At 67.4% G+C, this 56189-nt stretch carries 52 protein-coding genes and 3 tRNA genes (2 of these 55 running past the window's edge); 9 read left to right on the forward strand and 46 right to left on the reverse strand.

Annotation, left to right across the window (positions count from 1 at the left end):
- The 12 genes from HB724_RS05705 to HB724_RS05760 all read right to left on the reverse strand — a co-directional run.
- Nucleotides 1-1683, reverse strand: partial view of an XrtA/PEP-CTERM system amidotransferase gene (locus tag HB724_RS05705; protein WP_213979947.1) — the 5' portion only. Its footprint begins 210 nt before the window's first position; the window shows 1683 of its 1893 coding nt (coding positions 1-1683); it begins with the start codon at nt 1681-1683; its stop codon lies off the left edge, out of view.
- On the reverse strand, nt 1683-3221 hold the full coding sequence (xrtA, locus tag HB724_RS05710; protein WP_213979948.1) for an exosortase A: 1539 nt from the start codon (nt 3219-3221) through the stop codon (nt 1683-1685). Before xrtA ends, HB724_RS05705 begins: the two co-directional genes overlap by 1 nt.
- Complete coding sequence (locus HB724_RS05715; RefSeq protein ID WP_213979949.1) at nt 3218-4429, reverse strand: TIGR03087 family PEP-CTERM/XrtA system glycosyltransferase; 1212 nt, start codon at nt 4427-4429, stop codon at nt 3218-3220. Before HB724_RS05715 ends, xrtA begins: the two co-directional genes overlap by 4 nt.
- Nucleotides 4429-5490, reverse strand: coding sequence for a FemAB family XrtA/PEP-CTERM system-associated protein (locus tag HB724_RS05720; RefSeq protein ID WP_213980011.1), 1062 nt, complete (start codon nt 5488-5490; stop codon nt 4429-4431). The genes HB724_RS05715 and HB724_RS05720 overlap by 1 nt, the downstream gene beginning before the upstream one ends.
- A gap of 8 nt (nt 5491-5498) precedes the next feature.
- The gene (locus HB724_RS05725) at nt 5499-6338 is read right to left on the reverse strand and encodes an XrtA system polysaccharide deacetylase (protein ID WP_213980012.1); all 840 of its coding nucleotides are present in this window, start codon (nt 6336-6338) and stop codon (nt 5499-5501) included.
- A 7-nt stretch (nt 6339-6345) separates the two neighbouring features.
- Nucleotides 6346-7452 carry an AAA family ATPase gene (locus HB724_RS05730; RefSeq protein ID WP_213979950.1) on the reverse strand — a complete coding sequence of 369 codons (1107 nt, stop codon included), beginning with the start codon at nt 7450-7452 and terminating at the stop codon, nt 6346-6348.
- 31 nt (nt 7453-7483) lie between these two features.
- Nucleotides 7484-9085, reverse strand: coding sequence for a hypothetical protein (locus HB724_RS05735; protein ID WP_213979951.1), 1602 nt, complete (start codon nt 9083-9085; stop codon nt 7484-7486).
- Nucleotides 9082-10095, reverse strand: a complete 1014-nt coding sequence (locus tag HB724_RS05740) for an AAA family ATPase (RefSeq protein ID WP_213979952.1) — start codon at nt 10093-10095, stop codon at nt 9082-9084. Before HB724_RS05740 ends, HB724_RS05735 begins: the two co-directional genes overlap by 4 nt.
- 4 nt (nt 10096-10099) lie before the next feature.
- A complete protein-coding gene (locus tag HB724_RS05745; RefSeq protein ID WP_213979953.1) occupies nt 10100-11611 on the reverse strand; it encodes an XrtA system polysaccharide chain length determinant in 1512 nt (503 codons plus the stop codon).
- A 13-nt stretch (nt 11612-11624) separates the two neighbouring features.
- Nucleotides 11625-12269, reverse strand: a complete 645-nt coding sequence (locus HB724_RS05750) for an XrtA/PEP-CTERM system exopolysaccharide export protein (RefSeq protein WP_213979954.1) — start codon at nt 12267-12269, stop codon at nt 11625-11627.
- Between the two features lie 115 nt (nt 12270-12384).
- Complete coding sequence (locus HB724_RS05755; protein ID WP_213979955.1) at nt 12385-13584, reverse strand: pyridoxal-dependent decarboxylase, exosortase A system-associated; 1200 nt, start codon at nt 13582-13584, stop codon at nt 12385-12387.
- Entirely contained in the window at nt 13581-15095 is a 1515-nt protein-coding gene (locus HB724_RS05760) for an acyl-CoA ligase (AMP-forming), exosortase A system-associated (protein ID WP_213979956.1), read from the reverse strand. The genes HB724_RS05755 and HB724_RS05760 overlap by 4 nt, the downstream gene beginning before the upstream one ends.
- Nucleotides 15096-15172: 77 nt before the next feature.
- Between HB724_RS05760 and HB724_RS05765 the strand changes: the two genes are divergently transcribed.
- Genes HB724_RS05765 through HB724_RS05775 form a run of 3 tightly spaced genes read left to right on the forward strand, consistent with a single transcriptional unit; the run spans nt 15173 to nt 16859 of the window.
- Complete coding sequence (locus HB724_RS05765) at nt 15173-15445, forward strand: acyl carrier protein (protein ID WP_213979957.1); 273 nt, start codon at nt 15173-15175, stop codon at nt 15443-15445.
- Nucleotides 15442-16080, forward strand: a complete 639-nt coding sequence (locus HB724_RS05770) for a hypothetical protein (protein WP_213979958.1) — start codon at nt 15442-15444, stop codon at nt 16078-16080. Before HB724_RS05765 ends, HB724_RS05770 begins: the two co-directional genes overlap by 4 nt.
- Entirely contained in the window at nt 16068-16859 is a 792-nt protein-coding gene (locus HB724_RS05775; protein ID WP_213979959.1) for a hydrolase 1, exosortase A system-associated, read from the forward strand. Before HB724_RS05770 ends, HB724_RS05775 begins: the two co-directional genes overlap by 13 nt.
- A gap of 159 nt (nt 16860-17018) precedes the next feature.
- Here the strand turns inward: HB724_RS05775 and trxB are convergent, their stop codons facing one another.
- From trxB to HB724_RS05805, 6 genes are all read right to left on the reverse strand, one after another.
- On the reverse strand, nt 17019-17990 hold the full coding sequence (gene trxB / locus HB724_RS05780; RefSeq protein ID WP_213979960.1) for a thioredoxin-disulfide reductase: 972 nt from the start codon (nt 17988-17990) through the stop codon (nt 17019-17021).
- A 145-nt stretch (nt 17991-18135) separates the two neighbouring features.
- Nucleotides 18136-19206: an acyltransferase gene (locus HB724_RS05785; RefSeq protein WP_256731348.1), complete on the reverse strand. Its 1071-nt coding sequence runs from the start codon at nt 19204-19206 to the stop codon at nt 18136-18138.
- 32 nt (nt 19207-19238) lie between these two features.
- Nucleotides 19239-19315: transfer RNA gene (locus HB724_RS05790), tRNA-Met, on the reverse strand.
- Between the two features lie 54 nt (nt 19316-19369).
- Entirely contained in the window at nt 19370-19879 is a 510-nt protein-coding gene (locus tag HB724_RS05795) for a 2'-5' RNA ligase family protein (RefSeq protein ID WP_213979962.1), read from the reverse strand.
- Nucleotides 19876-21801: a KUP/HAK/KT family potassium transporter gene (locus HB724_RS05800; protein ID WP_213980013.1), complete on the reverse strand. Its 1926-nt coding sequence runs from the start codon at nt 21799-21801 to the stop codon at nt 19876-19878. Before HB724_RS05800 ends, HB724_RS05795 begins: the two co-directional genes overlap by 4 nt.
- 168 nt (nt 21802-21969) lie before the next feature.
- On the reverse strand, nt 21970-22440 hold the full coding sequence (locus HB724_RS05805; RefSeq protein ID WP_213979963.1) for an Lrp/AsnC family transcriptional regulator: 471 nt from the start codon (nt 22438-22440) through the stop codon (nt 21970-21972).
- Between the two features lie 139 nt (nt 22441-22579).
- On the opposite strand from HB724_RS05805, the gene ald reads away from it, so the two are divergent.
- Both ald and HB724_RS05815 read left to right on the forward strand, forming a co-directional pair.
- On the forward strand, nt 22580-23686 hold the full coding sequence (ald, locus tag HB724_RS05810; RefSeq protein WP_213979964.1) for an alanine dehydrogenase: 1107 nt from the start codon (nt 22580-22582) through the stop codon (nt 23684-23686).
- A gap of 137 nt (nt 23687-23823) precedes the next feature.
- The gene (locus HB724_RS05815; RefSeq protein WP_213979965.1) at nt 23824-24891 is read left to right on the forward strand and encodes a glycosyltransferase family 2 protein; all 1068 of its coding nucleotides are present in this window, start codon (nt 23824-23826) and stop codon (nt 24889-24891) included.
- A gap of 212 nt (nt 24892-25103) precedes the next feature.
- On the opposite strand, the gene HB724_RS05820 is transcribed toward HB724_RS05815, so the two are convergent.
- From HB724_RS05820 to HB724_RS05865, 10 genes are all read right to left on the reverse strand, one after another.
- Nucleotides 25104-25775, reverse strand: coding sequence for a cytochrome c biogenesis factor-like protein (locus tag HB724_RS05820; protein ID WP_256731349.1), 672 nt, complete (start codon nt 25773-25775; stop codon nt 25104-25106).
- Nucleotides 25772-26164, reverse strand: coding sequence for a cytochrome c-type biogenesis protein CcmH (locus HB724_RS05825; protein ID WP_213980015.1), 393 nt, complete (start codon nt 26162-26164; stop codon nt 25772-25774). The genes HB724_RS05820 and HB724_RS05825 overlap by 4 nt, the downstream gene beginning before the upstream one ends.
- An 89-nt stretch (nt 26165-26253) precedes the next feature.
- Entirely contained in the window at nt 26254-26781 is a 528-nt protein-coding gene (locus HB724_RS05830; protein WP_213979966.1) for a DsbE family thiol:disulfide interchange protein, read from the reverse strand.
- A complete protein-coding gene (locus tag HB724_RS05835) occupies nt 26778-28712 on the reverse strand; it encodes a heme lyase CcmF/NrfE family subunit (RefSeq protein WP_213979967.1) in 1935 nt (644 codons plus the stop codon). Before HB724_RS05835 ends, HB724_RS05830 begins: the two co-directional genes overlap by 4 nt.
- Nucleotides 28709-29143: a cytochrome c maturation protein CcmE gene (gene ccmE / locus HB724_RS05840; RefSeq protein WP_213979968.1), complete on the reverse strand. Its 435-nt coding sequence runs from the start codon at nt 29141-29143 to the stop codon at nt 28709-28711. The genes HB724_RS05835 and ccmE overlap by 4 nt, the downstream gene beginning before the upstream one ends.
- The gene (ccmD, locus tag HB724_RS05845) at nt 29140-29271 is read right to left on the reverse strand and encodes a heme exporter protein CcmD (protein WP_213979969.1); all 132 of its coding nucleotides are present in this window, start codon (nt 29269-29271) and stop codon (nt 29140-29142) included. Before ccmD ends, ccmE begins: the two co-directional genes overlap by 4 nt.
- Nucleotides 29268-29993, reverse strand: a complete 726-nt coding sequence (gene ccmC, locus HB724_RS05850) for a heme ABC transporter permease CcmC (protein ID WP_213979970.1) — start codon at nt 29991-29993, stop codon at nt 29268-29270. Before ccmC ends, ccmD begins: the two co-directional genes overlap by 4 nt.
- A gap of 215 nt (nt 29994-30208) precedes the next feature.
- Entirely contained in the window at nt 30209-31066 is an 858-nt protein-coding gene (locus HB724_RS05855; protein ID WP_213979971.1) for a sigma-70 family RNA polymerase sigma factor, read from the reverse strand.
- A complete protein-coding gene (locus tag HB724_RS05860; RefSeq protein ID WP_213979972.1) occupies nt 31063-31521 on the reverse strand; it encodes a carboxymuconolactone decarboxylase family protein in 459 nt (152 codons plus the stop codon). Before HB724_RS05860 ends, HB724_RS05855 begins: the two co-directional genes overlap by 4 nt.
- 75 nt (nt 31522-31596) lie before the next feature.
- A complete protein-coding gene (locus HB724_RS05865) occupies nt 31597-32487 on the reverse strand; it encodes a LysR family transcriptional regulator (protein ID WP_213979973.1) in 891 nt (296 codons plus the stop codon).
- A gap of 114 nt (nt 32488-32601) precedes the next feature.
- On the opposite strand from HB724_RS05865, the gene HB724_RS05870 reads away from it, so the two are divergent.
- The gene (locus HB724_RS05870; protein WP_213979974.1) at nt 32602-33429 is read left to right on the forward strand and encodes an oxidoreductase; all 828 of its coding nucleotides are present in this window, start codon (nt 32602-32604) and stop codon (nt 33427-33429) included.
- Nucleotides 33430-33863: 434 nt separating this feature from the next.
- On the opposite strand, the gene HB724_RS05875 is transcribed toward HB724_RS05870, so the two are convergent.
- From HB724_RS05875 to HB724_RS05885, 3 genes are all read right to left on the reverse strand, one after another.
- Nucleotides 33864-34916, reverse strand: a complete 1053-nt coding sequence (locus HB724_RS05875) for a Glu/Leu/Phe/Val dehydrogenase dimerization domain-containing protein (RefSeq protein ID WP_213979975.1) — start codon at nt 34914-34916, stop codon at nt 33864-33866.
- A 24-nt stretch (nt 34917-34940) separates the two neighbouring features.
- Nucleotides 34941-35017 (reverse strand) — tRNA-His (locus tag HB724_RS05880).
- Between the two features lie 57 nt (nt 35018-35074).
- Nucleotides 35075-36262, reverse strand: a complete 1188-nt coding sequence (locus tag HB724_RS05885) for an ATPase, T2SS/T4P/T4SS family (RefSeq protein ID WP_213979976.1) — start codon at nt 36260-36262, stop codon at nt 35075-35077.
- Between the two features lie 130 nt (nt 36263-36392).
- On the opposite strand from HB724_RS05885, the gene HB724_RS05890 reads away from it, so the two are divergent.
- Complete coding sequence (locus tag HB724_RS05890; protein WP_213979977.1) at nt 36393-37076, forward strand: 2OG-Fe(II) oxygenase; 684 nt, start codon at nt 36393-36395, stop codon at nt 37074-37076.
- Nucleotides 37077-37209: 133 nt separating this feature from the next.
- On the opposite strand, the gene HB724_RS05895 is transcribed toward HB724_RS05890, so the two are convergent.
- The 8 genes from HB724_RS05895 to lon form a co-directional block, all read right to left on the reverse strand.
- A complete protein-coding gene (locus tag HB724_RS05895) occupies nt 37210-39936 on the reverse strand; it encodes a TonB-dependent receptor (protein ID WP_213979978.1) in 2727 nt (908 codons plus the stop codon).
- Between the two features lie 82 nt (nt 39937-40018).
- A complete protein-coding gene (locus HB724_RS05900) occupies nt 40019-41677 on the reverse strand; it encodes a hypothetical protein (RefSeq protein WP_213979979.1) in 1659 nt (552 codons plus the stop codon).
- Nucleotides 41678-41865: 188 nt separating this feature from the next.
- Nucleotides 41866-43128: an amidohydrolase family protein gene (locus tag HB724_RS05905; RefSeq protein WP_213980016.1), complete on the reverse strand. Its 1263-nt coding sequence runs from the start codon at nt 43126-43128 to the stop codon at nt 41866-41868.
- Between the two features lie 45 nt (nt 43129-43173).
- Nucleotides 43174-44064, reverse strand: coding sequence for a DMT family transporter (locus HB724_RS05910; RefSeq protein WP_213979980.1), 891 nt, complete (start codon nt 44062-44064; stop codon nt 43174-43176).
- Nucleotides 44065-44180: 116 nt separating this feature from the next.
- A tRNA-Val gene (locus tag HB724_RS05915) sits at nt 44181-44255 on the reverse strand.
- A gap of 102 nt (nt 44256-44357) precedes the next feature.
- Entirely contained in the window at nt 44358-44630 is a 273-nt protein-coding gene (locus tag HB724_RS05920) for an HU family DNA-binding protein (protein ID WP_213979981.1), read from the reverse strand.
- Entirely contained in the window at nt 44623-44769 is a 147-nt protein-coding gene (locus HB724_RS05925; protein WP_213979982.1) for a hypothetical protein, read from the reverse strand. The genes HB724_RS05920 and HB724_RS05925 overlap by 8 nt, the downstream gene beginning before the upstream one ends.
- A gap of 6 nt (nt 44770-44775) precedes the next feature.
- The gene (lon, locus tag HB724_RS05930; protein ID WP_213979983.1) at nt 44776-47172 is read right to left on the reverse strand and encodes an endopeptidase La; all 2397 of its coding nucleotides are present in this window, start codon (nt 47170-47172) and stop codon (nt 44776-44778) included.
- Nucleotides 47173-47436: 264 nt separating this feature from the next.
- On the opposite strand from lon, the gene HB724_RS05935 reads away from it, so the two are divergent.
- Nucleotides 47437-49116 (forward strand): M1 family metallopeptidase, encoded by a 1680-nt coding sequence (locus tag HB724_RS05935; RefSeq protein ID WP_213979984.1) that lies wholly within the window; start codon nt 47437-47439, stop codon nt 49114-49116.
- Here HB724_RS05935 and HB724_RS05940 read toward each other — a convergent pair.
- The 5 genes from HB724_RS05940 to clpP form a co-directional block, all read right to left on the reverse strand.
- Entirely contained in the window at nt 49109-49294 is a 186-nt protein-coding gene (locus HB724_RS05940) for a hypothetical protein (protein WP_213979985.1), read from the reverse strand. The genes HB724_RS05935 and HB724_RS05940 overlap by 8 nt on opposite strands.
- 30 nt (nt 49295-49324) lie before the next feature.
- Nucleotides 49325-49945, reverse strand: coding sequence for a hypothetical protein (locus HB724_RS05945; RefSeq protein ID WP_213979986.1), 621 nt, complete (start codon nt 49943-49945; stop codon nt 49325-49327).
- A 226-nt stretch (nt 49946-50171) separates the two neighbouring features.
- Nucleotides 50172-50777: an NAD-dependent dehydratase gene (locus HB724_RS05950; RefSeq protein ID WP_213979987.1), complete on the reverse strand. Its 606-nt coding sequence runs from the start codon at nt 50775-50777 to the stop codon at nt 50172-50174.
- A gap of 194 nt (nt 50778-50971) precedes the next feature.
- Nucleotides 50972-52237 carry an ATP-dependent Clp protease ATP-binding subunit ClpX gene (gene clpX / locus HB724_RS05955; RefSeq protein ID WP_213979988.1) on the reverse strand — a complete coding sequence of 422 codons (1266 nt, stop codon included), beginning with the start codon at nt 52235-52237 and terminating at the stop codon, nt 50972-50974.
- Between the two features lie 151 nt (nt 52238-52388).
- Nucleotides 52389-53024 (reverse strand): ATP-dependent Clp endopeptidase proteolytic subunit ClpP, encoded by a 636-nt coding sequence (clpP, locus tag HB724_RS05960; protein WP_213979989.1) that lies wholly within the window; start codon nt 53022-53024, stop codon nt 52389-52391.
- A 150-nt stretch (nt 53025-53174) separates the two neighbouring features.
- Between clpP and HB724_RS05965 the strand changes: the two genes are divergently transcribed.
- Nucleotides 53175-54236, forward strand: coding sequence for an aldehyde reductase (locus tag HB724_RS05965; protein WP_213979990.1), 1062 nt, complete (start codon nt 53175-53177; stop codon nt 54234-54236).
- On the opposite strand, the gene HB724_RS05970 is transcribed toward HB724_RS05965, so the two are convergent.
- Both HB724_RS05970 and HB724_RS05975 read right to left on the reverse strand, forming a co-directional pair.
- Nucleotides 54199-55656 carry a hypothetical protein gene (locus HB724_RS05970; protein ID WP_213979991.1) on the reverse strand — a complete coding sequence of 486 codons (1458 nt, stop codon included), beginning with the start codon at nt 55654-55656 and terminating at the stop codon, nt 54199-54201. The genes HB724_RS05965 and HB724_RS05970 overlap by 38 nt on opposite strands.
- Nucleotides 55657-55932: 276 nt before the next feature.
- Nucleotides 55933-56189, reverse strand: the final stretch of a protein-coding gene (locus HB724_RS05975) for a glycosyltransferase family 2 protein (protein ID WP_213979992.1). Its footprint extends 670 nt past the window's final position; only the last 257 of its 927 coding nucleotides appear in the window; the start codon falls outside the window, past its right edge; it ends in the stop codon at nt 55933-55935.

A 56189-nucleotide genomic window follows, 5' to 3' on the forward strand; every position in this document is an offset into this window, starting at 1 on the left:
GAAGCCCATTTTCGGCCGGTAGAGGATCTCCTTGGGCAGCCAGGGCTCCAGCGCCTTCTTCATCAGCCACTTGCCCTGCCCCGCCCGGATGCGGAGCGACGGCGGCAGCGTCGCGGCGAACTGGACGAAGCGATAGTCGAGCAAGGGCTCGCGCGCCTCCAGGCTTACCGCCATGCTGGTGCGATCGACCTTGGTGAGGATGTCGCCGGGCAGCCAATGCTTGATGTCGGCATATTGCGCGCGATCGAGCCCGTCACGCGCCGGCGCCTGGCGCATCGTATCGACATAGCGCTGCTCGGCATTGTGCCCGCCCAGCGCCTTCAGCCCCTCGATGCTGTAGAGCTTGCGCCGGAGCGCCGGGCCGGTGACGCCCACCGCCTTGGGATAGGCGAACTCGCCTCCCTCGGCGAGCGCGAGCAGCGTCGTCTTCGCGCGGAAGGGGCGCGGTGCCCAATCGGCCTTGGGATAGAACCGCCCCAGCGTCCCGAAAACGCGGGAGCGGAATTCCTGCGGCAGCAGCGCGCGCATCCGCTCCTCGGCGGCGAAGAATTTGTAGCGGCGGTATCCCGCCATCGCTTCGTCCGCCCCGTCGCCCGACAGCGCCACCGTCACGCTCTCGCGCGCCAGCTCGCAGACGCGATAGGTGGGCAGCGCCGAGGCATCGGCAAAGGGTTCGTCGAACGCCGCGACCAGCGTGTCGATCAGCGCGAAATCGTCCGAATCCACCGTGCGGATGCTGTGGCTGGTGGCGAAGCGATCGGCGACGATCTGCGCATGCGAGGTCTCGTCATGATCCGCCTCGTCGAAGCCGATCGTGCAGGTCTTGACCGCCGCGCGGCTCGCCTCGGCCATCAGCGCGACCACCGCCGAGCTGTCCACCCCGCCGGAAAGGAACGCCCCCAAAGGCACGTCCGCGATCATCCGCGAGCGCACCGCCGCGCGCATATGCTCGATCAGTTCCGCTTCGAGGTCGCGCACCTTGCCGGTGGCGCGCTTCGAGAAGTCGATGTCCCACCAGCGCACCGGGTCGGGCACGTTCCGCCCACGCTCGACCAGCAGGAAATGCCCGGCGGGCAGCTTCTTCACGCCCGCCAGCATCGAGGCATCGTCGGGCACGTAACCAAGCCCGAGATAGTCCTCCACCGCGCGGAAATCGGGCGTGCGACGGAACAGCGGATGCGCGAGCAGCCCCTTCAGCTCGGAGGCGAAGGCCACCGCCCCGTCCGACAGCTCGACATAATGGAGCGGCTTCACCCCGAACCGGTCGCGCGCCAGGAACAGGCTCTGCCGGGCGGAATCATAGAGCGCGAAGGCGAACATGCCGTTCAGCCGGTCGAGCATGTCCGGCCCCCAGGCCCGCCAGCCATGGAGCAGCACCTCGGTATCGCTGTCGGTCCGGAAATGCGCGCCCAGCTTCTCCAGCTCGGCGCGGACCTCTTGGAAATTGTAGATCTCGCCATTGTAGGTGACGCACACGCCCTGATCCGGCGTCGCCATGGGCTGGACGCCGCCCTCCAGGTCGATGATCGCCAGCCGCCGGTGCCCCAGCCCCACGCCCGGCGCGGTCCACACGCCCGATCCGTCCGGACCTCGGTGGACCAGCGCCTCGGTCATCGTCACGATGCGCGCGGGATCGACCGGCTTCGCGATGGCGGGATAGTAAAGCCCCGCGATACCGCACATCAGCGCGCGCCGGCCATGCGATCGGCGAGTGTCTCCACCGGACCCAGCGCGCGGAGGAACGCCTGGATGCTGTCACGCGCGGAGACGCTATCGGTCTGCTCGGCCGATACCAGCACCGCCACCGCGGCCTGATCGCCGCCCAGCAGCTTGGCCTTGAGGGTCTCCAACTTCACGCGCTTGTCACTCCCGGTCAGAACATTGCCGACCCGGTACCAAGTCACGACCTCGCGTTCCACCCTCCCCGGCCCTGTCATCCGCATCGGCGCGCCCCGCGCGAAGCTCGGTTCGTCCTCGATCCGCACCCAGCGATCGTTCTCCCGAATGGCGCCGATGCCGAAGCCGACCAGCTCCCTGCCCTCATGCTGGGTGGCATAGACGGCGACGGCAAGGTCCACTGCCCTGCCCTGCCCATCGGCATAGCGGCCGATCAGATAATGGTCCGCGCCCGGATAATGTGGCGCCCAGGGCGCGCGGGCGCTCGGGGCCACGCGCTGCCAGCCCGACACCTGCGGCAGCTCGACGCTGGCGGGGAGCTTCGCGGCCCGCGCATCGATCAGGCTCGACCAGCCGAGGAACAGGCTCGCCACCGTCAGCACCAGCAGCGCCCCAATCGGCGCATCCACGCGGCGCCCGGCGGCCGCCTGAAGCCGCATCGGATCGAACCACGCCGCATCCGGATCGCGATCGAACCATTTCCAGCCGATCGCCAGCACCGCCGCCATCACCAGCCCGAAGAACACCCAGCCATAGACGATATGGTCCAGCCCCGTGGCCTGCTCGACCGAGGTCCACCAGGCGGCATAGATCGTCCCGAAGGCGCGCAAACCGTTGGCGATCACGGGCACGACGATCGCCATCGCCAGGAACGCCGCGCGCCGCGGCCAGGATACGTAGCAGACGTTCGCGACCAGCACGCCATAGGCGACCATCGCGATCAGGAACTTGGCGCCGGAACATGCCTCGGCGATCTCGAAATAGCCGTTGGGGGTGGTGATGAGCACCCCGTCCACGCTCGCCGGCACGCCGAACAGGTGCAGCAGCGGCATCACCATGGCGATGGTGATGTCCTGCAGCGGCCCCTCCAGGAACTCCCCGAACGGCACGAGGAAAAGCATGTACGCCAGCGGAAACAGCAACGCCCGGCTCACATTGAACCCCAGCACGGTCACCGCCGCACCCTGGAGCATCACGATCAGCCCGGCATGGCGGAACAGCGCCACGCTCGACGCATCGCCGACCAGCCACGAAAAGCCCCCCGCCCCAACCAACGCCAGCCCGGGCCACCAGCCCTGCGGCGCAACCAGCGCAAGCTCGCGCCGCCGATGCCACACCAGCCAGGCGATCACCGGCGCGACGAACAGGCAATGACCGAAAGTGGTGTTGGTCCAGTAGATCGTCGCGAGGTCGCGCGTGTCGCGGCCGAAGACCAGCAGCAGCGCGATCCATGTGCCCGCCACTATGGCGGCATGGCGCCGCCAGCGCGCATCGAACCGGGCGGGCGCCGCCACCATCGCGCGCGCGGGGATAGGAAAGGTCATGCCGCCGTCCTCCGCTCGGCCCGGCGCAGCGGCAGGCCCAGCACTTCGTCGAGCGGGGCAAGCCGCGCCTCCCAGCCATAGCGCGCGATCACCTGCCTCCGCGCCGCCGCGCCCAATTCCGCCGCCCGGTCGGGATGCGCGAGCAGATCGTTCACCGCATCGGCGATCTCGGCCACGCTCGATCCCACCCGGATCGCGCCGCCATGGTCGATCCCCTCGGCCGCCGCGCCCGAGGCGACCACGGGCCGCGCCATCGCCATGCCCTCCAGCACCTTGTTCTGGATGCCCCGCGCCAGCTTGAGCGGCGCCACCACCACCGACGCCGCCGCCAGCCAGCCGCGCACGTCGCTCACCGCCCCGGTGACGGTCACCCCGGGCAGCTTCGCCAGCACCTTCACCGCGTCGCCCGGTGCGCGGCCGACGATCGCGAAGCGCGCATCGGGATGGACGAGCCGGACATGCGGCAGGATCGCCTCGGCGAACCAGCACACCGCCTCGATATTGGGGCGATAGTCCATCTGCCCGGTGAAGACGATCAGCGGCTCCATCGCCTCGATCCGGCGGAAGCTCGCGGCGGGATCGTAAAACTCGGTGTCGATGCCGTTCTCGATCACATGGACGCGGTCGGCGCCGGTCTGCTCGCGGAAGAGCTGCGCCTCGGCCTCGCTCACGAACAGGCTGGCATCGGCCCGCGCCGCAACCGACTTCTCGAACTGCCTCAGCAGCCGCGCCTCGCGCCCATGCAGCCACGACATCGGCCAGCGCGACGTCTTGGAATAAGCGGCGAACTTGGCCGAATCCATGTCGACAAAGTCCATGACGACGCGCTGGCGCGGCCGGGCCGGCAGATATTGCGCCATCTGGCCTGAGAAGACGAAGATCGTGTCGATCGCATGCCGCGCCAGCATCGTCTCGACCGACTGGCGCAGCGCCGGATTGTCGAACGCCGCCACCGAGACCGGCCGGCCCGAGAGCAGCGCGCGCAGCCCCGCCACCACGCCCGTCCGCGATCGCCAGAAGATCGAGCGATTGCCGGTATAGCGCTTCAGCGCATCCTTGCGGCGCAGATCGGCGGGATCGTCGGCAAAGGCGATCAGATGGACGCGCTTCTTCGCCGCCAGATATTTGAGCAGGTGAAAGCCGCGGATCTTGTCCCCGCGATCCGGCGGATAGGGCACGCGATGCGCCAGGAACAAGATGTCGCCCATCAGCCCAGCCCCCGCGAGATCCACGGACCGATGCGATTGGCCAGCCACAAGGGCAGCTTCTTCCAGGCCTCCACCTGCATCCGATATTTCGGATCGAGCGGATTGACGCTGCGCGGCGGCGCGCCATCGGCGGTGCGCGCGAAATAGGTCAGCGGCTCGGGCTCGAACCCCCAATTCTTCTTGAAGGCCCCCGCCCCCGTCCCCGCCTTGGACCGCCCGAAATCGAAGCGCGCACAGCCCCGCGCGCGGGCATGGCCCATTAGCGCGAAATACATGGCGTCGTTGGCCCGCAGCGCCCGCGCGGCGGCGGTGCCGCCTCCCCAATAGGGATAGACCACGCCCTTCCAATAGAGGCTCAACACGCTCGCTATCGCCACCCCCCGGTGCCGCACCGTCAACACGTCCGCCGCCGCACCAAACTCGCCCAGAACTTGCGAAAACAGACTCGGGGGAAATACGGGCGTGCCGAGATTGCGGACGCTCTCGGCATAGACGGCATAATGGGCGCGCACGTCGTCCGGATGACAGCCGGCCCGCACGTCCAGTTCGTTGCCCAGCGCCCGGCGGACCTCCGCCCGCTGCTTGCGCGGGATCGCCAGCAGCTCGGCCTCGTCGTCCGCCGCCAGATCGCGGACGAAGCCGAAATAGGTCGTGTCGTCGACATGCCAGTCCGCACCCGGCCGCGCCCCGCCGCGCAGCTCGACACCGGGACAGCACAGCCGCCCCGCCAGCGTCCACGCCGCCTCGCCCAGCGCGCCTATCGCCCCCGGCGCATCGGCCAATATCCCCCCGCCCACGCCGAACCCGGTCGAGACCAGCGCCCGGCCGAACAGCGGCGAATGCATCTCGGTAAGCGGCAGCACCCCGGCGATCGCGCCATTGCCCCGCTCGGCGACCAGATAATGGCTCCGCTGCCGGCACCCCCGCGCCACCGCCACGCTCCACGCCGGCAGATGGAAAGGCGTGCCCTCGGCATGATCCTCCACCCAGGCCGCGATCCGCGCCCGCTCGGCCGCGTCGCCCGGATCGGCGACCCGCACCCCGATCGGCCGGTGCAGCATCGGCGCGTTCACCGCGCCCGCCGGACGGCCTCAGCCGCGACCTGGTCGATCCGGCCCCAGCGATGCCCGGCGATCAGCTTCTCCAGCTTGCCCGCCATCGCCCCCAGCCGCGAATAATGCCGCAGCTTCGACTTGAGCGGCGCCCCGGCGACCCGCGGCTGGCCGGGATCGACTTCCCAGGGATGGAAATAGAAGATCGCCGCGCGATCCACTTCGTTCGCCTCGCGCACCGCCCGGTGCGTCACACCCGAAGGCAGCAGCCGGAAAAAGCCCCCGCCTGCCGTCACTTCCCTGCCCAGGAAACGCGCCAGCGTGATCGGCAGCTCGACCAGATCGGACCCGCAGACCGGCTGGTGCGCCCCGCGCGGCGCATCCGCCCACCCATAATGATCGTGCCGGATCGGCGCGATGCTGGAGGAATAGGCGTAGCCCGCGTCCGCCAGCACCTCGTGTGCCCAGGGCGTGCGCGCATCGATCGAGAAGCTCGGCGCGCGATAGCCGGTGACGGCCACTCCCGCCGCATCCTCCAGCACCGTGCGCGCCGCCGCCAGGTCGGAGCGGAACTGCTCCGGCCCCATGGTGAAGACGCGCCGGTGATCCCAGCCATGGCTGGCGACCTCATGCCCCGCCTCGGCAATCCGCCGGATCAGCGCCGGATAGCGCTCCGCCACCCAGCCGAGCGTGAAGAAGGTCGCCTTGACCCCGCCTGCCTCGAACAGCGCCAGCACGCGATCGGTATTGGCCTCGACGCGATGTTCGAGCGAATCCCAGTCCTCGCGCGCGATCGAGTTCTCGAACGCGCCGACCTGGAACCAGTCCTCGACATCGACCGAGAGCCCGTTGACGATCATGCGGTCAGACCGTGGTCCGGCGCAGCGAGGATATGTCCGGCCGCTCGCCCTCGCCATTCTCCACCCAGTCGACCAGCAGCGCCAGCACGCGCCGCAGCGCCTCATCCTGCTGGCGGACCTGCGCTTCGAGCTGGACGATCCGCTGCTCCAGCGCGCCGGTATCGGCCGAAGCCTCCGCCTTGAACGGCCGCGCCTGGGCGGGCTCCGGGGGGATCGGCGTGCCCATCGGCATCGGAGCCGGAGTGGGAGCCGCGGTGCGCGTCGGAAAGGCTTCGGCGACGCGGTTGCGCACGCGGCCCGGCGTGTCGTTGTCCAGGTCCGCGATCACCGCCGTCACCTCGCCCGCCCCGAAGCTGTCGATCTGCTCGACCGCGCCGAACAGCAGCACCCGGCTGGCAAGCTGGTTCACCCGGCGCGGGATGCCGCCGGACCAGCGATAGATCGCCTCGATCCCGTCATTGGTGAAGCGCGGCCGCCCCCGCCAGCCGACGCAGGAAAGCCGGTGGATCAGATAGGGCTCCAGTTCGTCCGGGTCCATCGGCGCCAGATGGTGCATCGCGATCACGCGCTGGCGGAGCTGCTCGAACTGCGGCTCGTGCAGCGTCAGCCGGAACTCGGGCTGGCCGAGCAGGAAGATCTGGAGCAGCGAATAGCCGCCCGCCTGGAAATTGGAGAGCATGCGCAGCTCCTCCAGGCTCGCGAACGGCAGCGCCTGCGCCTCATCGACCACCAGCAGCGTGCGCTTGCCGTTACGGGCCATGTTGTGCAGCCCGCGCTCGATCATCGCGAGCATCGTCGCCTTGGACAGTCCCGTCGCATCGACCTGGAGCCCGGCGCAGACCAGCCGCAGCAGCTCCTCGGGCTCCAGCTGCGCCGAGACGATCTTGATGACGTTCAGCCGCTCGCCGTCGATCTCGGCGAGCAGATGGCCCATCAGCGTGGTCTTGCCCGCGCCCGGATCGCCGGTGATGACCACAAAGCCCTCGCCCTGGCTCAGGCCATAGCCGAGATAGGCCATCGCCTTGCGGTGCGTGGCCGTATCGAACCAGAAATCGGGATCGGGCGTCAGCTGGAACGGCCGGCCGCTCAATCCATAATGGTCGTCGTACATCGTCGTCACTCCGCGGGAGCCCGCGCTCCCCTTAGAATCCGTAGCGCAGCGCAAGCAGCGCCTGGGCCGAGGTGTCGCTGCCGCCCTCGCGATCGAAGCCGAATATGCCGGCCGAGACGGTCGCCCCCAAATGCCCGAAGCTATGCGTATAGGCCGTATTCGCGCCCCAGCCGAGGATGCTGTCCGCGCCCGGCAGGTCGATGCTGTAATAGCTGGCGAACACGCTGCCGCTGAGCTGCCCGTTGCGGCCGACATCGGTGGAAGCGAAGATCTGGCCATAGACGCTCTCGTCCGCGCTGCCGTCCAGCGAGAAGGCCCCGCCCGGCACGTTCGGCGCGATGAAGGTCCGCCTGGCATAGCCGCCGCCGATCCCGATCCGGGTATTGCCGCGGTTGAGCACCGCCACGCCCGCCACGCCCCGCGCCCGATAGGCCGATGTCACGGCCGAGGCGAAGACCGAGTTCAGGCATCCGCCGGTCGCGCTGCCCACCGTGCCATAGATGCAGCCGCTGAACTGATTGCCGAACGGATCGGTGGTGGTGACGAAGGCGGTCGGCAGCGTCGTCAGGCCGCCGTTCAATTGCTGGCCGAAGCTCTCGACGCTGTCATAGACGCCGATCTGCACGCCGCTGCCCGGCCCGGTCTGATAGCTGAACGATCCGGTATAGCTCATCGAGCCGTAGCGGCGGCCCGCCCGCGCCTCCAGATAGGTCCGCCGGCTCGGCCGCCAGATCACGCCCGCATCCCAGAAGACGCCGCTCAGGTCATAAGCGAGCCGGCGCGGCGAAGCCTCGTCGGTCACGAAGCGGCCGTTCGAATCGAGCACCGGCTGGCCGGCGCCGTTCAGCAGCGGATCGCGCTGGCTGAGCTGGATCTGCTCGTATCCGACGCCCGCCGTCAGCGCGATGCCGCGCGCGACCGGCAGGACGACATCGCCGCGGCCATATTTGCCCTCGAAACGCTGGTCGAGCTGGCCCGCATCCTCGCGCGTGAACGAACCGCTTGCGGTGATCCCGACGGGCAGCACCACGCCGGACTTCACGCCCACGCTGGCGGTCGCGACATGCACCGTCGAATCGTCGTAATAATCGAGCCGCGGCTGGGTGGCGGGCACGCCGGTATCGTTCGGCGCCTCCACCTTGGTATAGCCGAAACGATAGGCCGCGTTGACGAACATCGGCCCCAGATGCGTGGCGAGGCTCGGCCCCGCGAACGCCGAATAGACCTGGCTCACATTGCGCGTGTTGCCGGCATAGCTTTGCGGCGCGTCGCCGCGGATGTCGGCGCGGGTGCGCGTCGCGATCGCCCCGGCTTCCAGCGTCAGCCCCGGCGCGACCACCGCCTTGGCGCGGGCCAGGCCGCTATGCGTGTGATCGTCGTTGAGGTTGTCGCCATAGGCGAAGCGATGCTCATATTGATAGCTGAGCTGCACCTCGACCCGGCGGGTATGCACCGAAGCGTCGATCCCGGCGCCCAGCGTCGAATAGGTCAGCACGTCGCCGCTCTGGAGATCGGCGGCGAGCACCTGCCCCGCCTCGATATAGGGCGTCACCTGCACGCGCCGCTGCTGCTGCGCGCTCGCGGGCTGGATCGCCAGCGCGAGCGCGGCGATGCAAAGGCCGAGACGGATCATCTGCCCGCCTCTTCATAATAGCTGCCGAAGCGGCGCCCGGCCGGCTGGAACGACACCGAGTTGAGGACGAGCTGGATATGCTCGCATCCGTCAAGCGCGGCGACGGCGGCGCGCAGGTCGCTCTCGCTGGTGCGGTCGGCGCGGACCACCAGCATCACCTGCCCGGCATGCAGCGCCAGCACCGATGCCGGCGAGGCGGCCAGCGCGGGCGGCGAATCGAAGATCACGATGCGGCGCGGATTGGCGGCGGCGAGCTTGTCGAGGATGCGGCGTGCCTTGTCGCTCGCCAGCAGCTCGGTATCGCTGACGCTGCGCGTGCCGGCGGGAAGCACCGAAAGCTGCGGCACGTCGGTATCGACGATGCAGTCCTCGACATCGACATCGCCGGTCAGCGCGTCGAGCAGCCCCGGCCCCTGCGGCAGCCCCAGCCGTTCGAGGACATCGGGCTTGGCGAAATCGGCATCGACCAGCAGGATCTCGACGTCCTTCTCGGCCGACATCGAAAGCGCGAGGTTGATAGCGCAGAAGGTCTTGCCTTCGTCGGGCTGGGCCGAGCAGACCAGGATCATCCGCGCGCGGTCGGCATCCGCCCCCGCCACGGCGCGGGCGGTGAGGAGGAGTTGACGCTTCACCATGCGGAATTCCTCCGCCAGCGGCGTGATCGGCCCGCCGGGCACGAGCATCCCCGCCTCGGCCAGCGCATCGCGATCGATCGGCGCCGAGCGGCGGGTGCCGGGCTGCACCGTCACTACGGGCTTGGCCGCAGGCTCAGGCGCGGCTGCAATCGCCGGTTCGGGCGCAAGCGCCTCGACTTCATGGCCGCGCCGAAGCAGCGGCCCCTGGGGCTCCTCGGCCAGGATCGGCGGAGCCGGCTGCGGCGCCGGCATCGGCACCACCACCGGCTGCTCGAAACTCGGCTGCGTTCCCGTGCCCGGAACCGCGAACTGGTTCTGCGCCGCCGCCCGTTCGAGCAGCGATCCGCGATAGCGCCGGGGGGTATGTTCGTTCATTGGCTCAGGCCCCCATGCCGCGCTGGACGAATTCGACGCCCACCAGCCCCAGATAGGCCACACCCAGCGCCCCGAGCCCGCCGGCGAACAAGGTCAGCCGCTGGCGGCGGAGCGTCATCTGCGAAGCGGTCACGACTTCGCGGATCGATCCGATCACCGGCAATCCGCTCGCCTTTTCCAGCCGCGATGCGGTGTCGAAGGTGCTGCGCAGCTTGCCCAGCGCAAACGCCGCCGCGACGCCCGCGCCGAGCCCGGCGATCAGCACCGCGGTCAGCAGCATCGGCCGATTGGGCGCGGTCGGCGCGCGCGGCTGGGTCGGCGGGTCGATCACGCTGAACTTGACCGCGTCGGTCTCGGTCTGCGCCTGGCTGTTGATCCGCACCTGCTCGCGATCGGCGAGCAGCTTGTCATACTGGTCCTTGAGCACCTGATATTCGCGGTCGATCTGGCCCTGCTCGGCCGCCACGCCCGGCGCGTCGGCGATCTTGGTGTTGAGCGCCGCCAGGTCGCCCTCGATCTGCGCCTTGCGCTGGCTGAGCGCCGCCACCTGCGCGGCCTTGTCCGCCTGCATCGAGCGCAGGCTCAGATACAGCGGATTGCCCGTGGCCGCGCCGCCGCCGGCCAGCGGCTCGTTCTTCGCCGCCGCCTGCGCCGCCACGAGCTGACTCTTGAGCGCGATCACGTCGGGATGATTGTCGGTCCAGCCCTTGGCCCGCGCATCGGCGAGCTGGCCCTGGATCGCCGCCAGCCGCGCCCGCGCCGGCCCCGCCGTCGCACCACCGCCGCCGGGGATATTGGCCGCCGTGCCCGCCATCTGGCCGTTGACCGCCGCCAGGCTGCTCTGCGCCGCCGCCAGGTCCGACTGGATCTGGGCAAGCTGCTGCCGCGCCGCGCCGATCCGGTCGTCGAGCGAGCCGGTGCCCGGCAGCGCGCCCAGATAGCGCGACTGGAAGTCGGCCTTCTTGGCCTCGGCCTCCTGCAACGCCTTCTGCCGCACGTCGAGCTGCTGGTCGAGGAAGCGCAGCGACTGGCTGGTCTGGTCGCGATTGTCGGCCAGATTGTCCTCGACGAAGATGTCGATCAGCTTCTGCGCGATCTGCCGCGCCATCCTGCCGTTCGGCCCCGTCACCGCGATCTCGAACAGATTGTCCTGCTGCGCGGTCAGCTTGATCGCCTTCTGCAACCCCGCCACGCGATCCGCGACATCGCGATCGGTCGCCACCGTCCGCGCCATGTCGGTGCCGCGCACCACCTTCTCCAGGTTCACCGCGCTGGTGAGCGTCTGGCGGATCCGGTCGATGTCCTTCTGCTGCTCCAGCGCGACATTGCCGGTCTGGGTCGGCAGGATCTGGCGGAGCTGCACGAAGATGCGCGCCCGCGATTCATACTGGTTCGGCATCTGCGACACCACCAGCCAACCCGCCAGGCACACGCCCCAGGCCACCGCCAGCGCCACCCAGCGCCGCATCCACACCGCGTGCAGCGCCGCACGCACTTCGTCGTAAAGACCCCCCATCCCCGCGCGGCCCTTAGAACATGCTCTGGGGGATGATGACGACGTCGCCCGGCTCGAGCTTGACGTTGGCCGAGGTATCGCCGTTCTTCAGCAGGTCGGACAGGCGCAGGCGGAACTCGGTCTGCTTGCCGGTCTGCTTGTCATAGCGGATCAGCCGCGCGCGATTGCCCGACGCGAACTCGGACAAGCCGCCGACCGAGATCATCGCATCCAGGATCGTCATATTGGCGCGATAGGGGATCGAGGCCGGCTTCTCGGTCGCGCCCACCACGCGGACCTGCTGGCTATAGGTGCCCGAGAAATTCTCGACGATCACCGATACGATCGGATCCTTGATATACTCGCCCAGCGCGATCTTCAGGTCGTCCGCCAGCATCGCCGGGGTCTTGCCGACCGCGGGCATGTCGCTGATGAGCGGGGTGGTGATGCGGCCGTCGGGGCGCACCTGCACCTTGGCCGAAAGCTCGGGATTGCGCCACACGAAGACGTTGAGCTGGTCGAGCGGCCCGATGACATATTGATCGCTCGGCGCCTCGCGGCTGGCGACGAAGGCGGCGGGCGGCAATTGCGGCCGGCCGCCACTGCTGCTGCAACCGGAGAGCAGCGCGGCACCCAGCATCGGCACCGCGATCATCCTGGTCACTGACGAAAGAAACATGCTTGAACTCCCCACTCCTGCGCGGTTTGGGAAGCGTCACCGACGTCTCGGCAGCCGAGTCCGCGCAAGACCCGCCGCAGCTATGCGCGTGCATCGGTAAAGATAGCGTTAGGCGCTAAAGGGCCTGCGTTTCGGCCAGTATCTCGCGCACCGGCGGATGGCCCAGGAATGCCGAAGGGCTGGCCGTCGCGCCATAGGCCCCCGAGGCGAAGATCGCGATCACATCGCCCACCCCGGCGCGTGGCAGTGCCACGCGATCCGCGAGCCGGTCGAGCGGCGTGCACAGCGGCCCCACCACGCTCACCACTTCCTCCGCCGCGTCCTGCATCCGGTGCGCCACCGCCACCCGATAGTTGCGCTTCACCACCGTCCCGAAATTGCCCGTCGCCGCCAGATGATGGTTGAGCCCCCCGTCCACGATCAGGAAAATCTCGCCCCGGCTCTCCTTGCGATCGACGACGCGCGCCAGATAGACCCCCGCCTCGCCCACCAGCCAGCGCCCCAGCTCGATCGCATAATGCGTATCGAGCTTGCCCAGTTCGCCGCCCAGCGCCGCCCCGACCGCCTCGACGTCCAGCGGCGCATCCCCCGGAAAATAGGGGATTCCAAACCCGCCGCCCAAATTCACCAGCGGCGGCACCGCCCCTGCTTCCTCCGCCAGCCGCGCCGCCAGCGCCACCGTCGCCGCCTGCGCCTCGATCACTGCCGAGGCATCCAGCGCCTGCGACCCGGCGAAGATATGGAAGCCCCGCCAGTCCGCCCCCGCCGCGATCAGCCGCCGGACCAAGGCCGGCACCCGCACCGCGTCGATCCCGAAGGGCGAGGCGCGCCCGCCCATCTTCATCCCCGATCCGCGCAACTCGAAATCCGGGTTCACCCGCACCGCCAGCCGAGGCGTCACCCCCAGTACTCCGGCGATCCGCAACGCCCGATCCGCCTCGCCCTCGGATTCGAGATTAAGCGTCGCCCCCGCCCGGATCGCCGCCTCCAGCTCGAAATCGCGTTTCCCCGGCCCGGCGAAGCTGACGTCCTGCGCCGCCATGACGCCAAGCGCCCGCTCTAGCTCGCCCGCCGAAGCGACATCGAGCCCGTCCACCAGCGGCGCGATCGCGGCAAGCAGCGGCGGAAACGGATTGGCCTTGATCGCATAATGCACCGCCACCCCGACCGGCAGCGCCGCCCGCAACCGCGCGATCCGGGATCGCACCACCGCGAAATCATAGACATAGCCCGGCGTCGCCTCGTCCAGCCAGGGCAATGCATCGAGCCCCGCGAACTCCGGCGGGATCGGGCCGAAGGGTTTGGCACCGTTCATCGCTCGCCCTCTCCTTCACCGGGATGGCGAACAGCCTCCCGCAACGCCGCCCGGTCCAGCTTGCCATTGGCATTACGCGGCAGCTCCACCCGCCATTCATAGCGCGCCGGCTGCATGAAGCTCGGCAATTCCCGCCGCAGCCGCTCGCGCAGGTCATGCTCCCGCGCCCCGTCGCCCCGCGCCACCACCACGATCGCCTGCCCCAGCCGCGCATCCGTCACGCCGAACGCCGCCGCCTCGCCCGTCTCGCCGCCCGAGAGCACCGCGTCCTCGATCTCGGTCGGGCTGATCCGGTTGCCGGCCGATTTTATCATCTCATCATCGCGCCCCACGAAACGCAGCAGCCCGTCGTCGCCCTCGATCACCGTATCGCCGGACCACACCGCCATGCCCCCGCTCGCGGCAAAGTCCGGCGCCGGACGAAAGCGCTCAGCCGTCCGCTCGGGATCGCGCCAATAGCCCTGCGCCACCAGCGGCCCGGCATGGACCAGTTCGCCCTGTTTCGCCCGGCGTCCCTCGCCATCGACCACCAATATCTCGGCGAAGGGTATCGCCCGCCCGATCGAATCGGGATGGGCATCGACCAGCGCCGGATCGAGATAGGTCGATCGAAACGCCTCGGTCAGCCCATACATCGGATAGAGCCGCGCCTGCGGAAACCGCGCGCGCAGCCCCTTCACCATCGCCCGGGTCAGCGCCCCGCCCGAATTGGTCAGCCGCCTGAGCCGCGCCGCCGTCTCCGCCGGCCACTCCGCCTCCAGCAGCTGCACCCAGAGCGGCGGCACCCCCGCCAGCGTGGTGATGCCGAACCGCTCGACCGCCTTCACCACGTCGCGCGCCGTCAGATAATCGAGCGGCACCACCCGCGCCCCGCCCGCCCAGGTCGAGAAGAGCTGGTTCTGCCCATAATCGAAGCTCAGCGGCAGCACGCCCAGCACGCGATCCTCAGATTCGATCTGAAGATAATGCGCCACGCTGATGGCCCCGAGCCATAAATTGGCATGGCTCAGCATCACGCCCTTGGGCCGCCCGGTCGATCCCGAAGTATAGAGGATCGCCGCCAGCGCCCCGGTATCGGCCCGCGAGGGCGGCAAGGCATCCCCGGAGACCAGTTCCTCCTCAAGCACGATCCGGCAATCGGCCGGCACGTCCCCCGCCTCCAGCGCCGCGATCCGCGCCGCCTGCGTCACCAGCACCCGCGCGCCGCTGTCGGCCAGGATATGCGCCACCTGCGCCCGCTTGAGCACCGGATTGACCGGCACATGGATCAGCCCCGCGCGCGGCGCCGCCAGCGGCATCAGGCACGCCGTCCGCGTCTTGGGCAGCCAGGTCGCCACCCGCTCGCCCGCCGCCAGCCCCAAGCGGCTCAGCCAGTGCGCCATACCGCCCACCGCCGCCTCCAGCCCGACATAGGTCAGCGTTCCCGCGCGATCATCCAATGCCACGGCGCCAGCCTCCCCACGCAACAGCAGCGTATCGATGGGGTACGGAACGGGGTCGAGCGCGATCATCCCCGCCACCCTTACCCTTGGCAGCGCCCCCGCCAACCCTTACGGAGCCGAAAAATTCACCGCTAGGGGGACAGGCATTGCAACCCGATGGGTCGCCGGAGATCGAAGACACCGTCCGCGCCGTGCTGCGCGACGTGCTGGGATTGAGCGAGGAGCGCGCCGCCGCTTTCCGCGAGGACACGCTGTTGTTCGGCGCGCTGCCCGAACTCGATTCGCTCGCCGTGGCGGGCGTGCTCACCGAGCTGGAGGACCGGCTCGGCATCCTGATCGAGGATGACGAAGTGGACGGCGAGATGCTGGAGAGCTTCGGCGCCCTCACGCGCTTCGCCGCCGCCAAGGCGCTGGGGTGATCGACCATTATGACTGGGCCGGCGGCCGCGAAGCGATGCTTCGCTTCGGCCCCGATACCGGCCCGGTCATAGTCGCGGCGCTGCCGCTGTTCGAGGAAGCGAACCGCACCCGGGCGTTCCTGGTGACGATCCTGCGCGCGCTGGCCGAGCGGGGCATCGCGAGCGCGCTTCCCGATCTGCCCGGCCAGGGCGAGAGCCTGGTGCCCACGCACCGGATCGAGATCGCCAACCTCCGCGCCGCCTTCGCCGCGGCCGCCCGCACCGTCCACGATCGGGTATACTCGATCGGCATCCGCAGCGGCGCGCTTGTCGACACGCTCGCAATCCCCGCAGGCCGCTGGCACTTCGCACCCCAGACCGGCCCCGAACTGCTCCGCGAGCTCCATCGCATCCGTCAGGCCGGTGGCGGCGACGATTTCGCCGGCAACGCCCTGTCCCCGGCCTTCCTCGCCGAACTCGACGATTCCGGCCTGGAAGCCGCGCGCACGATCCGTCTCGATTCCGATCCGAAGGATGCCGATGCCCGGTATCCCGGCGCCCCGCTCTGGCGCCGTGCCGAACCGGACAATGATCCCGCCCTCGCCGCGCTGCTGGCCGACGACATCGCCATCTGGATCCACGCATGCGAAGGCTGATCGCCTTCCCCTGCGCTGGCCACACGCTGCTCGGCACGCTCGATGAGGCCCCCGGCACCACCGGCCTGTTGATCGTCTCCGGCGGCAATGAGATCCGCATCGGCGCGCATCGCGGCATGGCCTTGCTCGCCCGGCGCGTCGCCGAGGCCGGTCACCCGGTATTCCGCTTCGATCGCCGCGGCATCGGCGATTCGACCGGCGAGAATCACGGCTTCGAGAGCAGCGCGGAAGACATCGCCGCCGCCGCAGCCACCTTCCGCGCCGAAACCGGCGTCACCCGCATCGTCGCCTTCGGCAATTGCGACGCCGCCACCGCGCTCGCCTTCTTCCACGCTGGGGCCGGCATCGACGCGCTGCTCCTCGCCAATCCCTGGGTGGTCGAGCAGACCGACGACCTCCCCCCCGCCGCCGCGATCCGATCGCATTATGCCCGGAAGCTGCGCGATCCCCGCGAATGGCTCCGCCTGCTGCGCGGTGGTGTGAATATCGCCAAGCTATTCAGAGGCCTGACCAAGCTATCGCAGAGTCAATCTAAGGTTTCCGACGGCATCCCCGCGCGTCTCGCCAAGGCGCTCGCAGCGATCCAGGCGCCAATCACCATCCTGCTGGCCAAGGGCGACAACACCGCCATCGCCTTCGCCGACGCCTACAAGGCCGCGGCCTTCGATACGGTCCGCGCCTGCATCCGCATCGAGCCCCTCGACAGCGGCAGCCACAGCTTCGCTTCCGCCACCGACAAGCAATGGCTGTTCGAACGGATCCTGGCCGCCCTCGCCTGAGGTGCCTTGCAATGTAGGATTTGAGCGGCTTGAGTGCTCCGCCCGAGCCGCAGGCGCGAGCCGCTCTTTGAGATCGTCAGCCGTGTCGCCAAAGGCCCCTGACCCGGATCGGCCAAAGTGCACGAATGACCCGCGAGTCCGCGCACTTTGGCCCCGAGGCTATTCCGCCGCCTGCGCCACCGTCTCGAAATCCGCCTCGGCCAGGAAGCGCTCCGAATCGAGCGCCGCCATGCAGCCCGTGCCCGCCGCCGTCACCGCCTGGCGGTAATGCTTGTCCATCACGTCGCCGCAGGCGAACACGCCGGGGACGCTCGTCTTGGTCGTCCCCTTCTCGACGACGATATAGCCGTCCGAATCGAGCTCGATATGGCCGCGGAACAGCTCGGTCGCCGGGTGATGGCCGATCGCGACGAAGCCGCCGTCCACCTCCAGCGTCGAAAGCTCGCCGGTCACCATGTCCTTCAGCTCGATGCCGACCAGTCCCTCGGGCTGGCCGCCGCCGATGAAGCGCTCGACCTTCTTGTTCCACATCACGCTGATCCGTTCGTTGGCGAACAGCCGCTGCTGCAGGATCTTCTCGGCGCGGAACGAGTCGCGGCGATGGATCACGGTCACGTCATGGCTGTGGTTGGTGAGGTACAGCGCCTCCTCGACCGCGGTGTTGCCGCCGCCGATCACCCCCACCTTCTTGCCGCGGAAGAAGAAGCCGTCGCAGGTGGCGCAGGCGCTCACGCCCTTGCCCTTCAGCAGCTCCTCCGAATCGAGGCCCAGCCAGCGTGCCTGGGCGCCGGTGGCGATCACCAGCACGTCGCCCAGATAGACGGTGCCGCCGTCGCCCACCATGCGGAACGGCCGCTGCGAGACGTCGACCTCGACGATCGTGTCCCACATCATCTGCGCGCCGACATGCTCGGCCTGGGCCTGCATCTCCTGCATCAGCCACGGCCCCTGGATCACGTCGCGGAAGCCGGGATAATTCTCCACGTCAGTCGTGGTCATGAGCTGGCCGCCGGGCTGGATGCCCTGGACGACAATCGGCGCCAGCCCGGCGCGTGCGCCATAGATGGCGGCCGAGAGGCCGGCAGGGCCGGAGCCCAGGATCAGCATGCGAGTGGAATGAGTGGCGGTCATGGTGCTTTCCGATTCTGGGCCAGAAATCTGGGATGCCGCTTCTTGGGGGAGCGCATCGTCGGAAGCAACATGGCGTGCGTCGCGCGGCATGCAATGGCCGAACGGCGCAGCAAAGCTGTCGGCCCGCCAAGCGGGATTTGGGCCTCTATCCGGCAAGGATGCGCAGGACCGGCACCCGCATCAATATCCGGATCGCGATGGCGCTGAGCACCGCGACCGCGAAGGCGAGCATCGCGAATTCCACAGGCCCATCATTGCCGATGACCGGACCCAGCTTGTACAGGAAGAGCACGTGCACGCAGTAGATGCCCAGGCTGAGCTTGCTGAGGTCGACGATTATGCGCGGCACGCTCGGCCGATCGGGGGCGATCCCGATCAACAGGCCGCAGACCCCCAGCACTATCGTCGAGATCGACGCTTCCATATGCCACAGGGGAATCCCCATGCCCCAGGCGATCCACCAATTCTCGGCCAGCGACAGCCCGAAGCAGCCGATCGTCGCGACGATCGCCAGGCGATACGACAGGCGGAACGCGCTGCGCGCAAGCATCGCGCCGATGCAGACCAGCAGCGGCCCGGCATATTCGCGAGTCCATAGGAGCCCGCCGGGCGGTTCGATCAGCCAGAAATAGGGCCCTCTCGCCAGGCCATATGCCGCAATCGCCGCGCAGAGGATAAAAGCCTTTCCGAGGCCGAATTTCGAGCCGGCCAGCGCGACCAATATCTGGCTCGCCCCCAGCACGGGCAGGAACCAGAGCTGGAAGGCGAGGCCGCCCAGAAGCAATTCCTGAAGGCTCGGTTGCCAGGGCGAAGGCGGCGGAAAGGCCCCGAAGAAGATGACGTAGATCGCATACCAGCCGCAATAGATCGGCAGCAGCCTTTGCAGCGGCCGATTCAGGATCGCCCAGTCCGGCGTTTCCGGGATCCTCAGGAAATAGCCGCCGGCCGCGAAGAAGAACGGAACGGCGAACCTGCAAACCGTACCGACAAGAGTCACCCATAAGGGCTGCGCCATGCCGATCGGGATCGCGGGCAGCGCGTGGAGGGCGACGACCATCAACGCCGCAAGGAACCGGATCGCGTCGATCAGTTCGAACCGCTGGATCCTGTTCGAACTATCGGCGGCATTCCCGGTCAGGCAGGATCCCCTGGGGCTATGGTCTGCCGGATTCGATAGTTCAGCGGCGCCCCATGGTCCAGCGGGCGCGGCCCGCAACGGGCCGTTTCGATGCCGGACCAGAAAGGAAATGGTAGCGGAGGAGGGACTTGAACCCCCGACCCCAGGATTATGATTCCCGTGCTCTAACCAACTGAGCTACTCCGCCCCGCTTAGGGCTCGCCGAAGCGAGGGGGCCACATAGGTCCGGCCCGCGAACCGGTCAAGCGAACATATGCCGCGAATGCGCCTCCCACGGCCCATTGCGATACCACCAGCTCGCCAGCCCGGCGATTTCCACCTCCCGGCCCATGAAATCGCGCGCCAACGCCGTCAGCACCGCCTTGGCGAGTACCGGGCGGACCTTGTTCTGGATGGTGACGTGCGGGCGCCAGCGGCCGGCATCCTGCGCGGTGAGCAGCCCGGCGAACGCCTCGACCAGCCCCTCGCGGATCGCGACCAGCTCCGGCGCCTCGATCCGATAGGCGACGCCGCCGCCCAGCGACATCAGCCCGGTCACCTTCGCTCGCGGCGCGCGCACGCCGCGCGTCTCCTGGCTGAGGCGATGCTTGAGCTCGTCCGCCGCCGAGGGCGGAAGCTGGTGGAACAGCGTGAGATGCGCATCGACCATGTTCCGCTCCGGCGGATAATGCGCACGGCGCAGCGCATTGAACCAGGCCTGGTCCTGCCGCCCGAGCAGCGCCGTCACGATCAGCGGTGCCGACGGACTCAAATCTCCACCTGGCTCCCCAGCTCGACCACGCGGTTGGTCGGCAGGCGGAAGAATTCCATCGCGCTTTCGGCGTTCCGCAGCATCCAGGCGAACAGCTTCTCGCGCCAGATCATCATCCCGGGCCGCGACGAGGGCAGCAGCGTCTGCCGCGCCAGGAAGAAGCTGGTCTCCATCATCTTGAACTCGGCGCCGCACGCATTGGTCTGCTTCAGCGCGGCGGGCACGTCGGCCTCCTGCATGAAGCCGTAGTAGAGGATCATGCGGTGGAAGCCGCGGCCCAGATCCTCCAGCTTCAGCCGTTTCTCCTCAGGCACATAGGGCACGTCGGCGATCTTCACGGTGAGCAGGATCACGCGCTCGTGCAGCACCTTGTTGTGCTTGAGGTTGTGGAGCAGCGCATGCGGCACGCCGTCGGGCGTGGAGGTCATGAAGACCGCGGTGCCCGGCACCCGGGTCGCCGATGTCGCCGCCGAATCGATGAAGATCTTGATCGGCATCGCGCTCTCGCGCAGCCGGGCGATCATCAGCGCCCGCCCCTTCGACCAGGTCGTCAGCAGCGTGAAGATCACCAGCCCCACCATCAGCGGGAACCAGCCGCCATCGGGCACCTTGGTCAGGTTCGCCGCGAAATAGGCGAGATCGACCGTGAAGAAGAGCGTGAGCAGCGGGATCGCATAGCGCTTCTTCCACTTCCACAGGTTGAACAGCACCACCGCGAGCAGGCAATTGTCGATCAGCATCGCGCCGGTGACGGCGATGCCATAAGCGGCGGTCAGGTTCGACGAGGTCTGGAACGACAGGACGAGCAGGATGACCATCGCCATCAGCGCCCAGTTGACCAGCGGGATATAGATCTGCCCGGCGGTGGAGGCGCTGGTATGGTCGATGCGCAGCCGCGGCACGAAGCCGAGCTGGATCGCCTGCTGCGTCACCGAGAAGGCGCCGGAGATCACCGCCTGCGAGGCGATGATCGCCGCCATCGTCGCCAGCACGACCAGCGGCAGCTGGAGCGCATCGGGCGCCAGCTCGTAGAAGGGGCTGGCGATCGCCGCCTGCCCCTCGCGCATCAGCAGCGCCCCCTGCCCCATGTAATTGAGGATCAGCGCGGGCAGCACGAAGAACAGCCAGGAGATGCGGATCGGATTGCGCCCGAAATGGCCCATGTCGGCATAGAGCGCCTCGGCGCCCGTCACCGCCAGCACGATCGAGCCCAGTGCCAGGAAGGCCGGCACCGGATCGCGGAGGAAGAACTGGACGGCGTGGTGCGGCAGCAGCGCCTGGAGCACCGTCGGGCTATGGACGATGCTCAGCACGCCCAGCGTCGCGATCACCGCGAAATAGAGCAGCATGATCGGGCCGAAGAACAGCCCCACCCGCGCCGTGCCGGTGCTCTGGATCGAGAACAGCATCACCAGGATCATCACCGCGATCGGCACGACCAGCCCGGCGAAGCCCGGCGCCGCGACGGCAAGGCCCTCCACCGCGGAGAGCACCGAAACCGCCGGCGTGATCATCGAGTCGCCATAGAAGAGCGCCGTGGCGAACACGCCGAGCAGCACGATCCCCGCCGTCCATCGCTTCTGCCCGCCGGAGCGGCCCGAGATCAGCGCGAGCAGCGCCAGGCTGCCGCCCTCGCCCTTGTTGTCGGCGCGCATGATGACGGTGACGTATTTCAGCGTCACCACCGCCATCATCGACCAGAACATCAGGCTGATCACGCCCATGATGTTCGCTTCGTCGAGCGTCAGGTGGTGATGCCCGTGGAACGTCTCGCGGAACGCATAGAGCGGGCTGGTACCGATATCGCCGAAGACGATTCCGATCGCGCCGAGCGCGAGCTTCCACGTCGCGTCCCTGGCATGACCGTCGCCGTCATGCGGATCGTGCTGGGCCGGAAGCTCTTCGCTTCCGCTTGCGGGGATGTTCACTGGCGCGGCGTTCGCGCGCTGGAGGGTACGGACCTGGTCATGTCGACCTGATTTCTTGTCCTGCTCAAAGTCGGCGCGCCGTTAGCACGTGCAACATTGGCTAGCAACGCGCATCGTCACGGCAGACGCGCGACCCGCGTCTGGGGTTCCCCGCCTAGATAGTTATCGCGCGGCCCCAAACAATGCGTCGGCTTCGCTCCGCGTCGGCACCTCGCGCAAGACGAAGCTGCTGTTGATCGTCACGACTCCAGGCAAACGGCCCAGATGTTCGCGGTGCAGCCGCTCGTAATCGTCGAGGTCGCGGCACAATATCTTGAGCCGGTAATCCTGCCCGCCGGAGACCAGCGCGCACTCCACCACGCCGTCGATCGCCCCCACCGCCATCTCGAATTGGGCAAGATCCTCCTCCACCTGCGTGCCCAGCGTGATGTCGACCAGCGCGGTCACGCGGAAGCCGAGTCGCCGATGCCCCAGCCGCGCGCCATAGCCCCGCACCTGGCCCGACGCCTCCAGCCCCTGGATGCGCCGCGTGCAGGCCGATTGCGACAGCCCGGCGCGGGCGGCGATCTGGCTCACCGGCGCGCGGGCGTCTTCAGCCAGTATCTTCAGGATTGCAGCGTCGATTCGGTCCATCACGCATGAATACCCCGACCATACCCCCAAGTCCGCATATTTATGCGCTAAATCGCTCCCGGCCGCCAAACTTTGCAAGGATTCGCGGCGACTCGTTCGGATAGGATATGTCCACCCAACTTTCCCAGGAGAGACCTCCATGCGCGTCGGCGTTCCCAAGGAAATCAAGAATCACGAATATCGCGTCGGCCTGACGCCCGCCTCGGTCGCCGAGCTGGTCCATGCCGGGCACGAGGTGCTGGTCGAGACCCAGGCCGGCTCCGGCATCGATTTCGACGATGCCGCCTATGTGGCGGTCGGCGCGACGATCGCTCCCGATGCCGCCTCGGTCTTCGCCGGATCGGACATGATCGTGAAGGTCAAGGAGCCGCAGCCGCAAGAGATCGCCCTGCTCGAGCCGCGCCACCTGCTCTTCACCTATCTCCACCTCGCCGCCGACAAGCCCCAGACCGAGGGCCTGATCGCCTCGGGCGCGACCTGCATCGCCTATGAGACGGTGACGTCCAATTCGGGCGCCCTGCCCCTGCTCAAGCCGATGTCCGAAGTCGCAGGCCGCATGTCGATCCAGGTCGGCGCGCATTATCTGGAGAAGGAACAGGGCGGCCGCGGCGAGCTACTCGGCGGCGTGCCGGGCGTCGCCCCGGCCCGAGTCGCGATCCTCGGCGGCGGCGTCGCCGGCATCAACGCGGCGCAGATCGCGGTCGGCCAGCGCGCCGACGTGACGATCTACGACATCAACAATGAGCGCCTCGCCGAGCTGGACCTGCATTTCGGCAGCCAAATCAAGACCGCCTATGCCAGCAAGGCCGCGATCGCCGAAGCGGTGACGCGCTCGCAGCTCGTGATCGGCGCGGTGCTGGTGCCCGGCGCAGCGGCGCCCAAGCTGGTCACCCGCGACATGCTAAAGACGATGATGCGCGGATCGGTGCTGGTCGATATCGCGATCGACCAGGGCGGCTGCTTCGAGACGAGCCACGCCACCACCCACGACAACCCGGTCTATGAGATCGACGGCGTGATCCATTATTGCGTGGCGAACATGCCCGGCGCGGTCGCCCGCACCTCGGCCTTCGCGCTCAACAACGCGACCCTGCCCTTCGTCCTCAAGCTGGCGAACCACGGTGCCGAGGCCGCGATGAAGACCGACAAGCACCTCGCCAACGGCCTCAACGTCTCGGGCGGCAAGATCCGCCACCAGGCCGTCGCCGAAGCGCTCGACCTGCCGTTCGAAGCCTGGGCAGGCTGATCCTTCCCCTCCTCCTTTCCCTCTCCCATTGGGAGAGGGAGGGAGCGCCGAAGGCGCGGAAGGGTGAGGGCAACTGCGCCATCCTATAATGCAATTGGCGGCCCCATCCCGGCCGCCATGTGCATACAGGATGGTTCATGTCCCGACTGGCGCTTGTGATGATCGTGCGAGACGAGGCGCGCTGCATTGCGCGCTGTCTCGAAAGCGTGCGCCCGCATGTCGACGAGATGATCGTCCTGGACACCGGCTCCACCGACGACACCGTCGCGATCGCCGAACGATGCGGCGCCACCGTCCACCCTTTCCCCTGGTGCGACGATTTCGCCGCCGCGCGCAACGCCGCGCTGGACCATTCGGATGCCGACTGGAACCTGGTCCTCGACGCCGATGACTGGCTGGTCGGCGATCCGGCCGCGCTCGGCCCCGCCACGCTTCCCCCCGCGAGCGTCGCCCCGCCCTGCTTCATCGGCTGCGTGCGGATCGTCAACGAGCGCTCCGCCGAAGAAGGCGTGGCACGCAAGTTCATCCCCCGGGTGCTGCCGCGCGGCGTGCGCTATGTGGGGCGGATCCACGAGCAGCCCGTCTCGCCGCTGCCGCACAGCGTCCTGGCGATCCAGCTCCGCCATGACGGCTATGAGCCGGCGCAACTCGATCGCAAGGCGAACCGCAACGAAGCGCTGCTGCGCGCCGAGCTCCAGGCCAATCCGGACGACCCCTATCTCTGGTTCCAGCTCGGGCGCGAGCATCTCGTCCGCGATAATCCCGGCGAGGCGGCCGATCACCTGATGGCCGCCTATCGCACCAGCGGACCGGCTACGCCCTTCCGCCATGGTATCGTCGTCTCCGCGCTGCGGGCACTGAAGCGCGCGGAGCGCTTTCCCGAGGCCCTGGCCTTTGCCGATGCCGAGCATCGCAACTGGCCGAAATCGCCGGATTTCTACTTCGCCGTCGCCGACCTCTATCTCGAATGGGCAAGCCGCAACCCGGCAAGCGCGATGGACGAGCTGCTGCCGATCGTGGAGGGTGCCTGGAAGCGCTGCCTGGAGATCGGCGAGCAGCCCGATCTCGACGGTTCGGTGGAAGGCTGCGGCAGCTATCTGGCGGCAGGCAACCTGGCGATGTTCTACGGACAGCTCGGCATCGCCGACGAAGCCGAACGCTATGCGCAGACCGCCGCCGAGATGCGGGCCCTCTACGCGGCCTGAGGCCTGTAATCGCTATTCAGCGACGGTATTCAAGCGACAGCCGTCAAAAGCCCCCTTCGTCACCCCGGCCGCAGTGCCGGGGTCCACTGTGCGGCTGGGAGAGCCGCTAGAAGCTTAGAGGGGCTCGCTCGCGGATGAGTAGACCCCGGCACTGCGGCCGGGGTGACGGAGGGAGGAGTATCGCTACCCGCGACGCCGAATATCGATCCGCCCTAAGGCTTCGGACTCGGAGCAGGCTGCGTCGCCGCCCCGTCCTGCTTCGCCTTCGCCTCCAGCAGCCGGTCGAGCAGGAACAGCCGCACCAGCAGCTCATCGCGATAGCTCGCCTTTTCCGGCGTCAGCGCCACGGCCTTGGCCCACCAGGGCCGCGCCTCGGCGAACTTGCCTTCGCGGATCAGCGCCAGCCCCAGGAAGAAGGGCGGCCCGGGATGCTGCGGCCACAGCGTCATCGCCCGCTCGAATGCGAAGCGCGACGCGGGCGACACCTGCATCCCGTCATGCTCGGCCAGCGCCAGCCCCAGCCCGGTCCACAGCGCGCCGTCCTGCGGCGCCTTGCGCACCGCGCCGATCATCACGTTCGTCGCCTGGCCGGGCGCGCCGACCCGCGTCATCGCGTCCGCCGCGACGAAATAGGAATAGGCGAAGTTGAAGCGGCCGAACATCGCGTCGCGCAGCGCCACCAGATCGGGATCGACCTGCCCGCGCTGCCTCTCCGCCGCCACCGGATGGCCGGCGAGCCCCGGGCTCCCCTGCCAGGCATAGCCCGCCGCGCCCAGCATCAGCGCGGTCGCCGGGATCGTCCACAGCTTGCGCGGATAGCCGGTGCGCCACAGCAACAGCGCCGTGACGAGAGCGATCGCCAGCAGGAGCAGCCAGCCCATCATGCCCCGCGCCTCCGGAACATCCGCCGCGCGAGGAACAGCCCCGCCGCGATCAGCACCAGCGGCGCCAGCCACAGGGGCGCGGTGACCCAGCTCAGCGGCGGATCATTGGTGACATAGTCGCCATAGCGCTGGATCAGCCATTTCCGGATGGCCTCGGGCTTCTCCCCCTTGGCGATCCGCTCGCGGACCAGCGCGCGCATGTCGCCGGCCATCTCGGCATCGCTGTCGGCGATCGACTGGCCTTGGCAGACGAGGCAGCGCAGCGTCTCCATCAGCGCCTTGGCCCGCGCCTCCTGCGCCGGATCGGGAAGCTGGCTATAGGCGAGCGGCGATGGCGGCAGGTTCGAATCGGCGAGGACCGGGGCGGCTGCGACCAACACCGCCGTCACCCCGGCGAAAGCCGGGATCCAGGATCGCAAGCGACTCGCCCGGGGCTCTGGATCCCGGCCTTCGCCGCGATGACGGACGAAGGGAATCGTCACTTCGCCTTCTCCAGCTCGGCGAGCAGCGCGGGCACATTCTCCTCGCGGATATCGCCGATATGCTGATAGGCGATCCGGCCCCGCGCATCGATCACGAAGGTCTCCGGCACGCCCGACGATCCCAGCGCAAGCTGCGCCGTGCTCGCCTTGTCGTCGCCGATCCGGGTATAGGGATCGCCGTTCTGCTTCAGGAAAGCCTGCACCGCCTCCGCCGTATCGCGCACCGCGACCGCGTCGATCTCTGCACCCGCCGCCTTCAGCTTCATCAGTTGCGGCGCCTCGGCGATGCAGGGGATGCACCAGCTCGCGAACACGTTGAGCAGCCGCGGCTTGCCCTTGCCGAAATCGGCGGTGGCGATGCCGCCCTTGCCCGGCACCAGCGCCGGCAGGTCGAGCGCCGGCATCGGCTTGCCGACCATCGCCGAATGCACCATCCGGTCGCCCGGCTTGACGAGCCCGCTCGCCACCAGCGCGAAGACCAAAGCGAACAGCGCCAAAGGCAGCCAGATCAGCACGCGCTTCATGCGTAATGCTCCGCATGGGCGTCGCGCATCTCGCGGCGGACGCGGCCGATCAGCGCCAGCAAGCCGCCCAGCGCGATCAGCGCGCCGCCGCCCCAGATCAGGGTCACGAACGGCTTCCACCACAGCCGGAGCTGCCAGCGCCCCTCGCCGTCGCCTGCGCCCAGCACGGTATAGAGCTGCCCGTCGAGCAGGGTGCTGATCGCCGCCTCGCTCGTATTGGTCGGCGGATTGGCGAAGAAGCGCTGCTGCGGCATCAGCTCCCACGCCGCGCCGCCGTCCCGCCGGACGCTGAGCCGTGCCTCGAGCGCCGACCAGTTCGGCCCCACGGTCGGCCGCACCTCCGTCAGCGTCACACGAAACGGCCCCACCGCCAGATTGTCGCCGACATGCACCGCCGCGAGCCGCTCCACCTTGAACGCGCTGTCCGCCGCCATCCCGCCCAGGCTCACCGCCACGCCCAGATGCGCCACCACCATGCCCCACACATGCAGCGGCGTGCGCTTGAGGTTACGCTTCCAAAGCGGCGCCACACTCGCCGCCGCCAGCCCCGCCGCAAAGGCGATGCCGAGTACCGAAAGCAGCGAAGTCCCGCCCGAAAGCGCGAACACCAGCGCGAAGCTCACCCCCGCCACCGCGACGGGAATCGTCATCCGCCCCAGCAGCGCGTTGAGATTGTCCCGCCGCCAGCGCAGCAGCGGCCCCGCCCCGGTCGCCGCGACCAGCAGCAGCGCGACCGGCGCGATCGCCTTGTCGAAGAACGGCGCGCCGATCGAAAGCTGCACCCCCGCCGCCTGCGCGATCAGCGGATAGAGCGTGCCGATGAACACCACGCCCAGGATCACCGTCAGCAGCAGATTGTTGAGCACCAGCGCACCCTCGCGGCTCACCAGCTCGAAGGTCGCGCCCTGCTTAACCGTCCCCACCCGCGCCCCGAACAGCGCCAGCGCTCCGCCGATATAGATGCCAAGCAGCGCCAGGATGAACGTCCCGCGCGTCGGATCGACCGCAAAGGCATGGACGCTGACGAGGATGCCCGATCGCACCAGGAACGTCCCGATCATCGACATCGAGAAGGCGACCACCGCCAGCATCAGCGTCCAGGCGCGCAGGCCGTCGCGGGTCGCCAGCACCGTCACCGAATGGAGCAGCGCGGTCGCCGCCAGCCAGGGCATCAGCGAGGCGTTCTCCACCGGATCCCAGAACCACCAGCCGCCCCAACCGAGCTCGTAATAGGCCCAGTAGGAGCCCGCGGTGATGCCGATCGTCAGGAATATCCACGCCACCAGCACCCAGGGCCGCATCGCCCGAGCGAAGGCCGGCCCCACGTCGCGCATCAGCAGCGCCCCCACCGCGAAGCTGAACGCCACCGAAAGTCCGACATAGCCGAGATAGAGCGTCGGCGGATGGAAGGCCAGGCCAGGATCCTGGAGCAGCGGATTGAGCCCCTGCCCGTCCATCGGCGCCGGATTGATCCGCACGAACGGGTTCGAAGCGAAGGCAAGAAACGCATAGAAGCCCAAAGCGATCGCCGCCTGCGCGCCCAGGGTCGCCGCCAGCGTGCCCGCCGCCAGCCGCCGCTCGAACAGCGCCACGCCCGCCCCCGCCACCGCCAGCACGGTCACCCAGAGCAGCATCGAGCCTTCATGGTTCCCCCATGCGCCCGCCACCTTGTAGAGCATCGGCTTCATCGAATGGCTGTTCTCGACGACGAGCAGCACCGACATGTCGCTCACCACGAACACCGCGATCAGCAGCCCGAAGGCCAGCAAGGCCAGCAGCCCCTGCACGATCGCGACGCGCCGCAGCGCCGTCATCAGCTCCCCCCCCCGGCCGAGCATCGCCCCCTTGGCCGCCCCCCAGGCGAGCATGATCTGCACCAACGCGAACGCGCTCGCGAGCCACAGCGCGGCAAGCCCTGCCTCGGCGATCATTTCTCCAGCGTCTCGGTCTTGTGCATCTTGCCGGCCATCTGCGGCGGCATGTAGCGCTCGTCATGCTTGGCGAGCAGGTTGTCGGCGGCGAAGCTGCCGTCCGGATTGAACCGTCCCTCGGCCACCACGCCCGATCCCTCGCGGAACAGGTCGGGCGTCACGCCGCGAAACGCCACCGGCACCTTGGCCAGGCCATCGGTGACGGTGAAATGGATCGAGACCCCATCGGCTTCCCGCTTCAACGATCCGCTCTCGACCATTCCGCCCAGCCGCACGGCCTTGCCCAGCGGCAACGGCTTCCCCGCCACATCGCCAGGCGCATAGAAGAACGCCGCCTGGTCCTTGAGCGCCGAAAGCGCCAGCAGCCCCGCCCCCACGATCGCCGCCAGCGCGAGCAGGCCCAGCACGAGCCGCTGATGCTTCGCCTTCATCGGTCGCGCCTCAGCGAATCCGCCACCGCCTCTGCCCGGCGCATCGCCGTCCAGCTCAGCAGCGCCAGCCCGCCCGTGCCGAGCGCGGTGATCGCATAGGCCGCCGTCACGAACGCCCAATGGTTCATTGCGCCGCCATCCGGCGCATCCGCGCCTCGACCTTCTGGGTGGCGAGCATCGCCCGCATCCGCATCAGCACCACGCCCGCGAACAGCAGCGTGAATCCCCCCATCGTGAAGAACAGCGGCCACAGCATCGACTTGTCGATCGAAGAGCTGGTCAGCCCGATGCTCTGCCCCTGGTGGAGCGTGTTCCACCAGATCACCGAATAGCGGATGATCGGCAGCAGCACCGTGCCCGCCACGCCGAACAGCGCCGGCACCCGCCCGTCGCCGCCGCGATCCGCATCGGCGCGGGCCAGCGCGATATAGGCGACATAGACGAAGAACAGCAGCAGCATGCTGGTCAGCCGCCCGTCCCATTCCCACCAGGTGCCCCAGGTCGGCCGCCCCCAGATCGATCCGGTGACGAGGCAGATCGCCGCGAACACCGCCCCCGCCGGCGCGATCGCCCGCGCGGCGATGTTGGCCAATGGATGCCGCCACACCAGATAGCCCAGGCTCGCCGCCGCAAGGCCGGTCCAGCCCCCCATCCCCAGCCAGGCGGCGGGGACGTGGATATAGAGGATGCGCACCGTCTCTTTCTGAAGATAGTCGGGCGGCGTCAGCGTCAGCCCCGCCCAGCCGCCGAACGCGGCCAGCGCCACCCCGATCCAGAACAGGACCGGCGTCAGCGGCCGGGCGACCTTCAGGAAGCGCGCGGGATTGGCAAGGGCGTGGAGCACGGGCACGGCGCGGGATTAGCGGGGTTCTTGTCGGGAATCCATGCTGTGGGGATTGCGGATAGCGATGGAGTGAATCAATTCCTCCCCGGCACGGGGAGGGGGACCATCGCGCAGCCATGGTGGAGGGGCCGCCGCGCAGACGGCGGCGTCCACCGGCGCCCCTCCACCACCGCCTTCGGCGGCGGTCCCCCTCCTCCAGCAGGCTGGGGGAGGAATTGGAGCTATTGCACCCCCAGATGCCCCAGCTTGTCGGGGTTGCGCATCACATAGATCGCCTCGATTCCCGCCTCGCCGATCGCAAGCGCGGTGGTCTGGAGCACGCCGCCCGGCTCGATCGTCACGAAGCCCGGCAACCCGTTGATGAGGCCATAGCGCACCACCCGCGACATATCCTTCGCGAAGAAGCGTGCCAGCGAGGCATGCAGCTTTATCATGTCGTCCACGCCGTGGATCGGCCTGAGCCCGGCGTGGACCTTGCCCCCGCCGTCCGAATAGAGCGACACGTCCGCCGCCAGCAGCGATCGCAGCCCGGCCATGTCGCCGCTGCGCGAGGCCGCGAAGAAGGCGGCGGCGATCTCCAGTCCCTTCTCCTTCGGCACGTCGAAGCGCGGCCGCGCGGAGCGGACATGCCCCCGTGCCCGGCTGGCAAGCTGGCGGCACGCCGCGGGATCGCGATCGATCGTCTCGGCGATCTCGTCGAAGCTCACCCCGAACACGTCGTGGAGCAGGAACGCCGCCCGCTCCAGCGGAGACAGCCGCTCCAGCGCCAGCATCAGCGGCAGCGTGACGTCGTCGGCCTCTTCCTCCTCCTCGACGATCGGCTCGGGCAGCCACGGCCCGACATAGGTCTCGCGCCGCGCCCGCGCCGACTTGATCTGGTCGAGGCACAGGCGCGTGACGACGCGACGCAGGAACGCCTCGGGCTCGCGCACCGCGGCCCGATCGGTGCCCAGCCAGCGCACGAACGCCCCCTGCACCATGTCCTCCGCATCCGCGACGGATCCCAGCATACGATAGGCGATTCGCGCCAGCCGCGGACGCAGCGGATCGAAGCTCGCCGCTGCGTCCGCGCCGGTCATGCCGCCTCGCGCGCCGGCACCTGGCCGTAGAACAGGTCGAAACCCACCGCGAGCCGGTTCCAGCCGTTGATGACGTTGATCATCAGCGTCAGTTCCACCTGCTCCTGCTCGGTGAATTCCGCCGCGAGCGCCTGATAGACCGCATCCGGCGCGCGCACGGTCGAGACCAGGGTCAGCGCATCGGTCCAGGCCAGCGCCGCGCGCTCGCGGCTCGAATAGCAGGGCGCCTCATGCCAGGCGCTCAGCAGATAGATGCGCTGCTCGCTCTCGCCGGCCTTGCGCGCGTCGGCGGTGTGCATGTTGAGGCAGTTCGCGCAGCCGTTGATCTGCGATGCGCGGATCTTCACCAGCTCCAGCAGGCTGTGCTCCAGCGTCGGCGCGATCTTTGCCGACATGTCGAGCCACAGCTTCATCGGGGCGGGCGCGGCGGCGAACGGGTCGAGTCTCTGGGTCATCGTCTTCACTCCTTCATGAGGTTCGATGCCATGACGAGACGTGCGCGCCCGATGTGACATGGCGCGTGGATTTTCTCAATTTTTCGCCCGGGCGAAGTCGATGAACGCGCGCAGCGGCGCCGGAATCTGCCGCCGGCTGGGGAAATAGAGATAGAGGCCGGGGAAATAGGGGCACCAATCCTCCAGCACCCGCACCAGGCGGCCGGCCGCGACATGCGCCTCCACCAGCTTCTCGAGGACATAGGCTATCCCGATCCCGTCGAGCGCGGCATCGATCATCAGATCCTGCGCATTGGTGACGAACGGTCCCTCGACCGCGATCTCCAGCTCCACCCCGCCCCGCTCGAACTCCCAGTGAAAGGGCGCGCCGCTGTCGAACCGGAACCCGATACAGGGCAGTCCGGCAAGATCGCGCGGCGTGGCGGGCCTGGGCCAGCGCTCGAAATAATCGGGCGAGGCGACCGCGGCGAAGCGCTGGCGCGGCCCTACCGGCACTGCGATCATGTCCGCTGCGATCCGCTCGCCGAAGCGCACGCCCGCGTCGAACCCCTCCCCCACCACATCGACCAGCGCGCCCTGCGCGATAAGCTCGATGCTGATCCCCGGATGCGCGCGCAGGAACGGACCGATGATCGGCATCAGCACCAATCGCGCGGAGGTGTTCGCCGCGTTGATCCGCAGCAGGCCCATCGGCGCATCGCGAAAGCTGTTGAGGTCGTCGAGCGCATCCTCGATGTCGCGAAACGCCGGCTGGACGCGATCGAACAGCCGCTTGCCCGCCTCGGTGAGCGAGACGCTGCGCGTCGTGCGGTTGAACAGCCTCAGCGCGATCCGCTCCTCCAGGCTGCGCAACGCATGGCTCAGCGCGGAGGGGGTGACGCCCAGCTCGGTCGCCGCGCGGCGAAAGCTCTGGTGGCGCGCGATGGCCAGGAATATCGTCAGGTCGGCGGGTTCGATCCGGCGCATTGTTGAGTTCACCTCATCAGCACGATGCCGATATGCGTGATTATCTCATCATGCTCCAGCGCCTAATTGGGTGTCGCCGGCGCATGCGCGCCGCCATTGCAAGGAGACAGACCCATGCGCACCTGGTTCATCACGGGAGCATCGCGCGGCTTCGGCGCGCTGATCGCCAGACAGGCCCTTGCCGCCGGCGATGCCGTCGCGGCGACCGCCCGCGACCCCGAAGCCGTCCGCGCCGCGCTCGGCGATCACCCCAATCTGCTCGCGCTGCCGCTCGACGTCGCCAGCGAGGCGCAGGCCCATGTCGCGGCCGCGGAGACCGTCAAGCGCTTCGGCAAGATCGACGTGCTGGTCAACAATGCCGGCTTCGGCCTGCTCGGCGCGGTCGAGGAAGCGACCGCGGAGGAAATCGCGGCGGTCTATCGCACCAACGTCTTCGGCCTGCTCGCCGTCACCCGCGCCGTGCTTCCCCATATGCGGGAGCGCCGCTCGGGCCATATCCTCAACCTTTCCTCGATCGGCGGCTATCGCGGCGGCGCGGGCTTCGGCATCTATTCCTCGACCAAGTTCGCCGTCGAGGGCCTGAGCGAGGCGCTCGCCGCCGAGCTGGCGCCGCTGGGCATCAAGGTGACGATCGTCGAGCCGGGCTATTTCCGCACCGACTTCCTCGACGCCCGCTCGCTGACGGTGAGCCCGCACCGCATCGCCGACTATGACGAAACCGCCGGCGCCGTTCGCAGCCGTGCCGCGGAGGTGAGCCACAACCAGCCCGGCGATCCCGCCAAGCTGGCCGCCGCGCTGGTGCAACTGGTCGGCGAGGCCAATCCGCCGCTCCGCATGCCCTTCGGCAGCGATACGGTCGCGGCGATCGAGGCCAAGAACGCCTTCGTCGCGGGCGAGCTCGCCCAGTGGCGCACGCTGGCGGTGAGCACCGACTTCGCCTGATGCCCCCTGCCGCCCGTGCTCCCGCAAGAGCGCGGGCGGATCGCATTTGCCCCCGATCGTCACCCCGGCCGAAGTGCCGGGCTCCACGCATCCGCAAGCGAGCCCCAAGCCGGGAGCCCCTCGCCATCCTCCGTCATCCGTTGCAATGTAGGATTTGACCTGCAATCCCGCGCAGGCTCTTTCTCATCGTTACGAACCAATTTCCCGCGCATGCGGGCCCGCGCCTACGGGGACGTCCACGCACACGCGCGAACCTGTGACTTTTGCGACTTTAGGGCTGCGACTTTAAGGCGGATCGATCGCTGATTTCCGTCGCCCGGAGCCCGATTTTCGGAGGCCCAGGAATTTCGACATAGCGGGTGTCAACCGTGTCAACCGAACCCGGTCGAGCGGCGGCGGCCGGAATCGCTAAATCGAACGGAAATCCGGGCCCTTCAGCCCCGCCCGATAAGCCGCTGCGCGATCCGGTCGGCGACTTCGCTTTCGGGATCGCCGGTGCGGTCGCTTTCGTCCCACACTTCGATCAGCCGCTCGGGGATCTTGTCGACGCGCGCCTGCACCTCGGCCATGTTGCCCTGGCCCAGATATTCCAGCCCGACATTGATGATGCCGCCCGCGTTGATGACGTAATCGGGCGCATAGAGGATGCCGCGATCGTGCAGCCGATGGCCGTCCGCCCGCGTCGCGAGCTGGTTGTTGGCGCCGCCCGCCACGACCTTGCACTTGAGCGCCGCGATCGACGCTTCGGTCAGGATCGCGCCCAGCGCATTGGGGCTGAACAGGTCGGTTTCCTGGGTCAGGATCGCATCGGCCGCGACGGCCTCGGCGCCCAGCTCGGCCGCCAGCGTCTTGGCGCGCTCGGCATTGACGTCGGCGATGACCAGCCTGGCCCCGTCCTTCGCCAGCAGCCGCGCGACGCCGCCGCCCACCGAGCCCACGCCCTGGAGCGCGACGCGCACGCCCGCCATCGAATCGGCGCCCAGCCCGCGCTTTGCAGCCGCCTTGACGCCCAGATACACGCCGCGCGCCGTCACCGGCCCCGGATCGCCGCCCGCGCCGCCGGCCGCGACCGGCAGGCCCGAGACATGGCGGGTCTGGGTGGCGACCCTTTTCATCCGCTCTTCGGACATGCCGACATCCTCGGCCGTCACATATTTGCCGACGAGCGATTCGACCGCGCGGCCGAATGCCTCAAGCTGCGCATTGCTCACCGTCGCGCCCGGCTCGGAAGCGAGGATCACGCCCTTGCCGCCGCCGAGCGGCAGGTTCGCCATCGCGTTCTTGTAGCTCATGCCGCGCGACAGGCGCAGCGCATCGGTGATCGCGGCGCGGTGATCGGCATAATGCCAGAAGCGCACGCCACCGGCGGCCGGCCCCAGCGCCGAGGAGTGAATCGCGATGATCGCGCTCAGGCCCGATTCGCGGTCGCTGAAGAGATGGACGCCCTCATGGTCGTCGAAATCGGGGAAGCCCCAGTCGGTGATCATGGATGGTCCACGCGCTAGAAAAACTGGGGCGACCGACGGGACTTGAACCCGCAACTTCCGGCATCACAAGCCGGCGCTCTAACCAATTGAACTACGGTCGCCGTGAAGAAAGCGCGCTTAGCGGCGGCTGCGCCGAAGCGCAAGATAATTGCCGACACTCAATTTCGCGAGAGCCGGACGGCCTCGTCCGGCGTCGTGATGCCCTCCCTCACCAGGGCGCGCGCCGCCGATCCGAGGTTCGGCGCGCTGAGATAGGCATGGCGCGCCAGGATCGATTCGTCGCCGCCGTCATTGATCAGCCGGCGCATCGCCGGATCGGCATGGATCGCTTCGAACACGGCGATTTGCCCGGCATAGCCGCTATGATCGCACGCCGCGCAGCCACCCGGCGCATGGACGATCGCCCCGCGATCGAATCCCAGCAGCGCCGATACCGATCCCTGCGCCTGCACCGGCTCGCAGCATTCGGGGCACAGCCGCAGGACGAGCCGCTGCGCCAGCACCGCGTTCAGCGTCGAGGCGAGATGGAAGGGCTCGATTCGCCACTCGCGCATCTGCCGAATCGCCCCCACCGCATCCGCCGCCGGAACCGCGGCGAGCACCAGCAGCCCCGCCTGCGCCGCCTCGACGGCAGCGGCGGCCGATACGCGGTCGTGCAGCATGTCCACCATCACGACGTCCACGTCATGGCGCACGGCGGCGCGGACGATGTCGGCCATCGAGCAGTCGGCGGTCGCTTCGACCTGGGTCGCGCCGGGAACGGCGGGTCCGGCCGATTGCTCCGCCGTCATCAGCCGCCGCGCCTTGCCCGCCATATGGTCGAGCAGCGCGCGCAGCGTCGTGCTCCGCCCCGATTCCGGCGGCCCCGCCACCAGCACCAGCCCGCCTTTGCCCAGCGCCGGCCGCAGCGCGGCGACCAGCGCCGGGCGCATGCCCAGCGCCTCCAGCCGCCGGTCGCGCCGCTCGCCGGTATCGAGCTTGAACGTCAGCGACAGGCCGGCCGCTACCGGAAGTATCGCCACCGTCGCGCCGCTGCCCGCGCCTTGCAGGCTTCCGTGCTGCGCCTGGCCGCTGCCGGGATCGAGATCGGCGCTCGCCACCGCCTCGGCGACCAACGCGCCGAACGCCTCGGGCGAGAGCATGCCGCCATCGGCGATCTGTCCACCGATCCTGAGCGCGATGCCTGCGCCCGCGTCGCTCGGCTCGACATGGACGTGCGAGGCGCGCCTGCGCGCCGCTTCGGACAGGAGGGAATGCAATGCCTCGCCCGATCCGGCCATGGCCGCGCGCGCCGCTGCCTTGGGCGGCGACGATCCTGCTACAAGTGCTTCGGCCAACGGGTTCATGATGTCCCCCATTCTGCGGACGCGAAACGGCTAGGCACAGGATATGACACCTGCCTTGCATTGACATGACACTTTGATGTCATTCGCACCCATGCTGGAAACGCAGCCCCGGATTTGGCACAAGGCGCCCATGCAACAAGCCGCCGCCAGCGCCCCGCCCCCGGTGCCGAATCTCGGCTCGGGAAACCCGCCCGAGCCCGTGATCGAGCACCTCCTGCGCCAGCCGGGCGTGCAGCGGGTTCCCAGCCCCAAGCTGTCGCTCTTCATCGCCCGGAACTTCCTCGATCCCGAGCTCTGCGAGGCGCTGATGCGGCAGATCGATTCGCAGCGCCGCCCCTCGACGATCGCCGATCCCAATGGCGACTATGCCTTCCGCACCAGCGAGACCTGCGACTTCGATCCCGAGCTTGCGCCGGTGGCCGAGCTCAAGCGCCGGATCATCGCCCTCACCGGCCTGGATCCTGTCCGCGGCGAGCCGATGCAGGGGCAGCGCTATGCGGTCGGCCAGGAGTTCAAGGCGCACACCGACTATTTCGAGCCGAACGGCGCCGATTTCGAGAAATATTGCAGCATCGCCGGTCAGCGCACCTGGACGGTGATGCTCTATCTGAACGAAGTCGAGGCTGGCGGCGCGACGCGGTTCAAGGCGATCGACAAGATCGTCCAGCCCGAGGTCGGCAAGCTGCTCGCCTGGTCCAATCTGCGGCCCGACGGAAGCTGCAATCCCTCGACCATCCACCACGCGATGAAGGTGCGCGCGGGCACGAAATATGTCGTCACCCAGTGGTTCCGCGAACGCCCCTGGGGCTGGTGAAGCCGATCAAGGCAACGCACCGGCCGCGCCGCCGATGCCGTGCCCCCGATATGATTCGAGCGTGACCCGGCTGCACCGGATCACGCCCTGTTCCCCCTTTTTGCTTCGACAGCCGGCGGTCACCCGCCGGCGATCAGAAGGTCATCGAGATCGAGAAGTTGAAGGTCGTGCCCCACGAATAGCGGTTGTAGATCACCGTATTCTCGCCGTTGGACTGGGTTTCCTTGTACTTCCGGTTCGTGATGTTGCGCGCTTCTAACTTCAGGTCGACATCCTTGCCCACCACCGAGATACCCTGCCGCACCACGAAATCCAGATTGAAACCCGGATATTCATAGACGTCCGGCTGGTTCTGGTTGGCCAAGCCGCGGCTCGTCACGCGCTTGCTCGCATAGGAGAGGATGAGCGTCTGTTGCGAGAGCTTGCTGGTCTGCTCCATGCCGAGCTGGAGATTGGCCAGATGGTCCGACTGCCCCGTGAGCGGCGCCCCGTCGCGGAAGAAGTCCGTCGCCAGCGTCGAGGAGGAGGCGAACACCGCGACGGGATCGTCCGCGTTCACCTTCAGCTTCGAATGCGTGTAGGTATAGTTGGCGATCGCGATCAGGTTGCGATCCGCGAAGAATCTCCCATCGACCCAGCTCGAGATCGGGAACTTCTTCTGGATCTCGGCTTCCGCACCATACAGATCGGCCTTGGGCGCATTGGCGAAGCTGGTGACGAAATCGCTACCCGAGATGAAGGTCTCGATCGGATTGTCGATCCGCTTGTAGAAGCCCGCCAGGGCGAAGCGCTGGTCCGGCGCGAAATACCATTCGTAGCGCGCTTCCGCGTTGAACAGCTTGCTGTCCTTCAGGAAGGGATTGCCACGATACTGGCGATTGGTGTCCGGATCGAAATAGAACTGATAGACCAGTTCGCGGAATTGCGGCCGCGCAATGGTCTTCGATGCGTTGAGCCGCACCTGCATGTCCTGCTGGAACTGCCAGGTCAGCGTCGCCGCGGGCAGCCAATAGTCATTGTCGAGATTGGTCGTCGCGGTGCTGGAACCGGGCGTGTTGAATACCTCGGCCGGCGTGACGGTTTCCTTCGCCGTCTCGTAGCGGACACCGGCATCGAGCGATATTTCGGGCGTGATCTGGTAACTGATCCGGCCATAACCGGCGTGATTGACCAGCTTCGCGTCGAACGCCGGAGCGCCTTCGTTCGTCTCGATCAGCGCGATGTTGTAATAATCGATGATCGCGGTGCCGAGCAGCAGATCGGGACGCAGCATCGAGACGCCGCCGGGGAAATCGCTCGGCGCGGTGAACTGGAAGTCGCGGCGCGAGCTGAAACGCTTCTGGTTCAGATAGGCATAGCCGGCCGAGAGGCTCAGCCCCTGAGTCGCGCGGAACGTGAGGTCGGCACCGCCGGACCACAGATCCTCGTTGAGGTCGGAGTAGCTGACCGTCGCATCGCCGCCATTGCCGTTGTTCAGGCGATTGACGAAATACGCGCCATAGGGATCGACCACGGCATTGGTTCGGACATATTCGAACGCGAGTTCGTCCGGCGCCTTGCGCTTCGAATTGGCATAGCCGCCGCGCAGATCAAGGCTCCATTGCGGAGCGAGCTTCAGCTCGGCGGCGAGCTGGGTATCGATGAGCTGGCGCTCGTACCATGCCGTGTCCTGCTGCAGGAAATCGACGTCGGTGCCGCCACGCTGGCCCATGCTCAGACGGGCACGCTTGAGCGTGTCGCGGACATAGAGATTGGTCCAGCGAATCTTGCTGTCGCCGAACTCGAGGCCCAAGCCTAGCAGGCCGTTGACGACGATGCGATCATCGGTCGAGACGCGCTCGAAATCGCTCTCGAGCTGCGACAGGTCGGGCGTCAGCGAGGTCTGCTGGGTGGTGTCGCGCGTGGTCCACCGGTTCGAATAGCCAAGCGTGGCGATCACGCCGAGCGTGGCGCCCGCAACGTCCTCGGCGGTGGCGCCGCCGGAAGCAGTGACCGACCAGTTCGGACCGATCCTATCCTGCTTCTGGACAAGCGCGTTGTTGCCGTTGACGAGCTGCCCGGCGATCGCCTGGGTATCGACATTGCCCGAGCTGATCCGGTTCCCGCTTCCGAAGAAGGCGGCGAGCGCCGGCGCGTAATTACGCGTGCCGTCGTCAAAGCCGGTCCAGTCCTTGCCGCCGCCGGCATAGACATAGCCGAAATTACCGGTCGTGAAGGTGTTCGCGCCGACGCCGCCGCTGACGGTGAGGAAGCTTTCCTTCGGCAGCGAATTGGTCGTCAGGTTGATGACGCCGCCGCCGAACTCGCCGGGATAATTGACCGAATAGCTCTTCTGCACCAGCGACGAGGAAACGACGTTGGTCGGGAAAATGTCGAGCGGGACGACGCGTTTGAGCGGCTCGGGGCTCGGCAACGGAGAGCCGTTGAGCAGCGCGAGCGAATAGCGGTCGCCCAGGCCGCGGACATAGACATAGCCGTTGCCGACCACGCTGAGGCCCGTCACCCGGCTCAATGCGCCGGCGATATTGCCGTCGCCGGTCCGCGCGATATCGGCGGTGGAGAGCACCGAGACCACCTGCGGTGTATCGCGGGTGATGTTCACATGGCGGCCGATGACGACGATGTCGTTGCCGCCAGGAATGGAGACGTCGGGCGCCTCTTCCTGTTCCTGGGCCGGAGCGGCCTGGTCCTGCGGAACCGCCACGGCCTGGTCCTGGGGTTCGCCGGCCGCGGTGGCCGGATCCGGCGTCGGAGCCGAGGGCTCGGGCGTCGCAGGCATCGTCTGGGCACGCGCAACGGCGGGCACGACGAGCGCGGAAGTGAATAGCAACAGGCTGGCAAGCCCCAACGGCTTCGTCATCGTAACCCCCAATTCAAATCCCAAGAGGGCGGGGCGCCGCCAGGATGGCAGGCCCCGCCCCAAGTCAGGTCAGGCCAGGGCCTCAGTTCGTCGGGAGCGAGGTGCAGCTACGATCGCTGCCCGTGCCGTCGAACGGGGCATAGCCGGAATTGCAGGTCCAACCCTTGTACCAATTGTCCGTCGCATCCTTGACCGCGCCCACATAGGTGGTCGTGTCGAAGAAGGTGTCGAGCGTCTTGGCGTCGAAGGGCGCCAGCGCGGTCTCGCTGGCGCCGTTCACGAACAGCGCGGTCAGCGTGTTCGTGAAGGCATCGTTGTTGCCGTTCGTGCCCGTGCCAAAGGTCATCGCGACCTGGGCGGCAGAGATGCTGCCAGCGCCCAGATACTTGGCCGTGTTGCACTGCAGCGCCACCGAGCGCGCCACCAGCGTCGCGGGCGTAGCGCCCGTGCCGTTCATGCGGAGGCACTCGTTGTTCGGGCTGATGACGAGACCGTCGGCAAGCGTCAGGTCGGCGTTGCCGCGCAGCAGGATCGAGGCCAGATCGTTGGCCTCGTTGTTGCTGCTGACCTGGCCCTGGACGGCCGTGAAGTTCACCACCTTGGTGTTCTGGCGCGGCGTGTCGGCTTCGAAGCCGGTATTGTCGACTTCCATCAGCGCGTCGCCCTGGCCGGGACGCTGCAGCAGCAGGACATACTGGAAGAGGCCCTGCAGGCCGGTATCGATGTCGAGGCTGTCGTCGTCTGCGCCGGTGGCGATATAGTGCTTGAACCGCACCGAACCGCCGAAGAACTCCATGCCGTCGTCCGAGCTGTTGTGGCTCTGGACATATTCGAGCGTGGTGCCGGTCCCGACACCTTCGGCCGTGAGGGCCTGGAGCTCGGTGTTCGCGCCCAGTACATAACCCGAATAGCGGATCTGCACATATTTTACCGTACCGGCGTTATAGGCATCCTCGTTACCGCCGAAGGTGGCCGCATCGGCCGAACCTTCGGTCTGGCGCTCGCAGGTGCTGAGGGCCGGAAGAACGGCGACCGAACCGGTGGTGCAGTCGGTGACCCGGGCACGACCCATCAGTACGACGCCGCCCCACTGGCCGAACGACGAATCGTTGTTCAGGCCGAGGACGTTGTCCTTGCTGGTGAAGATGATCGGCTGCGACGCGGTACCGACGGCGTTGATCTTGTTGCCGCGATTGACCGCCAGCCACGAAGTACCGGTGTAGCCGGCGACGATCACGCCCGGCTCGATGGTCAGCGTGACGTTGGTGTCGGCGGTGAGCTGGCCACCTGTCAGCGTGATGCCGTTGGCAGCGGTGCACGAAACGGTGCTGCTGGTGCGCGGCGCGGCGGCGGTCGGCGCGACGATACCGCCATCGCAACCAACATCGACGCGGCCGTTCATCGAATAGATCAGGCCCGGGATCTTGGTCAGAGTGATCGACCTGTTGACCATCGCCGGAAGCTGGCAGACGCGCCACGAGCCGATCGGAGTAGCCTGGGTCACGCCGGCATCGACGAAGCCGTTGGCGCCGGCCGGAACCGAGGGGCAGCCTGCGGCGGGCGTCACCAGCGACAGGGTCGGGGTCGGGGTGGGCGTCGGAGTCGGCGCCGGCGGATTGTTGATGATGACATTGCCGCCGCTGCCCGGCGAGGCGATGTCGTTGGCGCCGTCGCACGCCGACAGGGCGGCGCCCGCGCAGGTGGTCACCAGGATAAGGCTGAGGCGTTTGAAGCTGGCCATAAAGTCTCCGTTCCGGTCGTTGGGTGCGGGCGAGCGCCCTGGATCGACTCGGACATCCCCCTGTCGACCTCGCCGCTTGGGCTAAGCGGCTTGCGTGACGGGAAAACGCGATTTCGAAGACAGTTAAGAGTCTCTAAAATGACATATGAGTGACGATGTTGCGGATGCGCAACACCATCGGCGCGCCCTCAGGGAGCGTGGACGACAGCTCCGCTCCGGACCACCAGCCTGACCCTTCGGAGCGCGGAAATATCCGCGAGCGGATCGCCCTCGACCGCGACCAGATCGGCGACCCGTCCCGCCGCTATGGCGCCGATCCGGTCTTCCATCCCAAGGATGCGGGCATTGCCCGAAGTCGCGACCAGCAGCGCATCGACCGGCGAAAGCCCCCATGCCGCCATCAGCTCGATCTCGCGCGCATTGTCGCCATGCGCGAACACGCCGGTATCGCCACCGGCACACAGCGTCACCCCCGCCCGGATCGCCGCGGCGTAGCTGGCGCGCTTGGCGCGAATCGCCTCGGGCTCAGGCGCCGCGCCGTTCCAGCCGCCATAGCGCGTGATCGCCTCGGTCGCCGCGAGCGTCGGGCAAAAGGCGGTCCCATGCGCCTTCATCAGCGCGAAGATCTCAGGCGTGCCGTCATTGCCATGCTCGATCGTATCGGCACCCGCCAGGATCGCGCGGCGCATCCCCTCGGGCGTGCTGGCATGGACCGCGACCTTGCGCCCGGCATCGTGCGCCGCCGCGACGCCGGCCTTCATCTCGTCCAGGCTGAAGGTGGCGCGGCTCGGCTCGCCGGGCCCCCAGCGATAATCGGCATAGAATTTCACCCAGTCGGCGCCGTGCGCGATCTGGCGCCGCACCGCCGCGACCACGCCCTCGCCGCTGACCTCCTCCGCGCCCTGCGGCACGTCATAGGCATAGCCCTTCGGCCCATAGGCCCCGGTCGCCACCAGCGCGCGATTGGCGATCAGCAGCCGCGGACCGGGCACGATCCCCTGCTGGATCGCCGCCTTGAGGCCGGCATCAGCATCCCCCGCTCCTTCGGTGCCGAGATCGCGAACGGTGGTGAAGCCGGCCATCAGCGTCGCACGGGCATGCGCCACCGCCCGAGCGGTGCGCAGCGACAACGGCTCCTTCATCACCTGGTCGTTCCAGCTCGTCTCGTTGTACGGATGGAGGAACAGGTGGACGTGCAGGTCGATCAGGCCGGGAAGCAGCGTGGTTCCCGGCAGCGCGATCGTCTCGGCGCCGGCCGGCGCCACGACATCGGGACCGACCGCGACGATCCGGTCGCCTTCGACCAGCACCTTCCAGCCGGAATGCGCGACGCGGTCGACTGCGGTGAACACGCGGTCCGGGACCAGCAGCAGTGGATGCGGAGCCTGTGCCTCGGCCGGCAACGGCGCGAGCAGCAGAGCGAAGAGACAGGGCAGGAATCGTGCGAGCATCTGGATCATGCCGACACGGTGGCAGGCGATTCGCGATATTGCCAGCTAGAAGCGCGCCGTCATCGCCACCCCGACCGCGACCGCGCACACGCCCAGGATCTGCCGCGCTGTCAGCCCCTCGCGGAACAGCCGGTGCCCCGCCAGCGCCGCGATCGGCATCTCGATGACGCCGAGCGAGCGCACCGCCGCCGCTGGCGCCAGGTTGAGCGCCAGGAACCACCCCGAAGAAGCCAGCGCCCCGAACAGCCCTGCGCCGAGCGACTGGCGCCAGCCGGCCATCACCGCCCGCAATGCATCGGGATCGCGCACGCCCAGATACAGCGTCAGCACCGCCGCCTGCACCGCCTGGACGATCGCGACGCTGGCCATCGCGGCGAAGAAGGGGTGCTGCGGCTCCATATGCAGCCCGGCATGGCGAAAAGCGTTGAGCGCGAAGCCGAAGCACAGTCCCGAGGCGATGCCGAGCGACACGCCCAGCACCGGATGCGCCGCCCCCTCGATCCTGCGCGGCCAGACCAGCACCGCGAGCCCCGCGGTCGTCACCGCCACGCCCGCCCAGCCGAGCGCGCTCAGATTGTCGTTGAACACCAGCAGCCCCGCGATCGCCGCGAGCGGCACCGAGCTTTGCTGGAGCGCCGTGCCCACCGCGAAGCCCGCATGGTGCATGGCAAGCAGCAGCGCGGCGGTGGCGATCACCTGCGCCAGCGCGCCCGTGAGCGCGGGCCACCAGAAGGCCCCGCCGAACTGCGGATGCAGATCGGGCGTCACCGCGACCGCGATTGCCGTGAAGACCAGCGAAAACGGGAGGCCGAACAGGAAACGGACCAGCGTGGCGCCCCACGGCCCGGTCTGCGACATCATACCGCGCTGGAGGGCATTGCGCCCGACCTGGAAACCGGCCGCCAACACAGTCGCCCCCGCCCAAACCCACGTCACCGTCGAATCTCCTTCGACCGCGCGGCTAGGCGCGTGGAGGACGCGGGGCAAGGTCCGCCCCCGCACCGCATATGAAAAAGCCCGCCGATCCTTCAGGACCGGCGGGCTTCTCTACATGGTGGGCGCGGCAAGGATTGAACTTGCGACCCCTGCGGTGTGAACACAGTGCTCTACCACTGAGCTACGCGCCCCCGCCCCTTTTCAGAGGCTGGCTCTTCAGCCGAAACGGGAAGCGGGCCTTTAGGCTGTGCGAGGTGCGCTGTCCAGCCCCTCGAAGACCCGCAATCGTCAGATCAGTTGACCGAATCCTTCAGGCCCTTGCCGGCCTTGAACTTCGGCTGGTTGGACGCCTTGATCGTCATTTCCTCGCCGGTGCGGGGGTTGCGGCCGGTCGACGCCTTGCGCTTGCTGACCGAGAAAGTCCCAAAGCCGACCAGGCGAACCTCGTCACCCTTTTTGAGCGCCGCCGAGATCGCGTCGAAAACAGCTTCCACGGCCTTGCTGGCATCGCCTTTGGCCAGGCCCGAGGTGTCGGCAACCTGTCCGATCAGCTCCTGCTTATTCATCTTGGTGGTTTCCCCCTTGTCCTATATCATCAATGGATTGAGTCGCGGCGCCAAAAGCCGGTGTGTCAGTCAGCACGGCCCAGCGGCCGCTGTCAAAACCTTTCAGCCGGTTTTCAGCGCCGTGCGGCGAAACAATCATGCCTCATCAATGGTGAACGGCGTCTCCGATCGGGGCGACTCCCACAGGCGGCTGCGCTGCGAGTTCATCCGCATCGCTCCAGTCGATCGCGGTGAGCGTCTCGGTCAGCGCGAGCCGCAGCACCTGGTCGACATGTTTCACTGGAATGATCTCCAGCCCCTCGCGGATGTTCGCCGGAATCTCGGCCAGATCCTTCTCATTCTCGTCGGGAATGAGGACGGTCTTGATGCCTCCCCGCAACGCCGCAAGCAGCTTTTCCTTCAGCCCGCCGATCGGCAGCACCCGGCCCCGCAGCGTCACTTCGCCGGTCATCGCGATGTCGCGGCGCACCGGCACCCCGGTCATCGTCGAGACGATCGCCGTCACCAGGCCGATGCCCGCCGACGGCCCGTCCTTGGGAACGGCGCCCTCGGGCAGATGGACATGGACGTCCTTGCGCTGGAACAGGCTCGGCTTGATGCCATAGGTCGGCGCCCGCGCCTTGACGAAGCTGAACGCGGCCTCGACCGATTCCTTCATCACGTCGCCGAGCTTGCCGGTCGTCTTTATCATGCCCTTGCCCTGCACGGTCACGCTCTCGATCGTCAGCAGCTCGCCGCCGACTTCGGTCCAGGCGAGCCCGGTGACCGCGCCGATCTGGTTCTCCTCCTCGCCCAGGCCGTGGCGATATTTCTGCACGCCGGCGAACTCGGCGAGATTGTCGGGCGTGATCGTCACGCTCTCGGCCTTGCCCTCCAGGATTTTCCGCAGCGCCTTGCGCGCAAGCCGGGCGATCTCGCGCTCCAGCGTGCGGACGCCGGCCTCACGCGTGTATTTCTGGATCAGCGCGCGCAGGCCCTCATGGGTGAGGACGAACTCGCCTTCCTTCAGCCCATGCGCCTCGATCTGCTTGGCGATCAGATGCCGCTCGGCGATCTCGACCTTCTCGTCCTCGGTATAGCCCTCCAGACGGATGATCTCCATGCGATCAAGCAACGGCTGCGGCAGGTTCAGCGTGTTCGCGGTGCACACGAACATCACGTCCGAAAGATCGATGTCGATCTCCAGATAATGATCGTTGAACTTGGAGTTCTGCTCCGGATCGAGCACCTCCAGCAGCGCCGAGGCGGGATCGCCCCGGAAATCCTGGCCGAGCTTGTCGATCTCGTCGAGCAGGAACAGCGGGTTGGAGGTGCCGGCCTTTTTCAGGTTCGACACGATCTTGCCCGGCAGCGAGCCGATATACGTCCGGCGATGGCCGCGAATCTCGGCCTCGTCGCGCACGCCGCCCAGCGACTGGCGGATGAACTCGCGCCCCGTCGCCTTGGCGATGCTCTTCCCGAGCGAGGTCTTGCCCACGCCGGGAGGGCCGACGAGGCACAGGATCGGCCCCTTCAGCTTGTTGGTGCGCGCCTGGACCGCGAGATATTCGACGATCCGGTCCTTCACCTTCTCCAGCGCATAATGATCCTGATCCAGCACCGCCTGCGCCTCGGCGATATCCTTCTTCAGCTTCGACTTCTTGCCCCAGGGCAGGCCCAGCAGCACGTCGAGATAATTGCGCACCACCGTCGCCTCGGCGGACATCGGCGCCATCGTCTTGAGCTTCTTGAGCTCGCCCTGCGCCTTGGTGCGGGCTTCCTTGCTGAGCTTGAGCGTGGCGATCTTCTGGGTCAGCTCGGCGATCTCGTCGCCGTCGCCTTCCTCGCCCTCATTGCCCAGCTCGCGCTGGATCGCCTTGAGCTGCTCATTCAGATAATATTCGCGCTGGGTCTTCTCCATCTGGCGCTTCACGCGGCTGCGGATCTTCTTCTCGACCTGCAGCACGCCCAGCTCGCCCTCCATGAAGGCGAACACCATTTCCAGGCGCTTCTGGGGATCCTTCTCGACCAGCAGCGACTGCTTGTCGGCGACCTTGACGGCGATATTGGCGGCAACCGCATCGGCCAGGCGCGAGGCGTCCTCCAGCTCGGCGAGCTGCACCGCGGTCTCGGCCGGCAGCTTGCGGTTGAGCTTGGCGTAATTCTCGAACTGGTCGACCACCGAGCGCATCAGCGCCTGGAGCTCGGGACCGTCGATCTCCTCTTCCTCGACCGGGCTGACGGTCGCGGTGAGATAGGCGCCGGTCTCCTCGACCGTATCGAGCATGCCGCGCTCCTTGCCGGCCACCAGCACGCGCACGGTGCCGTCCGGCAGCTTCAGGAGCTGGAGCACTTCGGCGGAAACGCCGGTATCATACAGATCCTCGCGGCCGGGATCGTCCTCGGCCGGATCGAGCTGCGCGACGAGGAAAATCTCCTTGTCGGCGGCCATCGCCGCTTCCAGCGCCGCGACCGACTTGTCGCGGCCGACGAACAGCGGCACGATCATATGCGGGAAGACGACGATGTCGCGAAGCGGAAGGACGGGGTAGGACTGCTTCATGGATACTCCGGGTCGGCCCGACGGGGCCCTTGTTTCCACTATATATGGGGCACGCGCCAGCGGCATCAATCGTCGGATGGGATTAACGCGCCGATCACCGGTCTGTGCCACGCCGGCTGCGCCCTTCGCGGCACGGGCCCAGGCGGTTTTGGCCGCGCACCCGATCGACAATCATCTGCATTTCCACATCATCATGGACCGTTTCACCATCGAACCCGCCTGAAGGAGGCTCCTATCACCCCTCGCCTGCTCCTCGCCGCCAGCATGCTGGCGCTTATCGCCTCCCCCGCGCTCGCCCAGAAGCGCGGCGAGCCGCCGATCACCGCGACCACCCAGGCATCGGGCGGCCCGATCGATCCGGCGCGCGCCGCGCTGCATCTCGAGCATGTCGATCTGGCGATCGAAGTCTTTCCCGACACCAACCGGCTGCAAGGCACCGCGACGCTCACGCTCACCACGTCCGAGCCCCAGACTCGGCTCCTGATCGATCTCGACAGGAACCTGCCCGTCTCCGCGCTGAGCCTCGACGGCAAGGCGCTGGACGCCGGCAAATGGTCGAATCCCGAAGGCCGGCTGGCGATCGCCCTGCCCCGTCCGCTCAAGGCCGGCGGCCGCGCGGTCGTCCGCATCGTCTATGGCGGCACGCCGCACGTCGCGGTGCGCGCGCCCTGGGACGACGGCCTCGTCTGGGCCAAGACGCCCGGCACGCAGAAGCCCTGGGTCGCCACCACCGCCGAGGGCTATGGCTGCGACCTGTTCTGGCCGTGCCTCGATTTCCCCAAGGGCGAGCCGGACATGGTCGATCTGCACATCACCGTCCCCGCCGGGCTGAAGGCGCCCGCCAACGGCACGCTCCAGAAGATCGACACGCTGCCCGACGGCCGCACCACCTGGCACTGGAAGGCGCGCAGCCCGAATCCCTATTCGGTGGCGATCGACGTCGCGCCCTATGAGGAAGTGTCGGGCGTCTATCTCAGCCGCTTCGGGCCGAAGATTCCGATGAACTATTGGTATCTGCCCGGCCGCGAGGCCAAGGCGGCTGCGCTGTTCCAGGAATTCGCGCCCACGCTCGATTTCTACGAGAGCCTGATCGGTCCCTATCCCTGGTATGACGAGAAGGTCGGCGTGGTCGAGACGCCCCATCTCGGCATGGAGCACCAGACGATCAACGCCTATGGCAACAATTACCGAAAGACGCCGAGCGGGTTCGACGAGATCTTCCAGCACGAGCTGGGCCATGAATGGTTCGGCAACCAGATGTCGGCCGCCAATTGGGACGATTACTGGCTGCACGAGGGCTATGCGCAGTACATGCAGCCGCTTTACGGCCGCTGGCGCGAGGGCGAGGCCCGCTATGCCGTCATGATGGACGAGTTCCGCCTCCAGATCCGCAACCATGCGCCGATCGTCTCGGGCCGGATCCTGACCGAGGAGGAGGTCTATGAGGACGAGAAGGGCGGCCCCGGCCAGGACATCTACGTCAAGGGCGCCTGGGTGCTCCACACGCTACGCAACCTGATCGGCGACGACAAGTTCTTCGAAGTCACGCGCCGTCTCGTCTATGGCCGCCCCGATCCCAAGCCCGGCAACTTCAAGCCGCGCTTAAGCTCCACGCCCGAATATATCGCCATCGTCAACCAGGTGACGGGCACCGACATGAACTGGTTCTTCGACGTCTATCTGAAGCAAGCCGCGCTTCCCGAACTGATCGAAACCCGTACCGGCGACACGCTGTCGCTCAAATGGAAGACGCCGAACGACAGGCCCTTCCCGCTGCCGATCGAAGTGCAGGTCGACGGCAAGGTCCGGCTGGTCGCCATGCCCGGCGGCACGGCGGCGCTGGACGTGCCCGCCGGGGCGCATGTCGTGATCGATCCCGATTCGCGCGTGCTGCGGCGTTCCGAAGCGGTCGAGGCGTTTCAGAAGCAGGTGAGGATCAGATGAGATAATCGCCCTGATCCACCCCGAACCCGCCGGCCAGACCGCGCTGGAGGCGATGGCGCTCGCGTTCGGCCATTGGCGCTGGTTCGGCCTCGGCGTACCGCTCTATACGATCGGCACCGGGATGCGCGTCGCCAAGGACGAAAAGCTGCTCCGCACGCAGTTCGGTGCCGTCAATCAAGCCGAGCCCAAGAGCAACGAACCGCGCTTCCTAGCCGTCAGGCCTCAGCACCTTCGCCAGCACATAGGCGAAGAGGATCTGCCAAGGCGTGTAGATCTTGAGCAACTGCACCAGCGCCTCGAACGGCGTCTCGCCGCTGGCCCCGGTCGTCAGGTAGAGATAGACGGTCAGGCTGCCAGTCATGGCGAGCAGCACGGTGCCGAACACCGCGAACACGAGCGTCGCCGCACCGGATCGGAGCAGCCCGAACAGCGCGCACAGCCCTAGCGATGCCGCCGCTCCCACCGCGCCCCCGGCAAAGCCCGCCAGCAGCGAAGGCTCGGGAAGCAGGCCCGTCTGCCGGTGCGTCGCAAGCGCTGCCTGCACGCCCAGATAATGCGCCGCCGTGAAGCCGATCAGGAGCACCGCCGCTTTCGCCCAGAGCCGGTGCTGTCGCCCTTTCCAGACCAAGGGCGCGGCGAGAAGCGGAGTCGCCCAGATGGCGCCATTGGGAACCTGGAAATAGAGCACCAGTGCCAGGCCGATCACAAACAAGATGTGACCAAGCACCAGCCACTTGAAAGCTTCGAATGCGGCCCAGTCCAGCGCAAGATCGAACGGCGAGTGGAACTCGCGGGGATCTTCGTCCTCAAGGATGACTGCATCAGACATAGGAACCTCTCCCTTATCCGATTCTTGTATGACTTATCGTGCGCCTCTCCTTGACGCAGGTCAACAAAAGCCGATCTTGCGGTGCAGCATTCACCAGGCCCACGAACGGCCCGGAAGTTCCGGCTTTACACGAGATCCCGCGACACGATCATGTGACGCCCGCGACGGCCCCGGCGGCGGGGATGTCCGGACGAGACGGGCGAAGCAAAGACGATAGTGAGAATTGCTATCGTCCGGGTCGCGAGGCGACGACCGACTCCACCAGTCGCTTCGCGATGTTGGCGACCGGATTGATGCGAAGCCCACGCGGCAGCAGCGGACGGAGCAGCGTCGCCAGAGGGAACACCACCCGTTCCGCGAGCCTGAATTCCGCGCGATGACCGCCGATCATGCCCGGCCGGACGATGGTGAGCGAGCGGAACCCGATATTGCCCATATCCCTCTCCAACTCGCCTTTCACCCGGCAGTAGAACAGGGGTATGGAGAGCGAGGCCCCCGGAGAGGAGATCAGCGCGCAGGACTCCGCGCCGTTCCGGTGGGCGAGCTTCGCGAACGCCAGCGGCAGTTCATAGCCCACATGACGAAAAGCCTCCTTCGATCCGGCCTTTCCGATCGTGGTCCCCAGCGCGCAGATGACGGCATCCACGGTCCAGCCGGCGGCCTGCGGGAGCAGGGCATCAAGATCGGCCGCAACCGGGTTCACCAGTCTCGCGTGACCGGGGAGAGGCCGCCGCGTCGGGGCGATGACCTGTTCGATCCGGGCATCCTCAAGCGCCAGCCGAAGCGCCACCGCCCCGGCATGCCCTGTGGCACCCAGCATCAGTATCTTCATGATCGCCTCCAAGGCCGGCTAACCGCCGGCTCCGTCTGGAAACTCGGAGCGCGCGAATTGAATCGAAATATACGCAGGCGTGGAAGCGCGAGCACCTTTCGCGATTTCCGCAAAGACCCGGCTTTCAGCAAAATCGGGCGACAGCTCGCCGTGGCTCGGCCTTGCCTCAGCCGAGCCCGGTTCGGCGGCGCGCGTTACGCGGCGCCGCCGGCCTTTTCCTTCTTGGCATAGACGCGGACCGGATCCTTGCGGCCCTCCACCACGTCCTTGTCGATCATCACCTCGTCGACGCCGTCCATGCTGGGCAGGTCGAACATCGTGTCGAGCAATATCCCTTCCAGGATCGAGCGAAGTCCGCGCGCGCCGGTCTTGCGCTCGATCGCCCTCTTCGAGATCGAGACGAGCGCATCCTCGTTGAAGCCGAGCTTCACCGCCTCCATGTCGAACAGCTTCTGATACTGCTTCACCAGCGCGTTCTTCGGCTCGGTCAGGATCTTGATGAGCGCCGTGACGTCGAGATCCTCCAGCGTCGCGATCACCGGCAAACGGCCGACGAATTCGGGGATCAGGCCGAACTTGAGCAGATCCTCCGGCTCGGTCTGGCGCAGCAGCTCGCCGGTGCGCCGCTCCTCGGGAGCGGCCACATAGGCGCCGAAACCGATCGACTTGCCCTGCAGGCGATCGCCGATGATCTTCTCGAGGCCCGAGAAAGCGCCACCGCAGATGAACAGGATGTTGGTCGTATCGACCTGGAGGAACTCCTGCTGCGGATGCTTGCGGCCGCCCTGCGGGGGCACCGACGCGGTGGTGCCTTCCATCAGCTTGAGCAGCGCCTGCTGCACGCCCTCGCCCGACACGTCGCGCGTGATCGAGGGATTCTCGGCCTTGCGCGAAATCTTGTCGATCTCGTCGATATAGACGATGCCGCGCTGCGCCCGCTCGACATTATAGTCGGACGCCTGGAGCAGCTTCAGGATGATGTTCTCGACATCCTCGCCGACATAGCCCGCCTCGGTGAGCGTGGTCGCGTCCGCCATGGTGAAGGGCACGTCGAGGATGCGCGCCAGCGTCTGCGCCAGCAGCGTCTTGCCGCAGCCGGTGGGGCCGACGAGCAGGATGTTCGACTTGGCGAGCTCGACGTCCGCGCCCTTGGCGCCGTGGTTGAGCCGCTTGTAGTGGTTGTGCACCGCGACCGAGAGCACGCGCTTGGCCTGCTTCTGCCCGATCACATAATCGTCGAGCACGTCGCAGATCTCCTGCGGCGTGGGAACGCCACCGTCCTTCTTGCTGACGAGGCTCGACTTGGTCTCCTCGCGGATGATGTCATTGCACAGCTCGACGCATTCATCGCAGATGAACACTGTCGGTCCCGCGATGAGCTTGCGGACCTCGTGCTGCGACTTGCCGCAGAAGGAGCAATAAAGCGTGCTCTTCGAGTCACCGCCGCTGAGCTTGGTCATTCAATCCATCCTTCGCGCCTCGTGGCGCGGTTACTCCGGCCCGCCATCCTACACGCGGGCCGATTTCCGGCAATCCAAAATCGGCCCGCTCCACACACGGTTCCGCCGAGCTCGGCGGATATGCGGGCCGATCAGGACTACCGCTATAGTGTTAAGCGGTCGCTGACGAGTCCTCGCTCGGCATCGGGCGCTTGTCATAGACTTCGTCGATCAGGCCGAATTCCTTCGCCTCGTTCGCCTCGAGGAAGGTATCGCGGTCCATCGCCCGCTCGATCCTTTCCAGCGGCTGACCGGTGTACTTCGCATACAGGTCGTTCATCGACTTGCGAATACGGAGAATCTCCTTGGCCTGGATCTCGATGTCCGAGGCCATGCCCTGGGCGCCGCCCGAAGGCTGGTGGATCATGATCCGCGCATTGGTGAGCGCCACGCGCAGGCCCGGTTCGCCCGATGCCAGCAGGAAGCTGCCCATCGACGCCGCCTGGCCGATGCACACCGTGCCGACGCGCGGACGGATATACTGCATCGTGTCGTGGATCGCCATGCCGGCGGTCACCACGCCGCCCGGCGAGTTGATGTACATCCAGATGTCCTTCTTCGGGTTCTCGGACTCGAGGAAGAGGAGCTGGGCGGTAATCAGCGACGCCATATGATCCTCGACCGCACCGGTCACGAAGACGATGCGCTCGCGCAGCAGCCGCGAATAGATGTCGAAGCTGCGCTCGCCGCGGCTCGACTGTTCGATAACGATAGGAACGAGGCCACCAGTGACGGGATCGATGGTCATCTGACCAGAAAGCGGATGCATGTTCGGGATTCTCATGATTGTTGTGTTTGCCCAGCACCCAACATCGGCGCTCGGATTGGTTGGCGCAAGAGGGCAACGCAGTGAACGCCGAGCATTGCCGCGTTCGGGCGAAGCGCCCAGAACATCCGCATGGCGACTTATACCATCCTGGTCACCGGCGGCTCGGGCTTTGTCGGCGGCCATGTGATCCTCCAGTTGCTGGCCCAGGGCCACCGGGTCCGCACGACCGTCCGCAACCTGGATCGCGAGGCGGAGGTGCGCGAGACGTTCCGTCGCGCCGGAGCCGATGCGGGCGACCGTCTCGCCTTCTTCGCCGCCGATCTGGAAAGGGACGAAGGCTGGGACGAGGCCGCGCTCGGCTGCGACCATGTCCAGCACGTCGCCTCGCCCTTCCCGCCCGTGCAGCCCAGGGACGAGAACGAACTGATCCGTCCGGCACGCGAGGGCACGCTCCGGGTGCTCCGCGCCGCGCGCGATGCGGGCGTACGGCGCGCTGTCGTCACTTCCTCGTTCGCCGCGATCGGCTATGGCCACGGCCAGCGCGCGACGCCCTATACCGAAGCGGACTGGACCGATCCCGACGGCCCCGCCGTCCAGCCCTATATGAAGTCCAAGACGCTGGCCGAACGCGCTGCCTGGGACTTCATCGCTCGCGAGGGTGGAGGAATGGAGCTGGCGGTGGTCAATCCGGTCGGCATATTCGGGCCCGCGCTGAACGGCGATCTCTCGACCTCGATCTGGCTGGTCAAGGCGATGCTGGAAGGCAGGATGCCGGGCACGCCGCGCCTCTATCTCGGGGTCGTCGATGTGCGCGACGTCGCCAATCTCCAGCTACGCGCGATGACCGATCCGAGGGCCAGCGGCGAGCGCTTCCTGGCGGTGGCGGGCGAATCCATGTCGTTCCACGAGATCGCGATGGTGCTGCGCGCGCATCTCGGCCAGGCTGCGGCGAGAGTGCCCCGGCACCAGCTTCCCGACTGGGTGATCCGGCTGCTCGCGGTTTTCAATCCGCTCGCACGCGAGGCGGTGCCGCGCCTGGGCATCAAGGCAAGCGCGAGCAATGCGAAGGCCCGGGAAGTACTCGGCTGGACCCCGCGTCCGACCGAAGAGGCGATCCTGGCGACCGCGCGGAGCCTGATCGATCCGGAGCAGATCAGGTCCGCCGGATCCCCTCCCCCATCCCCGGCCTGAAGAGCCAGAAAAAGACCAGCAGCACCGCGACGGGAATCGCGATCGCGATGCCGAAGGGAAGCCCGATATGCACCAGGAACATCTGGCTGTTCCCGGCGAACAGATCGGGAAAGATATGCCCGGTGAGCATCGGCAACCCGTCATTCTGCGCCCGCACATTTATCAGGGCGCACAAGGGAACCACGATCAGGCTGTAGATGCCCGTCACGATCGTCAGCATGCGAAGCGGCCGCGAGAAGTCGCGATAAGCGAGTGCCAGACCGAAGACGAGGAGCGGCAAGGACGGCGTGACATGGCGCGGCCCCGTCGACCAGCCGCCGTCCCAATAGAAATAGCCGGAATTGACCAGAAAATAATAGGTCGCGATCAGCAGGGCCAGCAGCCCGACATAGCGATAGGCCGGCTTCCATAGCAGCGTGACACATCCATAGACCGCGAGCGCCAGGACCGGAGAGAGCCATAGGATACCGCGATAGGTACCGAAGATGAGCGCGCCCAGAACCGCGGGATCGGGCGCCGATATGCCGAAGAACCCCGTCTTCATCCCCTCCCATCCGTCAAGGGAGCTGTAACCGAGATGGAAGGGCGATCCGAAAGCGCCCCAATTGTACAGGAGCAGCGCGGCAAGGGGCAGCACCCCACCCGCCGCGAGCCGCAGCGCGCCCTCCAGGAAGCGGTGCGCTCCCCCCGAACGGATATCGCGCGTAGCCAGCAGCAATCCGATGCCCGCCGCGGCAGGCGCGGCCAGGAACTCCACGCAAATCGCGAGCGCCAGGACGAAGCCGGCCAGAACCATACCCCACGCATCGACACGCCGGGAGCGCCCGGTCGACCAATATTGCGCGAAGCCGATGAAAAGCAGCGCCGCGGCGGTCGCATGGCCGAACACCACCGTCGACCAGAACAGAAAGGGCGTGCCGAAGGCGAAGATCAGCGTGGCGGATCTGGCGACGCCCGCCTCCACGCCCGCCCGGAGCGCACTGGAGTAGAAGAGCACCACCGCGATGGCGCTGAGCGGAATCAAGGCACCGAACAAACAAGCGAAGGCGGAAGCGAAATAGCGCGGCGTGCGCTTGTTGTCGGGCGATACCAGCGCATCGCTCTGCCCCGCCAGATCGAGTCCCAGATTGGCGATCCACACCACCGGCGTGCAGATCAGGCTGACGCCCGGCGCCTTGTCGCAATAATAATGCCCCTTGAAGAAGGCCCGGTCCTTTTCGAACGCCGCGATCTCGTCGATCGTCAGCGTGCCATGGGCCACGATCGAATGGGTGAGCCCGATGCGCGTCATTACGTTGGGAGCGGTGGGCGAAATGGTGCACCAGGCCGCGAAGAATGCGAAGACGAGCGGCAGCAGGAGCAGCTTGAGGGAAATGCCTTTCCACTCGAGACGATCGACCCAATTCGTGACACTTCGCATGAACGCCCCCATCGACCCGTGACTTCCCGAATCCGGGCACGCTGTCCCGGCCCTTCAGATCTTCGGGGGCACCAGCACGACGAGCCCAGGCCGAACGACTTCACAGCGCACCGGAGCTGCGGTCCATCGATGCCAATCTTCCCCCGAAGGATCAGCGCCGGAAAACGGTTCCGAGTCCCCAACCATCCGAGGCTATCCTAGCCACGAACGCAGCAACAATCAGCCAAATGTAAAGACCCCGGCTGTTTCCGGATGGGACGAAATCCCATTCGCCCATCAATCCAGCACCGGAGCGGGCTGGGCCAGATAGGCCAGCCGCCGCATCTCGCGCCTGCCGCGCACGACCGTATCGAGGATCAATCCGGTGAAGAGATTGAGGAACACCAGGATCATCAGCCCGGTCGCCAGGATCGCGGTGGGAAAGCGCGGCACCAGACCCGTATCGACATAAGTGAGGATCAACGGCACCGCGAGCGCGAGCGCGACCAGCGCGAACGCGGCGGCGATCACGCCGAAGAACAGCATCGGCCGTT

Source organism: Sphingomonas sp. dw_22, assembly GCF_018449795.1.
Classification (GTDB): domain Bacteria; phylum Pseudomonadota; class Alphaproteobacteria; order Sphingomonadales; family Sphingomonadaceae; genus Sphingomonas.

What these genes read in the sequence shown, in the direction of transcription:
- clpX (WP_213979988.1), bottom strand. Translation starts at nt 52,237, where the DNA reads ATGACCAAGCTCAGCGGCGGTGACTCGAAGAGCACGCTTTATTGCTCC.
- HB724_RS05935 (WP_213979984.1), top strand. Translation starts at nt 47,437, where the DNA reads ATGCTGGCGCTTATCGCCTCCCCCGCGCTCGCCCAGAAGCGCGGCGAG.
- HB724_RS05805 (WP_213979963.1), bottom strand. Translation starts at nt 22,440, where the DNA reads ATGGACCGAATCGACGCTGCAATCCTGAAGATACTGGCTGAAGACGCC.
- lon (WP_213979983.1), bottom strand. Translation starts at nt 47,172, where the DNA reads ATGAAGCAGTCCTACCCCGTCCTTCCGCTTCGCGACATCGTCGTCTTC.
- HB724_RS05745 (WP_213979953.1), bottom strand. Translation starts at nt 11,611, where the DNA reads ATGGGGGGTCTTTACGACGAAGTGCGTGCGGCGCTGCACGCGGTGTGG.
- HB724_RS05875 (WP_213979975.1), bottom strand. Translation starts at nt 34,916, where the DNA reads ATGATCACCGACTGGGGCTTCCCCGATTTCGACGACCATGAGGGCGTC.
- HB724_RS05760 (WP_213979956.1), bottom strand. Translation starts at nt 15,095, where the DNA reads ATGATCGCGCTCGACCCCGTTCCGTACCCCATCGATACGCTGCTGTTG.
- HB724_RS05870 (WP_213979974.1), top strand. Translation starts at nt 32,602, where the DNA reads ATGCGCACCTGGTTCATCACGGGAGCATCGCGCGGCTTCGGCGCGCTG.
- HB724_RS05855 (WP_213979971.1), bottom strand. Translation starts at nt 31,066, where the DNA reads ATGACCGGCGCGGACGCAGCGGCGAGCTTCGATCCGCTGCGTCCGCGG.
- HB724_RS05755 (WP_213979955.1), bottom strand. Translation starts at nt 13,584, where the DNA reads ATGAACGGTGCCAAACCCTTCGGCCCGATCCCGCCGGAGTTCGCGGGG.
- HB724_RS05905 (WP_213980016.1), bottom strand. Translation starts at nt 43,128, where the DNA reads ATGCTCGCACGATTCCTGCCCTGTCTCTTCGCTCTGCTGCTCGCGCCG.
- HB724_RS05740 (WP_213979952.1), bottom strand. Translation starts at nt 10,095, where the DNA reads ATGAACGAACATACCCCCCGGCGCTATCGCGGATCGCTGCTCGAACGG.
- HB724_RS05885 (WP_213979976.1), bottom strand. Translation starts at nt 36,262, where the DNA reads ATGAACCCGTTGGCCGAAGCACTTGTAGCAGGATCGTCGCCGCCCAAG.
- trxB (WP_213979960.1), bottom strand. Translation starts at nt 17,990, where the DNA reads ATGACCGCCACTCATTCCACTCGCATGCTGATCCTGGGCTCCGGCCCT.
- HB724_RS05920 (WP_213979981.1), bottom strand. Translation starts at nt 44,630, where the DNA reads ATGAATAAGCAGGAGCTGATCGGACAGGTTGCCGACACCTCGGGCCTG.
- ald (WP_213979964.1), top strand. Translation starts at nt 22,580, where the DNA reads ATGCGCGTCGGCGTTCCCAAGGAAATCAAGAATCACGAATATCGCGTC.
- HB724_RS05895 (WP_213979978.1), bottom strand. Translation starts at nt 39,936, where the DNA reads ATGACGAAGCCGTTGGGGCTTGCCAGCCTGTTGCTATTCACTTCCGCG.
- HB724_RS05715 (WP_213979949.1), bottom strand. Translation starts at nt 4,429, where the DNA reads ATGGGCGACATCTTGTTCCTGGCGCATCGCGTGCCCTATCCGCCGGAT.
- ccmD (WP_213979969.1), bottom strand. Translation starts at nt 29,271, where the DNA reads ATGAACCATTGGGCGTTCGTGACGGCGGCCTATGCGATCACCGCGCTC.
- HB724_RS05750 (WP_213979954.1), bottom strand. Translation starts at nt 12,269, where the DNA reads ATGTTTCTTTCGTCAGTGACCAGGATGATCGCGGTGCCGATGCTGGGT.
- xrtA (WP_213979948.1), bottom strand. Translation starts at nt 3,221, where the DNA reads ATGACCTTTCCTATCCCCGCGCGCGCGATGGTGGCGGCGCCCGCCCGG.
- clpP (WP_213979989.1), bottom strand. Translation starts at nt 53,024, where the DNA reads ATGACCATCGATCCCGTCACTGGTGGCCTCGTTCCTATCGTTATCGAA.
- HB724_RS05865 (WP_213979973.1), bottom strand. Translation starts at nt 32,487, where the DNA reads ATGCGCCGGATCGAACCCGCCGACCTGACGATATTCCTGGCCATCGCG.
- HB724_RS05945 (WP_213979986.1), bottom strand. Translation starts at nt 49,945, where the DNA reads ATGTCTGATGCAGTCATCCTTGAGGACGAAGATCCCCGCGAGTTCCAC.
- HB724_RS05835 (WP_213979967.1), bottom strand. Translation starts at nt 28,712, where the DNA reads ATGATCGCCGAGGCAGGGCTTGCCGCGCTGTGGCTCGCGAGCGCGTTC.
- HB724_RS05890 (WP_213979977.1), top strand. Translation starts at nt 36,393, where the DNA reads ATGCAACAAGCCGCCGCCAGCGCCCCGCCCCCGGTGCCGAATCTCGGC.
- HB724_RS05730 (WP_213979950.1), bottom strand. Translation starts at nt 7,452, where the DNA reads ATGTACGACGACCATTATGGATTGAGCGGCCGGCCGTTCCAGCTGACG.
- HB724_RS05970 (WP_213979991.1), bottom strand. Translation starts at nt 55,656, where the DNA reads ATGCGAAGTGTCACGAATTGGGTCGATCGTCTCGAGTGGAAAGGCATT.
- HB724_RS05720 (WP_213980011.1), bottom strand. Translation starts at nt 5,490, where the DNA reads ATGCTGCACCGGCCGATCGGGGTGCGGGTCGCCGATCCGGGCGACGCG.
- HB724_RS05950 (WP_213979987.1), bottom strand. Translation starts at nt 50,777, where the DNA reads ATGAAGATACTGATGCTGGGTGCCACAGGGCATGCCGGGGCGGTGGCG.
- HB724_RS05925 (WP_213979982.1), bottom strand. Translation starts at nt 44,769, where the DNA reads ATGATTGTTTCGCCGCACGGCGCTGAAAACCGGCTGAAAGGTTTTGAC.
- HB724_RS05830 (WP_213979966.1), bottom strand. Translation starts at nt 26,781, where the DNA reads ATGAAGCGCGTGCTGATCTGGCTGCCTTTGGCGCTGTTCGCTTTGGTC.
- HB724_RS05965 (WP_213979990.1), top strand. Translation starts at nt 53,175, where the DNA reads ATGGCGACTTATACCATCCTGGTCACCGGCGGCTCGGGCTTTGTCGGC.
- HB724_RS05860 (WP_213979972.1), bottom strand. Translation starts at nt 31,521, where the DNA reads ATGACCCAGAGACTCGACCCGTTCGCCGCCGCGCCCGCCCCGATGAAG.
- HB724_RS05820 (WP_256731349.1), bottom strand. Translation starts at nt 25,775, where the DNA reads ATGATGGGCTGGCTGCTCCTGCTGGCGATCGCTCTCGTCACGGCGCTG.
- HB724_RS05735 (WP_213979951.1), bottom strand. Translation starts at nt 9,085, where the DNA reads ATGATCCGTCTCGGCCTTTGCATCGCCGCGCTCGCGCTGGCGATCCAG.
- ccmE (WP_213979968.1), bottom strand. Translation starts at nt 29,143, where the DNA reads ATGAAGGCGAAGCATCAGCGGCTCGTGCTGGGCCTGCTCGCGCTGGCG.
- HB724_RS05775 (WP_213979959.1), top strand. Translation starts at nt 16,068, where the DNA reads ATGCGAAGGCTGATCGCCTTCCCCTGCGCTGGCCACACGCTGCTCGGC.
- HB724_RS05900 (WP_213979979.1), bottom strand. Translation starts at nt 41,677, where the DNA reads ATGGCCAGCTTCAAACGCCTCAGCCTTATCCTGGTGACCACCTGCGCG.
- HB724_RS05815 (WP_213979965.1), top strand. Translation starts at nt 23,824, where the DNA reads ATGTCCCGACTGGCGCTTGTGATGATCGTGCGAGACGAGGCGCGCTGC.